The 57,671-nt window shown below is 58.5% G+C and carries 50 protein-coding genes (1 of these 50 running past the window's edge); 10 read left to right on the forward strand and 40 right to left on the reverse strand.

The window, feature by feature from the left end:
• Nucleotides 1–158: 158 nt before the first annotated feature.
• From ACA053_RS28700 to ACA053_RS28715, 4 genes are read right to left on the reverse strand one after another with little or no spacing between them, the layout of a single operon-like run.
• Nucleotides 159–1,529 (reverse strand): SEL1-like repeat protein, encoded by a 1,371-nt coding sequence (locus ACA053_RS28700; protein ID WP_497394204.1) that lies wholly within the window; start codon nt 1,527–1,529, stop codon nt 159–161.
• 24 nt (nt 1,530–1,553) lie between these two features.
• On the reverse strand, nt 1,554–3,989 hold the full coding sequence (locus ACA053_RS28705) for a PEP-utilizing enzyme (RefSeq protein WP_497394206.1): 2,436 nt from the start codon (nt 3,987–3,989) through the stop codon (nt 1,554–1,556).
• 9 nt (nt 3,990–3,998) lie between these two features.
• Entirely contained in the window at nt 3,999–5,441 is a 1,443-nt protein-coding gene (locus tag ACA053_RS28710; RefSeq protein WP_497394207.1) for a TIGR01777 family oxidoreductase, read from the reverse strand.
• A complete protein-coding gene (locus ACA053_RS28715) occupies nt 5,434–5,922 on the reverse strand; it encodes a cell division protein (RefSeq protein ID WP_497394208.1) in 489 nt (162 codons plus the stop codon). Before ACA053_RS28715 ends, ACA053_RS28710 begins: the two co-directional genes overlap by 8 nt.
• 713 nt (nt 5,923–6,635) lie before the next feature.
• On the opposite strand from ACA053_RS28715, the gene ACA053_RS28720 reads away from it, so the two are divergent.
• Nucleotides 6,636–7,022: a DUF6124 family protein gene (locus tag ACA053_RS28720; RefSeq protein WP_497394209.1), complete on the forward strand. Its 387-nt coding sequence runs from the start codon at nt 6,636–6,638 to the stop codon at nt 7,020–7,022.
• Between the two features lie 47 nt (nt 7,023–7,069).
• Here ACA053_RS28720 and ACA053_RS28725 read toward each other — a convergent pair whose 3' ends face one another.
• The 27 genes from ACA053_RS28725 to tssA form a co-directional block, all read right to left on the reverse strand.
• The gene (locus tag ACA053_RS28725; protein ID WP_497394210.1) at nt 7,070–7,285 is read right to left on the reverse strand and encodes a hypothetical protein; all 216 of its coding nucleotides are present in this window, start codon (nt 7,283–7,285) and stop codon (nt 7,070–7,072) included.
• Between the two features lie 118 nt (nt 7,286–7,403).
• Complete coding sequence (locus ACA053_RS28730; protein ID WP_497396258.1) at nt 7,404–8,270, reverse strand: tetratricopeptide repeat protein; 867 nt, start codon at nt 8,268–8,270, stop codon at nt 7,404–7,406.
• Nucleotides 8,257–9,123 carry a tetratricopeptide repeat protein gene (locus ACA053_RS28735; protein WP_497394211.1) on the reverse strand — a complete coding sequence of 289 codons (867 nt, stop codon included), beginning with the start codon at nt 9,121–9,123 and terminating at the stop codon, nt 8,257–8,259. The genes ACA053_RS28730 and ACA053_RS28735 overlap by 14 nt, the downstream gene beginning before the upstream one ends.
• Nucleotides 9,110–9,979 carry a tetratricopeptide repeat protein gene (locus ACA053_RS28740; RefSeq protein ID WP_497394212.1) on the reverse strand — a complete coding sequence of 290 codons (870 nt, stop codon included), beginning with the start codon at nt 9,977–9,979 and terminating at the stop codon, nt 9,110–9,112. The genes ACA053_RS28735 and ACA053_RS28740 overlap by 14 nt, the downstream gene beginning before the upstream one ends.
• Nucleotides 9,963–10,835, reverse strand: a complete 873-nt coding sequence (locus ACA053_RS28745) for a tetratricopeptide repeat protein (protein WP_497394214.1) — start codon at nt 10,833–10,835, stop codon at nt 9,963–9,965. Before ACA053_RS28745 ends, ACA053_RS28740 begins: the two co-directional genes overlap by 17 nt.
• Nucleotides 10,816–13,002, reverse strand: a complete 2,187-nt coding sequence (locus tag ACA053_RS28750) for a phospholipase D-like domain-containing protein (protein ID WP_497394215.1) — start codon at nt 13,000–13,002, stop codon at nt 10,816–10,818. The genes ACA053_RS28745 and ACA053_RS28750 overlap by 20 nt, the downstream gene beginning before the upstream one ends.
• 14 nt (nt 13,003–13,016) lie before the next feature.
• A complete protein-coding gene (locus ACA053_RS28755) occupies nt 13,017–15,377 on the reverse strand; it encodes a type VI secretion system Vgr family protein (protein WP_497394216.1) in 2,361 nt (786 codons plus the stop codon).
• A gap of 28 nt (nt 15,378–15,405) precedes the next feature.
• Nucleotides 15,406–16,407, reverse strand: a complete 1,002-nt coding sequence (locus ACA053_RS28760) for a serine/threonine-protein kinase (RefSeq protein ID WP_497394217.1) — start codon at nt 16,405–16,407, stop codon at nt 15,406–15,408.
• Nucleotides 16,404–17,132 carry a PP2C family protein-serine/threonine phosphatase gene (locus tag ACA053_RS28765; protein WP_497314532.1) on the reverse strand — a complete coding sequence of 243 codons (729 nt, stop codon included), beginning with the start codon at nt 17,130–17,132 and terminating at the stop codon, nt 16,404–16,406. Before ACA053_RS28765 ends, ACA053_RS28760 begins: the two co-directional genes overlap by 4 nt.
• The gene (tssM, locus tag ACA053_RS28770) at nt 17,132–20,671 is read right to left on the reverse strand and encodes a type VI secretion system membrane subunit TssM (RefSeq protein ID WP_497394218.1); all 3,540 of its coding nucleotides are present in this window, start codon (nt 20,669–20,671) and stop codon (nt 17,132–17,134) included. The genes ACA053_RS28765 and tssM overlap by 1 nt, the downstream gene beginning before the upstream one ends.
• Before the next feature lie 13 nt (nt 20,672–20,684).
• Nucleotides 20,685–21,560 carry a type IVB secretion system protein IcmH/DotU gene (gene icmH / locus ACA053_RS28775; RefSeq protein ID WP_010465262.1) on the reverse strand — a complete coding sequence of 292 codons (876 nt, stop codon included), beginning with the start codon at nt 21,558–21,560 and terminating at the stop codon, nt 20,685–20,687.
• A 5-nt stretch (nt 21,561–21,565) separates the two neighbouring features.
• The gene (gene tssK / locus ACA053_RS28780; RefSeq protein ID WP_462029267.1) at nt 21,566–22,897 is read right to left on the reverse strand and encodes a type VI secretion system baseplate subunit TssK; all 1,332 of its coding nucleotides are present in this window, start codon (nt 22,895–22,897) and stop codon (nt 21,566–21,568) included.
• A 2-nt stretch (nt 22,898–22,899) separates the two neighbouring features.
• A complete protein-coding gene (gene tssJ, locus ACA053_RS28785) occupies nt 22,900–23,400 on the reverse strand; it encodes a type VI secretion system lipoprotein TssJ (protein ID WP_094469961.1) in 501 nt (166 codons plus the stop codon).
• A gap of 5 nt (nt 23,401–23,405) precedes the next feature.
• Entirely contained in the window at nt 23,406–24,602 is a 1,197-nt protein-coding gene (gene tagH / locus ACA053_RS28790; protein WP_109626765.1) for a type VI secretion system-associated FHA domain protein TagH, read from the reverse strand.
• A 17-nt stretch (nt 24,603–24,619) separates the two neighbouring features.
• A complete protein-coding gene (locus tag ACA053_RS28795; RefSeq protein ID WP_497394220.1) occupies nt 24,620–24,760 on the reverse strand; it encodes a type VI secretion protein in 141 nt (46 codons plus the stop codon).
• Between the two features lie 324 nt (nt 24,761–25,084).
• On the reverse strand, nt 25,085–26,602 hold the full coding sequence (locus ACA053_RS28800; protein WP_109626768.1) for a sigma-54 interaction domain-containing protein: 1,518 nt from the start codon (nt 26,600–26,602) through the stop codon (nt 25,085–25,087).
• Between the two features lie 10 nt (nt 26,603–26,612).
• A complete protein-coding gene (gene tssH / locus ACA053_RS28805; protein WP_497314538.1) occupies nt 26,613–29,261 on the reverse strand; it encodes a type VI secretion system ATPase TssH in 2,649 nt (882 codons plus the stop codon).
• Nucleotides 29,262–29,274: 13 nt separating this feature from the next.
• Nucleotides 29,275–30,282, reverse strand: coding sequence for a type VI secretion system baseplate subunit TssG (tssG, locus tag ACA053_RS28810; RefSeq protein ID WP_222589047.1), 1,008 nt, complete (start codon nt 30,280–30,282; stop codon nt 29,275–29,277).
• The gene (gene tssF, locus ACA053_RS28815) at nt 30,246–32,033 is read right to left on the reverse strand and encodes a type VI secretion system baseplate subunit TssF (protein ID WP_497314541.1); all 1,788 of its coding nucleotides are present in this window, start codon (nt 32,031–32,033) and stop codon (nt 30,246–30,248) included. Before tssF ends, tssG begins: the two co-directional genes overlap by 37 nt.
• A 24-nt stretch (nt 32,034–32,057) precedes the next feature.
• Nucleotides 32,058–32,525 carry a hypothetical protein gene (locus ACA053_RS28820; protein WP_497394221.1) on the reverse strand — a complete coding sequence of 156 codons (468 nt, stop codon included), beginning with the start codon at nt 32,523–32,525 and terminating at the stop codon, nt 32,058–32,060.
• The gene (locus ACA053_RS28825) at nt 32,512–32,805 is read right to left on the reverse strand and encodes a hypothetical protein (protein WP_109626776.1); all 294 of its coding nucleotides are present in this window, start codon (nt 32,803–32,805) and stop codon (nt 32,512–32,514) included. The genes ACA053_RS28820 and ACA053_RS28825 overlap by 14 nt, the downstream gene beginning before the upstream one ends.
• A complete protein-coding gene (locus ACA053_RS28830) occupies nt 32,806–33,711 on the reverse strand; it encodes a hypothetical protein (protein WP_109626778.1) in 906 nt (301 codons plus the stop codon).
• A 3-nt stretch (nt 33,712–33,714) separates the two neighbouring features.
• Nucleotides 33,715–34,221 carry a PAAR domain-containing protein gene (locus tag ACA053_RS28835; RefSeq protein ID WP_497394222.1) on the reverse strand — a complete coding sequence of 169 codons (507 nt, stop codon included), beginning with the start codon at nt 34,219–34,221 and terminating at the stop codon, nt 33,715–33,717.
• Nucleotides 34,222–34,231: 10 nt separating this feature from the next.
• Nucleotides 34,232–34,639: a type VI secretion system baseplate subunit TssE gene (gene tssE, locus ACA053_RS28840; RefSeq protein WP_008150080.1), complete on the reverse strand. Its 408-nt coding sequence runs from the start codon at nt 34,637–34,639 to the stop codon at nt 34,232–34,234.
• 14 nt (nt 34,640–34,653) lie between these two features.
• Entirely contained in the window at nt 34,654–36,129 is a 1,476-nt protein-coding gene (tssC, locus tag ACA053_RS28845) for a type VI secretion system contractile sheath large subunit (RefSeq protein WP_077748558.1), read from the reverse strand.
• Between the two features lie 28 nt (nt 36,130–36,157).
• Nucleotides 36,158–36,661 carry a type VI secretion system contractile sheath small subunit gene (gene tssB / locus ACA053_RS28850; RefSeq protein ID WP_010465292.1) on the reverse strand — a complete coding sequence of 168 codons (504 nt, stop codon included), beginning with the start codon at nt 36,659–36,661 and terminating at the stop codon, nt 36,158–36,160.
• 32 nt (nt 36,662–36,693) lie between these two features.
• Nucleotides 36,694–38,250: a type VI secretion system protein TssA gene (gene tssA / locus ACA053_RS28855; protein ID WP_497394223.1), complete on the reverse strand. Its 1,557-nt coding sequence runs from the start codon at nt 38,248–38,250 to the stop codon at nt 36,694–36,696.
• Between the two features lie 698 nt (nt 38,251–38,948).
• Here tssA and tssI point away from each other — a divergent pair.
• The 4 genes from tssI to ACA053_RS28875 all read left to right on the forward strand — a co-directional run bounded on the left by tssI (nt 38,949) and on the right by ACA053_RS28875 (nt 44,987).
• Nucleotides 38,949–42,374, forward strand: coding sequence for a type VI secretion system tip protein TssI/VgrG (gene tssI / locus ACA053_RS28860; protein ID WP_497394224.1), 3,426 nt, complete (start codon nt 38,949–38,951; stop codon nt 42,372–42,374).
• Nucleotides 42,367–43,053 carry a DUF2931 family protein gene (locus ACA053_RS28865; protein WP_497394225.1) on the forward strand — a complete coding sequence of 229 codons (687 nt, stop codon included), beginning with the start codon at nt 42,367–42,369 and terminating at the stop codon, nt 43,051–43,053. Before tssI ends, ACA053_RS28865 begins: the two co-directional genes overlap by 8 nt.
• Nucleotides 43,054–43,067: 14 nt before the next feature.
• Nucleotides 43,068–44,174, forward strand: coding sequence for a hypothetical protein (locus ACA053_RS28870; RefSeq protein ID WP_497394226.1), 1,107 nt, complete (start codon nt 43,068–43,070; stop codon nt 44,172–44,174).
• Between the two features lie 417 nt (nt 44,175–44,591).
• Nucleotides 44,592–44,987: a DUF6124 family protein gene (locus tag ACA053_RS28875; RefSeq protein WP_497394227.1), complete on the forward strand. Its 396-nt coding sequence runs from the start codon at nt 44,592–44,594 to the stop codon at nt 44,985–44,987.
• A gap of 90 nt (nt 44,988–45,077) precedes the next feature.
• On the opposite strand, the gene ACA053_RS28880 is transcribed toward ACA053_RS28875, so the two are convergent.
• The 3 genes from ACA053_RS28880 to ACA053_RS28890 form a co-directional block, all read right to left on the reverse strand.
• The gene (locus ACA053_RS28880; RefSeq protein ID WP_003213368.1) at nt 45,078–45,353 is read right to left on the reverse strand and encodes an HU family DNA-binding protein; all 276 of its coding nucleotides are present in this window, start codon (nt 45,351–45,353) and stop codon (nt 45,078–45,080) included.
• Between the two features lie 194 nt (nt 45,354–45,547).
• Nucleotides 45,548–46,696, reverse strand: coding sequence for an NAD(P)/FAD-dependent oxidoreductase (locus tag ACA053_RS28885; RefSeq protein WP_497394228.1), 1,149 nt, complete (start codon nt 46,694–46,696; stop codon nt 45,548–45,550).
• Nucleotides 46,697–46,716: 20 nt separating this feature from the next.
• Complete coding sequence (locus ACA053_RS28890; protein ID WP_007954349.1) at nt 46,717–46,884, reverse strand: rubredoxin; 168 nt, start codon at nt 46,882–46,884, stop codon at nt 46,717–46,719.
• Between the two features lie 202 nt (nt 46,885–47,086).
• On the opposite strand from ACA053_RS28890, the gene ACA053_RS28895 reads away from it, so the two are divergent.
• Together ACA053_RS28895 and ubiA are read left to right on the forward strand one after the other, a co-directional pair.
• On the forward strand, nt 47,087–47,650 hold the full coding sequence (locus ACA053_RS28895) for a chorismate--pyruvate lyase family protein (RefSeq protein WP_497394229.1): 564 nt from the start codon (nt 47,087–47,089) through the stop codon (nt 47,648–47,650).
• On the forward strand, nt 47,650–48,540 hold the full coding sequence (gene ubiA, locus ACA053_RS28900) for a 4-hydroxybenzoate octaprenyltransferase (protein WP_497394230.1): 891 nt from the start codon (nt 47,650–47,652) through the stop codon (nt 48,538–48,540). The genes ACA053_RS28895 and ubiA overlap by 1 nt, the downstream gene beginning before the upstream one ends.
• Nucleotides 48,541–48,606: 66 nt before the next feature.
• Here the strand turns inward: ubiA and ACA053_RS28905 are convergent, their stop codons facing one another.
• Nucleotides 48,607–48,993 (reverse strand): COG4315 family predicted lipoprotein, encoded by a 387-nt coding sequence (locus ACA053_RS28905; RefSeq protein WP_497394231.1) that lies wholly within the window; start codon nt 48,991–48,993, stop codon nt 48,607–48,609.
• Between the two features lie 152 nt (nt 48,994–49,145).
• Between ACA053_RS28905 and phoB the strand changes: the two genes are divergently transcribed.
• The 3 genes from phoB to ACA053_RS28920 all read left to right on the forward strand — a co-directional run bounded on the left by phoB (nt 49,146) and on the right by ACA053_RS28920 (nt 52,667).
• A complete protein-coding gene (gene phoB, locus ACA053_RS28910; RefSeq protein WP_007896474.1) occupies nt 49,146–49,835 on the forward strand; it encodes a phosphate regulon transcriptional regulator PhoB in 690 nt (229 codons plus the stop codon).
• 81 nt (nt 49,836–49,916) lie between these two features.
• Nucleotides 49,917–51,203, forward strand: coding sequence for a phosphate regulon sensor histidine kinase PhoR (gene phoR, locus ACA053_RS28915; RefSeq protein WP_256597535.1), 1,287 nt, complete (start codon nt 49,917–49,919; stop codon nt 51,201–51,203).
• Between the two features lie 123 nt (nt 51,204–51,326).
• Entirely contained in the window at nt 51,327–52,667 is a 1,341-nt protein-coding gene (locus ACA053_RS28920; RefSeq protein ID WP_109626795.1) for a hemolysin family protein, read from the forward strand.
• Nucleotides 52,668–52,772: 105 nt separating this feature from the next.
• Here the strand turns inward: ACA053_RS28920 and ACA053_RS28925 are convergent, their stop codons facing one another.
• From ACA053_RS28925 to pstA, 5 genes are all read right to left on the reverse strand, one after another.
• Complete coding sequence (locus tag ACA053_RS28925; protein ID WP_109626799.1) at nt 52,773–53,669, reverse strand: peptidoglycan DD-metalloendopeptidase family protein; 897 nt, start codon at nt 53,667–53,669, stop codon at nt 52,773–52,775.
• Between the two features lie 207 nt (nt 53,670–53,876).
• Nucleotides 53,877–54,782 carry a response regulator gene (locus ACA053_RS28930; protein ID WP_109626801.1) on the reverse strand — a complete coding sequence of 302 codons (906 nt, stop codon included), beginning with the start codon at nt 54,780–54,782 and terminating at the stop codon, nt 53,877–53,879.
• A gap of 167 nt (nt 54,783–54,949) precedes the next feature.
• The gene (gene phoU, locus ACA053_RS28935; protein ID WP_008150055.1) at nt 54,950–55,711 is read right to left on the reverse strand and encodes a phosphate signaling complex protein PhoU; all 762 of its coding nucleotides are present in this window, start codon (nt 55,709–55,711) and stop codon (nt 54,950–54,952) included.
• Between the two features lie 71 nt (nt 55,712–55,782).
• A complete protein-coding gene (gene pstB / locus ACA053_RS28940) occupies nt 55,783–56,616 on the reverse strand; it encodes a phosphate ABC transporter ATP-binding protein PstB (protein WP_010465315.1) in 834 nt (277 codons plus the stop codon).
• Nucleotides 56,617–56,746: 130 nt separating this feature from the next.
• Nucleotides 56,747–57,671 carry the 3' portion of a phosphate ABC transporter permease PstA gene (pstA, locus tag ACA053_RS28945; protein ID WP_109626802.1) on the reverse strand. It continues 746 nt past the right edge of the window, so only the last 925 of its 1,671 coding nucleotides appear in the window; its start codon lies beyond the right edge, outside the window — the gene reads right to left on this strand; its stop codon occupies nt 56,747–56,749.

Here is a 57,671-nt window from a genome sequence, read left to right on the forward strand (position 1 = left end):
TCGTAGTAGGTTCGAAGCTCGAATTTCACCGGGCTCCCGTCACCCATTTCAAAACACAGATTCTCCGACACAACCTCGCAGTTTGCCGTCAACGGCAGCACGCCAATCACCAACAGCAGCAATCTTTTCACTTCAAATCCCTTGAAATAACCCGCCATTCAAATCGAGAAATCCTGCACTTCATCCAGTCCCCAACACCCATCAAAACTGAACCGGTACAGGACTTGATAACCCGTATCCGGCTTTTGCAGTTTCACCGTCGCCGATGTGCCGCTCTTGTCCGTGATCTGTAGCGTCAGCCCTTGCGTCTCGCGCGTCTTCGCCTCGGGGATCAGCGGGAATACCAGTTCACTGCGATCCAGCAACGTGCTGACCTGCTTTGGTTCAGGCTCGGCATCCACCATAATCAGCTTTTTCATCGGGACACGGGTGAATGCCTGTTGAATGGCCAGGCTTTCCCGGTAGTCGGCGAAAAACGCTTCGAAATCCTTCGAGGGGCAGGCCAACGCCTGGGCGTGCTCGGCAGGTTCCGGCATCAGGCATGGCTTGGCCGGGTCAACCTGTATGCCTTGAGCGCTCAATTGCTCTGCGGTGGCGCGCGAATCTTCCAGCCCCATGTTGGCCGCCGCCAGGTAACAGGCCAGTGCTCGTTGCGAATCCTGAATGCCCAGCGTGCCACGTTGAAAGGCACTGCCAAGGTTGCTGAGCGCATAGGGCGCACCTTGCGCGGCAGACCTTTTCAGCGCTGCCAGGGATTTTGCAGGGTCGCCGCAAGGGCGAGGGTCGCCATACTCGCCTTCGTCGCAATAAAACCCGGCAAGCGCATGACTGGCCTGCGCGAGCGTTCGGGAACCCTGGCTCAAAAGCTCGAGGATTTTGCTGTTGTCCAGGCGCGGCGCCTGTCCCGAGAGGCTGACTGACGCGGCAGCATAGGCAGCCTGGTCGTTACCCTGGGCGGCACCGTCCAGGTAACTGTCCAGGGACGAAACATACAATTGCACATCGGCCGGATAACCCGACTCGTTCGTCAGCGCGTCATACAGTGCGCCTCTCTTAAGGGCGCGAGCACCCGGCGCAGCGCGCAGCTCCCCTTGTTGCGCGGACAGCACCTTTTCCAGTGACCAGTCTTCGACCCGCACCAGTTTCCAGCAGTCGCCGAACTTGAACGTGAAGACCTTCAGCACTTCACCTTTGCGGTCGCGGACGAATACATAGTTGGGCAACTGAACCTCCAGGCTCAGCCCGGATTTGGCGATGTAGTCCGCAGACAGTTCGGCCAATGATCGCGGCGCCAGTGTCGGCACCTGCCATTGCACTACCCGGGGTTTCGACCCGGTGGAGACAACCGACAACTCCATCACCGGCGAAGCGACAAAGGCTGGCTGAGTGTCCGCATTCGTCGTGAACGCGGTGATGAACTCCGCAAACTGGGTGCTTGGACACTGCGCAGCCCCCGGCTCTACCGCGAACGCAGCCGACGACATCACTAGCGCCAACAACGCCAGACACCCAAACTTCAAACCCGCCACACAAGAATTCCTTTTCATCAAAAACTACTTCACCAACGTCAGTTCACCATCCCGATACAACACCTCACACCCCACCCATGCCACATCCACCTGAGGCAGCACCGCCGAAGGTTTGCGCAGTTCACGCAACAAGGTTGAACCATGGGACAAGCGCCCGCCCATGCGCGCAATCACCGCCCGCGCGGCCTGGTAGTGCGCGTGGCGACCGGGGTCCAGGGTGTCTTCGAGCAAAATGTCGTCGCCCAGAATGCCTTGCACCTGCCCCGGATAAATCATGAAACCCGTCGCTTGCTCAGTGCCTTCGCGGCCGTCCTGCCAAAAGCTGCCGTCGCGATTGCGGATGTCTGGATGCGGTGTAAACCAACGCGCTCGGTCGGCCATCGGCATGGCGTGGTGCAGGCGAAAGAAAATTCGCATCAGGTTGTCGCGATACCACTCGCGCACTTGCAGGTAGTAACCGCGCAGGCCCGGCAGGCCGGTCGAATGGGCCACACGGATGAACCCGGACCATTGCGCAAAGGCTTGCAACGGCAGGTCGGTCGGTGCCGGGCGTGGCGTGGCCGGATCGGTTTCCCAGGGCAGACGATGCGGGCTGTGTTCAAGATCGTCATAGACGGTCGGAGGCCGGCCCAGCTGGTCGCCGCCGCTGCTGGCCAGTGAGGTAGCGATACACAAGTTGCCTTGCACCACGAACACATAAAACCGGGTGAACCAGTCGGCCAGTTGTTGGCCGTCGGCACCTTGGGCGATCAGCTCGGACAGTTCTTCGTCGAAGCGGCGCAAACGCTTTTCCAACGTCAGCAAATGACCGCGCGCGATGCGTTGCATGCGCAGGAACAGTGCCAGCGAACGGATTAGACGCAGCGGTCGCCAAGGCAGATGCGGGGTCGCGCCGCCGACTTCACCGGCGTAGCTGTTGGCAGAGATTCCCCAGTCGGCCAGTCGGGCGAGAAACAGATCATTGTTGATGTAAGAAGCGCCGCCAAACACAGCGGTGAACGGCTCGTTGTCCTGCAGCACCCGTGAATCCCAACGCGCCATGATCGCCGGAATACTCGCCGCCGCACGTCGTTGCGCGTACTCCACGAAAACGCTTGGTTGTGGCGGCAGGATTTCGGCGATGTTGGCGGCCGTCAGGTGACGACGCCAGCCGTAGTCGCTGATCGGCCGGTATTGCAACAGCCACAGTTGCGTACCGTCCCAGGCCCATTCGACGTCGCCGGGCACGTAATGAAAAACCCGCAGAACGTTTTGTAGAAAGCGCCATAGCTGGTCAGCGGTCAAACCGTGTGAAGGCTCGAACTTGTCGCTGCTCCAGGAGGCGCCGAGGCGGGAAATGATCGCGCGCCCGGGGCTCACCTGACCATCGGCCAACGACTCCAGATGACCTTCGACCCATTCAAGTTCCACCGACAGATGTCGCACAAAAGCGATCCCGGACAACTGCGGTGTGATGAAGCGCTGCACCACCACTTCTTCCACACCCGCCGCGCTCAGCTCGGCAATGCGCGCGGGCACGTTGGGTGTCGGTTCCCGCAGAAATGTGGTGCTCAGCCCGGCGTTCGCCGCATCGGCTTGATCCTCGCCATAACTGGAGGAACGCACCGCCCACGTGGCGTCCGGTTGGCTGGCGAGAAACGCCGGCAGACGTTCATCGTGACAATCATTGAGTGACAGCGCCGGCGGCACCGCTTGCCCGGCCAACTCGGCCAGACGCAAACGGCCGCCCTTGGTGTGCGCGACGAATCCGTGCTCGCCCGACTCCAGCCACGCAGCGAATTCGGCCGGCGAGTCGATCCACGGGTAATGACCCCAACCGGTTTTCAGGCTGATAGTCAGATCAGCGCGAGCCAGAATCGCCGACCATGCGGCAGCCTGTGCGATACCCAGCACGTTGTCATGATCGCCCCAGACCAGCTCGACCGGATCGGTGATCCACTCCAGCAGCGGCAACGCGGTGTCGGCCCGCACCAAGTCCCAATGGGGCACAAAAGCGCGGCATCGCGCATACCCCGCGCCCATGCGCTGGTACTGCGCGGGCGTCCAGGTCTGGTTGGAAAACTTGTGTTTGAACAGCGCTGGCTTGTTCGCCAGCAACCAGTGAATGGTCTTGCGAATCGGCAGCGGCGACATCAGCGCCGGCAGCCGTCGTTGCCACAAAAATGCCCCGACCGGCGCCAGCAACACGCTACGGCAAAAGTGCCCTGGCTGACGTTGCAGCGCATGCAACACCAGCAGCGCATTGACCCCGACCGCCATGATCGTGCGGCCTTTCACCGTCATCGCGAGCAACGCTTGAGCGTACGCCGCGAGGTCTTCGCAGGGTGCCTGTGGATTGTTGCCAAAGCCCGGCAATTCCAGCGGCACCACCTGATAACGCTGAAAGTGCGGCAGCGCGTCATCCCACCAATCGGCGGCGCTACCATTGCCGGCCAGCAAGTACATCACAGGCTTGCTCATGGACACTCCTCAGGCCAGATCGCGCAGGGCAACGTCGAGGGTCGGGTAACGGAACGTGTAGCCCGCCTCGGTCAGGCGGCTCGGCACCACTCGTTGGCCATCGAAAAACAACTGCGCCATCTCGCCGGCCAACGCACGCACCGGCGCCGCCGGAATGTGGAACCACACCGGGCGCTTCAGGGCTTTACCGACGCTCTCGGCGAACACCGCCTGACTCACCGCATCCGGCGCCACCAGGTTGTAAGTACCGCTCAAACTGCTGTCATCGAAGGCACGGGCGATCACCTGAATCACATCGTCGCGGTGTACCCAACTCATGATCTGCTGACCATCGCCCATGCGCCCGCCGAACCCCAGACGAAACGGAATCAGCAACGGCAACAACGCGCCGCCCGGGCCAAACACCACGCCCAAACGCAGCACCACCTGACGCACGCCCAACTCGGTGGCCGGTTGCGCGGCGGCTTCCCATTTGGCGCACAACTCTGCCATGAAGCCGTCGCCCTTGGAGGCGCCTTCATCGAGGCTTTCGCTGGCATCGCGCACCCCGTAAAAACCGATGGCCGAGGCCTGAATCCACAAGGCTGGTTTATGCCGGGCGTTCTTCAACCAGGTCATCAGCGCCTCGGTGGTATTGACCCGACTGGCGATCAGTTGCGCCTGGCGACTGGCACTCCAGCGCGGCCCGGCCACTGGCGCGCCTGCGAGGTTGATCACCACGTCGAAAGTTTCGTTGTAGCCGAGCTTGCCCAGCGAACGCAGGCAGCGAGCGCGACCATCAAACAGGTAGGCGGCCTTCAGCGGATCACGAGCCAACACGCAGACCGTGTGGCCGGCGTCGAGCAGTTGATTAACCAGCACTTCGCCGATAAACCCAGTGCCACCGGTCACCAGCACACGCTTATAGGCGCCACCCGCAAACGGGTTCGACGGTTTGCCTTCTCGTTGCATGCGCAGCGCTGCCAACCCATCACGAATACCCGAGGCAGTAACTCCGATGGCGAACAGCGTCAGCAACCAACCGCGCCAGCCGAAATCAATCGCTGTCAGGCCGGTAGGCAAACTCGCCCACTGCGCCAGTTGCACGCCGTACAACGCAAAAAAAGCCCCGCCGTTGACCGCCAGAACGGTGTGCATGATGCGTTCGATGGCCGGCAGCTTGCGGCTCCGATCCTCGACCACAAAGTCCCACAGCGTCAGGCAAATCTCCAGGGCAAACAGTAGCGCAATGACAATCGCCCACGCGCCCTGAAACGCAAAATGCGCCATGCCCAGAAACAGAATCCCATAGAAACACGAACGTAACGCGTGGATCGACAACTCCAGCCGCGCACTGTGACGATAAGGCAGTGCGACGGTTAGTTCGTGGTGATACAGGGTGTCGAGTGCACCCAGACATGCCTGGGCGATCAGCAGAGCAATTGCCCAATCCAGAAGGGAAAAATCAAGCATGGTCAGCGTCACTCAGTGTGTGTGTTGAGGTGGAAGTGCGGCGGTCGTGGCGATAGAGCCAGAACAGCGGCGGCAGCAGAGTGAACAGCGCGAAGCTGTCGAACCACAGGTGCGACCAGACCTGCGCCTGGAGGGAAATCAACATGTCTTGCGGCGCCCAGAGCACGATGCCGGCGATCAACCAGCCCCAAGCCATTGAGGTTTTGAGTCGATGGCCGAGGTGCACGAGGGCGAGCATGTAGAGGGAATAGCTTTGCAGCGTGGCGCCGAACAAGGCTAACCACCAAACTTGTTGGGCGCGGGCGGCGGTGGGTACAGCTTCGGTGGCCCAGAAGGCTTGTTCGATGGTTTGCAGGTAGCCGTCGAGCAAGCCGGAATGGCCGGCCCAGGTCAGTGTGACGCTGACGAGCAAATGCACCAGGGCGGCGGCGTATAGCCAAACAACCAGGGCTTTGCGAAGGATAAAAAGGGGGACTGGCATTCCGTGTCCTGAGGTCTTCCTTGAGGGGCGCAAGTCTAAAGGAAAACGGGGAATTTAGTGATTAATCACGGTGCCCGTTTCACCTCTGAAATTTCGAATGGAAAATCAACTAACGACCATCGGCATCGTTGCATTGAACCCAGTCCCGAATCTCCTTTCCTTTGGGGGTTTTAAACATGATTTGCAGCCGCACAGCCTGAAGCCGTTCCTGCAACACCGAGTCGCCAATAATCAAATACATTTTCGTCATGTCCGACAAAACGGGACGAACTGAACTGTTGCGCAGCGGTAGAAGAAGATGCCGGAGCTTTTGACGCTGATGACTACCAAGTCATTGACGAAACGAGGGTGTTTAAAAGCGTGGAAATTTTGAGCTTTCTACGCTCGACTCCATCGGATATTTCCTTCAACACGTGGTGCTGTTCGTGAACTAGGCAGCATTTGGCTTCATCGATAGTCTTTGTTCGTTACCGCAAAATCGGTGACACGGACGTGCAAGTCCGGTACATATCGCCGCACGGTCGCCAAACCGAACATCAAGCGTCTTTCTGCTCGATGTAAATGCTTCATGGCGGCTGTGCGTGGGAGGTCCCTTTGGGGTCTGCCGGGGTCCGATATGCCCGGTCTTGCACACCTGCGCACGGCTGCCACCCTTATTCGAATGCAAGCGAAGAGGAGACAGCTACATCTAAAACACATATCGGAAATTACTAATGATCAAGCCAATACCGAATCCACCAGCAAACGAAGCCACCTCCCCCTACGAATCCCTCGATTCGAAGAAACTCCACGAAGCCGCCGAACGCGCCCTCGACCACCATTTCGCCCCACCACCCGCTGATAAACCCAAACCTCGCAAAGGCAACCTCTTCGCCGTCTCCCCCGACATCGACACCGAAGCCCTCCTGGCCAACGCCTCGGAAGACCTGCTATCCATCAGCGCCATCGCCGCCAACCTGGCCGACGACGTGGACGGTGCACGACGCTCCTTAGCCTTGGCGCTAAGCAGATTGGCGGATGGGGTTCGGTTGTTGGTGGAGCGAGCGCTGGATCATATTGATTCGCCGAATCCGGCGGAGCATCGGACCAACGCGAAGTAGCAAACAGGGGGAAGGGTTCAGCCTAAAAAACCCATCCCTTCCCCGCTCTACGGACGACTGTCTTTCGGGCAGAAAACAGCGACTACTCCGCTTAACAGACTCAAGACAAACAACACGCACGCCACGGTGAAGGCAACATCAAGGCCACTAGATACGCTTCCGCTGCCGGTCGCTCCGGCAGCGATCCCCCCGAGCCCCAGCACTGCACTGAATATCGAAAGGGCTAACAACACAGCCGCCAAAATCCCCAAGGTTTTACGCATTACAGTGCTCCTTCATTCGTCGAGTCCTTCATGGACATGCTTGAGTCGAAAACCTGTGCACCGCGAGTTTGAGCGGGATGCTTTTCTCTGACGCAGAGTCTCTCATTTCGTCGCAGGATTAGTAGTCGTCATCACGTCCCGTGGGTTTCCAGTTGATGTCTTTATCGCCATGGTAGCCCTGAACAGGGTGTGGCGGCAGCGGATAATCTTTCGCTAAATCAGGAAACCGCAGATCTGGGTTTTTGAATAGATGACTAGAAATATTGCTATAAGCTTTCGCCAATTTCTCATTTTTTGCGTAGCCGAAATTGCCTTCCTCAAAAGTACTATCAATAACTAACGCAGCTTTACGCACGCCTAACGCTACCGCACGCTGATAATAGTGCATGGCAACAGGGTAATTAGCATCAATATTGCTATTATATGAAGCTATCTTGTAAGTCGCATCTGAATAATCTTGTTCATCTGCGCACTTAAGGTACCTAAGCCCCAAAGCGTCTTTGTTTTTATCGTATATATAGATATACCCAATCCGTGTTTGCGCATGCGGGCTTCCAAGATCTGCTGCTTTTATCAAAAAAAGCATAGCGTCTTTATCAGACTGCACCACTCCGACACCACGCCGAGTCATCACACTCATATCGTAATAACCCAATGGCACCTGTAATTTCACCATCTCCATATATAGGTCGATAGCTTTATTTGTATCCTTGGCAACCCCGTCGCCAAGCAAATAAAGCTCGGCAAGATTGTGCATAGCCTTCCAGTGATTTTTTTCTGCCGCTTGCTGATAAAGCCGTGCGACTTCCGCCCAGTTTGCGGGGCGCTCTTTACTCATAGAGCGTCCCTGTTGAAACCATTGTTCCGCCTGTTGATTCAAAGGGGGAGCAGTATTCTGTTCATGGACACACTTGAATTCGTCAGCCTCAACAAGCCCACTGGTACTTAATAAACCCGCGATCAGCAACGCATTAATAATCGTCATCACGCCCCGTAGGTTTCCAGTTGATATCTTTGTCGCCGTGATAACCCTGAACCAAATTTGGTGGAAGAGGAATATCTTTGGCTAGATTGGGAAGACGAAGTTCTGGGTTATTTGATAATTGGCTCGACACTTCGTAGTACGCCTTAGCTAGCCTCTCATCCTTTCCATAAGAAAACTTGCCTTCCCGTAAGATACTTACGATTTCCATAGCACCTTTACGTTCCCCCAAGGAAGCAGCGCGTTGATAGTAATGCATTGCCACGGGGTAATTCCTATCCAACAACTCATAGTAGTTACCCAATTCATAATTTGCCTCTGCGTTGTTCTGAAGCGCTGCGCAGCGCAAATAAGACACTCCCAGCTGATATCTTTTCAGGTTGTAAATGTATTTATTTCCAAGCCTAATCTGCGCTATTGGGCTCCCCATGTCTCCGGCCTTAAGCAAAAAAAGTATGGCGTCTTTTTCGGACTGCACTACTCCAACACCACGTTGGGTCATCACACTCATATCGTAATAGCCCAAGGGCACTTGTAACTTCACCATCTCCATATATAGGTCGATAGCCTTATTTGTATCCTTGTCAACCCCATCGCCGCGCAGATAGAGCTCGGCAAGATTGTGCATGGCCTTCCAATGGTTTTTCTCTGCCGCTTGTTGATAGAGCCTAGCGACTTCCGTCCATTTCGGTAGGCGCTCTTTACTGATAGACCGCCCCTGTTGAAACCATAGCTCCGCCTGTTGATTCAAGGGCGGTGCAACGTCTTGCTCATGAAGACACCTGAATTCGCCTGCCACAACAAATCCACTGACACTTAATAGGCCCGCAGCCAGCAACGCTTTAATAATCGTCATTACGCCCAATAGGTTTCCAGTTGATATTTTTATCACCGTGATAGCCCTGAATAGGATGCGGTGGGAGTGGGTAGTCTTTTGCCAAATTAGGTAAACGCAGGTAAGAATCACGATAGAATCTACTCGATATATCATCATAGACTTTCGCTAATTTGGCATTCTTCGGATAACCGTTCAGCCCTTGTTCAAAAACATTTCTGATTTCCGTTACCCCTTTTGGCTCTCCTAGAGCAGCAGCACGCTGGTAGTAGTGCATAGAAACAGGATAATTTTCATCCACAACTTCATAATACGACCCCAGCTTGTAAGCTGCATCCGCATAGCCTTGCTTTTCGGCACACTTTAAATACCCAAGTCCTATAGCATCTTTTCTCTTGTCATAGATATATATATAGCCAATCCTGGTTTGAGCCTGTGGACTACCCAAGCCGGCAGCCTTAACAAGAAACAACATAGCATCTTTAGCGGATTGAACAACGCCAACCCCACTCTGCGTCATTACGCTCATATCGTAATAGCCAAGAGGCACTTTCAAATTAACCATCCGCATGTAAAGATCGATAGCCTTATTGGTATCTTTCAGTACCCCATCACCGCGTAAATATAGCTCGGCGAGATTGTGCATGGCCTTCCAATGATTTTTTGCTACCGCTTGCTGATAGAGCTTGGCGACTTCCGCCCAGTTTGCAGGGCGCTCTTTACCGATAGAGCGTCCCTGTTGAAACCACTGCTCCGCCTGAGGATTCAAAGACGGAGCAGTATCTTGTTCATGGACACACTTAAATTCGTCAGCCACAACAGGTCCACTGGCACTTAATAAGCCTGCAGCCAGCAATGCTTTAATAATCGTCTTCACGCCCAGTTGGTTTCCAGTTGATATCTTTGTCGCCGTGATAGCCCTGAATAGGATGCGGAGGGAGTGGATAGTCTTTCGCCAAGTTAGGCAAACGCAGATCAGGATCACGGTAGAAGCGACTAGATACATCGTCATATACTTTCGCTAATTTGGCATTCTTCGGATAGCCGTTCAGCCCTTCTTGAAAAACGTCCTTAATTTCCATAGCTCCCTTATCCTCCCCGAGGGCAGCCGCTTGCTGATAATAATGCATGGCAACCGGATAGTTTTTATCTATCCCTTGATAGTATGTCCCCAGCTTGTAATTAGCATCTGCATACCCTTGTTTAGCGGCGCACTTTATATAGCCTAGGCCGATAGCATCTTTGTTTTTATCATATATATATATGTAACCGATTCTTGTTTGTGCTTCAGGACTCCCTAGATCAGCCGCTTTGATTAGGAAGAGCATGGCATCCTTGTCCGACTGCACCACACCAACTCCACGTTGACTCACCACACTCATATCATAATAACCAAGTGGAACCTGCAACTTGACCATACGCATATAAAGGTCGATAGCCTTGTTGGTATCTTTCGCTACGCCATCACCACGCAAGTACAGCTCAGCAAGATTATGCATAGCTTTCCAGTGATCCTTCTCAACAGCCTGCTGGTAAAGATCGGCTACTTTTGTCCAATCAGGCTGTCGCTCCTTACTAATAACACGAGCCTGCTTAAACAAACTATCAGCTTGTTGATTTAGAGGTGGAGCAGTGTCCTGCTCGTGAACACATTTAAACTCGCCCGCCATAACTGTTACTCCAAAAAAACATAAAAACAGAGGAAGCAATAAATTAATCAACTGCTTTTGCATAAGGTGTCACCACATCCCAAAATCTAACTAAATTCCCAATCAGGGGCATTTTTTTCTTTTGAAATTCCCAATTTTTATTTATAACCCGTTCCCATATTTTGTAATCTGCACTTATGTTCTCTACGACTGTCGCTTTCTCTGTGCTTATCCCCGTCCCCGAATGCATCGCCCACAACCGCTCCCGCCACGTCCGCGTCGTTTTCGGACTAGGCATGGCAATGTTCAATTCAGAGTCAGTCTGCAAGCTGCGTAAGTTGATATTCGCCGAACCCAAGGTGAAAAACAGATCATCAACCAGCAGCAATTTGCTGTGCACATAAATCGACTTGTACTGCGCCGTGCCTTGTTCAGGGCCTAGGTGCTCTTCGATGGCCTTATCCGTTTGCCGCTCTGCACTGGTTTTCGCGGCCACCGGAGCGCCACTGTCCTTGCAGCTGACCAAGGTGGCGACGATGATTTTGAGCCCCTTCGGTGGGATCAGTTCAGGTTCCAGTTCTCTCGCCGCAGCCTGGTTGTAGTGTTTGTTGGGGTCCGTTTCGATCAGGTCGTCGGCGCGGCTGGAGTCGATGTTCTCCTTGGCCATTTGCGCTTTCACGGCGGCCAGTTGCTGATCGCGCTGAGGCGAGCTGGGTTGGGCCGTCAATTCACGTTCACGGAGGGCGAGTTGGCGCTGGTCGTATTTGAGATCGCGGTGAGCCAAGGGCATCAGCTCTCCCTGCCCGAGGGTATCCAGCGTCTCGTGAGTGGTGCTTGAGAAGTGACCGCTTTCCGGGTTGTTGGTCACCACAAACAGGTACAGGTCTTGAAGCTTGCCCGCGGCGGTGTAGTCGGCCGCGGTTTTTTTCAGGCGTTCGGCCAAGGGTTTGTAGCGGAAATACTGGTTCTCTATGTAGGCGTACTGGTGCACGTTGCCCAGTGCCTTTTCATACACTTCGAGAATGGTGGTTTCCGGCCCTTCTTCTGGCTGGGTTCGGCAGATTTGCGCAGGCTCGCCACCATTGCAGATGAGGCTCAATGGCTTGACCACTTTTCGCTGGTCGATCAAGGAACCGCTGAAGGCACGTTTTATCCAGTTGGTGCCCTTGTCCCAGGCATTGCAAAAGTTGTGGTTGAGGTCGAACAGCACCGGGCCACGCACATGCAGGGAGAGGTCCTGCCAGGGGCCGAAGCCTTGGTCGCGCTTACCGTTCTGGTCGTCGAAGGCATGCTCGGTGGTGTCCCAGTAGTTGCGTTGAAGGTTGTGCCCCATGACGAAGCCTTCGGCCGTTTGCGGGTCCATGTAGTCGATCACCAGGGTTTTCTGGTGATGGCTGGGAAACAGACCGAGTGCGAGCATCTGGATAAAAGGCACATCCGGGGACTCGTTTTTCATCAACCGCCACAGAATGGCAAGACGCCCGTAATGGACCCGCAAGCCGTTTTCGTCGTCGTAGGTCAGTTCGCCCGCCCAGTTGAAATCCCGCGTGCGAAATTCGATATTGCGTGCCTCACTGCTGTGCACCCAGCGGTGCCAGTCACGCGTTTTGATCTGCTCATTCGGGTCCTGCACTGTTCCGCCCGAATCGCTGCCCTTGGAGTAGCCACTGTCCAGCGCGTCCAGGTCAATCTGGATCTTGATCAACCTGTCACGCGAAGCGCGTCTGCCACTTTCGTCGTTGGGTGAAAGCTTGGCCAGCTTTGCCTGCTCTTCCTGCTGCTTTTGCAGGAGCTTCTGGCGTTTGGCGTCTCGCCCGCTGGTGTCCGCAGGTTGGCTCTGGGTCATGCCCGAGCCCATCGAGGCTCCGCCAGAACCGTTCCAGCCTTCACCGATGACCGAGTTTTCCCCGAGCTGAGCCAGTCGGTTGTTCCAGATCAGCACGCGCACTTCCACGCCCTGATCAGCCTTTTTCTTGAGCAATTCGCCCAAGCTGAGGCTGTCGGCCGAGCCACGGTTGAGGCGCAGGCCGGGGTCAAACCCCCAGCTGATGAGATCGATGCTGCGCTTGGCCTTCTGTATGCACTCATACACTTTGCCGAACGCTTCTTCGCCACACACCAGCGGGGTGACGATATTGCCCGCCGGGCGTGGCGGGCTCAGCGGATTGTTTTTGTGCGCGAACCAGTCGGCACTCAGGGTCGCGCTGCTTTCTGCAACCGAAAGCGATAATTTTTGATCGAGGTAGGTCATTCAAGTAACTCCTTTTACGCCTTCGGCTCGCTTTGATCTGCCCACAGTTGGCGGAATACGTCGCTGATGTTCGCAGCTTCAAGCGACGCAGCTCCCTCAGGAAAATCACGATAGCCTTCGCGCCCCATCTGTTCAGTACGGTGGCGCGTCTGGTCGGTAGATTCTTCACTCATGTCCATGCTGAAACGATGGCCGTTGACGGTTTCCACGACATAGTTGCGGGTACCGGGAATATGCTGGAACACCACGTTGCCCTGCTCATCACTGAAGCCTTTGCTGATCGGCGCGCCATCCGCGTAGAGCTGATAGGGCTCGTCGGCATAACCCGGCATGTTCGGCAAAGGCGCAATGCGCAGGCGTAGCTGTCCGGGAGGCGTTTCCGTCAATGGATTGGCCAACGCCTGATCCATCAAACTCCCCGCCTTGTCTTTATCCGCTGCTCCCGGCAGCACCGGTGGCTTGATGCCAATCCCCGTGCCGTTGCCCGCGGAACCGCCGGCATTGATCTTCACCACCGGCCCAACAACCGTCACACCACCTGCATCCAGCTTGATAAAGCTCCCTCCCCCCAAAATGGTGAGTTCGCTGCCAGCTTCAATAACAATCTTCGCCCCAGCCTTCAGATGAATCTCTTTCCCGACACTCGTCAGCTGCGCAGTCCCGAGCTTCACATGCTGGTTCTGCCCAATCGTCAGGTGATCATCCATCCGCGCTTCGGTCTTGCGATCAGCAATCGTGGTGCGATGCTCTTCGGCCTTGAGTTCGGTGTAGGTGTTCTTGACCACCGTGTCATGCCGCTCATTGCCCACACGAATCTTCTGATCATGCTCGATGTTTTCATCCCAATCCCGCTGGGCATGAATAAAGATCTGCTCCGCCCCTTTCTTGTCTTCAATGCGCAGTTCATTGAACCCACCGCCCCCCGGGGAGCTGAGGGTTTTGAACACGGTGCGAGTCTTGTTCGCCGGCAGTTCGTAGGGAACCTGGTTTTCCTTGTGATACAGGCACCCAGTCACCAACGGCTGATCGGGATCACCCTCAAGGAACGTAACGAGCACTTCCATGCCGATACGCGGAATGACGATGGCGCCATACCGATCCCCGGCCCAACTCGAAGACACGCGCATCCAGCAGCTGGTTTTGTCGTCGGCCTGTCCTTCGCGGTCCCAGTGGAATTGCACTTTGATGCGGCCGTACTGATCGCAGTGAATTTCTTCGCCTTTGGGCCCGGTGACCATGGCGGTCTGGCTGCCGAGGACGCGCGGCTTCGGATGTTCCAGCGCGGGGCGGTAGAACACGTCCCACGGGGTGGCGAGGAAGCGGTTGCGGTAGCCCTGGTGGAAGTCGTCTTTGTTGTCGGTGGTGTCGCTGGTCACGGACTCTTCGAGGACTTGCGGTTGTTTGCCTTCGTGGACGATTTCGGTGAGCAGCCAGAGGTCGTTCCACTCGGTGCGTGGGTGGTCGGACATTTCCAGGAAGTGGCCGCTGACCAGGGTGGTCTGATCGCTTTTGCCTTCGGCTTGCTGGTAGTCGGCGCGGTGGCGTTCGAGGGCGCGTTGGCTGAGGAATTTGCCGCGCGCGCGGTCGAGGAAGCGGCCGGGGTAGTCGTAGTCTTCCAGATCCGGTTCGGTGCTTTCGCCGTCGGGTTTGTACGCGGCTTCAAGTTGCAGGCGCGGCTTTTCGAAATCGTAGTCGCGGCGGGTGACGCGGCCGGTGCGGGTTTCGAGGCGCAGTTTGAAGCCTTTGATCACCGGTTCGTCGGCGACCATGCCGCTGCCTTGCACGTAGGCCGTTGGCTGGCCGAGTTTGGGGAACACGGTCTGGTCGTCGCCGAACACCAGCAGATGACCTTTCTCGCTGTGCTGGAAGTGGTAGTGAATCCCTTCCTCTTCGCACAGGCGCTGGACGAAGTGCAGGTCGGTTTCGTCGTACTGCACGCAGTAGTCGCGGTCCGGGCAGGGCTGGCTGAGCTGGAAGCGGTAGGCGTTGCCCTTGATGCCGTGCTCGTCGAGGATCAGCGCGATGATTTTCGGCGCGGACATCTGCTGGTAGATGCGCTGGTTGGTGCGGTGATGCAGGTATTGCAGTTGTGGCACCAGGGAGACTTTGTAGCGGGTCAGGCGCTTGCCGGCATCGCCTTGGGCGACGCGGTAGATCTGGCCATGGATGCCGGAGCCCTGCGGATCGAACGCCAGGAACGCCTGTTTGTGCAGGAGTTTTTCCAGGTCCAGATCGGGGTTTTCGCTGACCAGTTCGAGGTCGAAGCGATACGGCTGGCTGATGCCTTCGGTGCCGGTGAACGACAGCACTTGCAGGTCGCCGACGTAGTCTTCGACGGTCAGGCTGAAGTGGGTTTCGTTAGCGGAGTTGAACATTGCTTGCTCCCTGTTCGGTAGTCATCCGTTACGCCCGCAGTCGCAGGCGTTGCAGCAAAGACGAAGTGGCGCCCAGGGCGTCACGCAATTGGGCGGCGGTGATGGTGCGCTTGGCCGCATCGAAAGCCAGCGCCGTTCGCAGGGCTGGCCAGCAGTGTTTCGGTAGATTCCGTGGAGCGTGCAGCTCGCGTTCGAGGTGGCCGTCGCGGGCTTCGGTCGAGGGCAAGCGGCGGAACGGGTGTTTGCCGCCCGCCAATTCGTAGAGCACGCAGGCCACGCCGTAGACATCTGCACTGGCCGACAGCGGTTGGCCTTCAAGCAGTTCGGGGGCGGCGTAGCCGGGGGTCCAGGCGTTGAAGCGATCGCGGCTCAGGTGTGGCAAGCCGGGCAGGATGCCTTCTTCGGCCTGGCCGAGGCCGAAGTCGAACAGGCGCACGCCTTCTTCGCTGAGCATCACGTTGCTCGGCTTCATGTCACCGTGCAGCACGCCGCGAGCGTGGGCATAGGCCAGCGCGTCGAGCAGCGGCAGCGCGATGTCGCGCAGTTCTTTCCACGGCAGGCCCAAGGGGCGCTCGCAGAGTAATTTATCCAGGGTCAGCCCACGCATGAGCTCCATGGTGATGAAGGCGCGCTGGCAGTCGGTGTCGACTTCAAAGGTGTGGAAGCGCAGCACGTTGTCGTGGCGCAATCGTCGGGTCAGGGCGAACTCGCTGTAGAGCAAGGCACTGGCGTCCGGCGATTCGGCAAATTCTTCGCTGAGGATTTTCAGCGCGATGTAAGGGTCGGGATCGCCGAACTGTTCGCTCAGCAAGTCCCGTGCGCGGTAAACCGCACCCATGCCGCCAGCACCGAGCAGACGCTCGATGCGGTAACGGCCTGCGAGCACGTCGGGCATTTCGCCGACGCTGGCCTTGGTTGGCGCCAGCGCGGGCTCAGCCTTATGCGACTTGGCAAACGCAAAGTAAGTCAGGTTATTGGCTTCCTCGTCGGTCACCAGCAGGTCGTCGAGCGGCGGCATGAGTTGGGTCATTGTCGGATCACCACGGCAGTCAGGTTGTCCCGGGCCGAGCCACGCAGGGCGCCATCGAACAGACGCTCCAGCGCAACGTGCGGCGCGGTCAGGCTCAGGGCATTGCCCAAGGCATCGCTGCTGAGCCCTTGGTACAAACCGTCGCTGCACAACAGAAACGTATCGCCGGGGTAAACCTCGAGTTCGAGCACGTCCAGCGTCAACACATCAGCCGCACCGACCGCACGGGTCAGGGCATGGGCCGATGGATGCGCACGGGCGTCTTCGACGCTCATGTTTTGCTCGTCGATCAGTTGCTGTTGCAGCGAATGGTCCTTGGACAGCTGATACAAACGCTGGCCACGCCACATATAGCAACGGCTGTCGCCGGCCCAAATGCAGGCCGCGCGATTGCCTTCCACCAGCAGCGCCACCACGGTGCTGCCCATGATGCTGTCGTGGCGCCCGGCGGTGACGGTCAACTCCTGACCCAGGCGGCGATTCAACCAGTGCAGGCACTGGCGAATGCCTTTGAGTCGTTCGTCGAAGTCATCCTGCACCGGCAATTCCGCCAGGCTGGCGACGATCAACTGGCTGGCGATGTCGCCCCCCTGATGACCGCCCATGCCGTCCGCGACCACCCACAGCCCCTGCTGTGGACAGTCGAGAAAAGCATCTTCGTTACGCGCCCGAACCTTGCCGGCGTCGGTACGCGCAGCGCTGCGCCAGGGACTGGCAACCAGCATCAGAGCTGCACCGGCATACGGAAGGTGCGCAGCACGCCCATGTCGAACGGATTCGGCGTGCGCTGGCTGCTGAGCAGGTAATTGGCGCGCAGGCCGCCCACGTCAGCCTTGAGCACCATCACGTCGCGACCGTTCAGGTACTCGGTCTGCATCAGGTCGAACAGACGGAACAGCGACCATGGGCCGGTGTTCTTTTCGATACCGATCGGGCGGCCGGCCATTTTGTCGAGGACCAGGCTGGTGCGACCGTCTTCAGCGTCGGTCGGCCATTTGAACGACACCGGCACGATCGGGCCGTGACGGTATTCGATGGTCTTGTCGCCAAACTTGAACTCGGAACGGCTGACGGCCGGGTCGAGGGTGTACGGCTCCAGTTTGAACTGCACTTGCGGCTCGGCCGGGTTGACCGAGAAGAAGCTCTGGCGGATCACTTGGGCCGCGGCCATCTGGTCGAGGTAGACCTTGGAGATCGGCATGCTGTGACCGTCGATGGTGCGCAGGCGGTAGTTGCCTGGGTCGCCACTGACGAACGGACGCATGTAGGTCTCGAAGAAGCGATCGTTGATGCCCTGCGCCTTGAAGAACTCGCGGAAATCGCTGATCGCGACGTCGCTGGTGCTGTGGGCGCTGAACGGATAACGCTTGTTGATCGCCTTGCCGTAGAAGCTGTACAGCTCGCTCTGATAACGCTGGTTCAGGTACTGGTAGGAATCGTTCAGCACCAGACGCCAGGTGTCTTCGGCCAGCACGTTGAACCACACGCTGACCGGACGCGGCAGACGGTTGGAGGCATTGCGCAGGGCGCTCAGCGCATCACGCTGGCCGCTCATGCGGGTCTTGGCCATTTCGAACGCGGCCTGATCCGGGGAACTGGCACGCGCCAGGCTCGCCAGTTGCAGTTGCAGGTCGTTGAGCGCCGCGAGTGCCGGGGTCAGATCAGCGGCCGGGCCGTTGTTGTCATCCAGCAAACGGTGCAGCGGTTCGAAGCGACGTTGCAGTGATTTCTTCGCGGTGTCCGGCAGGTTTTTCATCGCCGCCATTTCCGCAGCCTGATCCGCTGCGGCAGACGCCAGTTTGCCGATTTTGCCCAACTTGCCTTTCTGATCGGCCAGTGCGCCAGCGGCATCAGCCGCTTGATCAACCGGTTCGGCGTCTGCCGGGAAACGGGTGTTCTCGCGCACTTCCACCAGCAGTTGCAGTACCGGGGAGTTAGCAGAAGTCAAGCCCGCCAGTTGCTCGGCGCCCTCGCCCGCATCGTTGATCGGTGGCAGGGCAACCTGGCCGACCGCCTCACTCCAGAAGTTGGCGTAGTCGCGGAAGTACAGTTGCTCCAATTCGACCATCAGACGACGCAAGTCCATGCCGCTGATGCCCGTGCCTTCGCCCAGCACCCAGTTGTCACGCAGGATGTCGGTGACCAGCGCACTGCCCTGGACCGAGAAATACTGCTGATAACCCTGTTGGGTGTAGAAGCCCGGGATCACGTAATCGGTGCCGACAAACAGTGAAGCCTGCGGCCCCATGTGTTGGCTCAAACGGTATTCCGGCAGGTTGCGGGCCTGCTCGCGCAGCATCCGGTAAACCACGTTGGCCAGCGATTCGCTGCGCAGCACCTGACGCGCTTGCGCCACCAGTTGATCGTTCAGCGGGTAGATAAACGGCTGCTTGAGCAAACGCTCGAAGTGCGTGTTCAAACCGTTCTGCACCGCGGTGTTGCCGGCGTAGCGCTGGGACCACTCGGTGGCGACCCAATCCTTGAGCCACGGCCCGTCGCGACGATCCTTCATGTTCAACATCAGGTACGCGCGCAGGCTGTTGAGCAGGCGCTCGCGGTCCTTCATGTTGGCGCGGATCTGCCCTTCCAGCAGGGTCGCGACCTTCGGCATCAGTTGCGCTTCAAGCTCACGCTCGTAGGCATCCTTGACCACCGGGTTGACCTCTTCACCTTGGAACAGGCCGCCACGTTCGTGGTACGACACATCACCTTTTTTCGGGAAGACCTGGGTCGCCGCGTAACTGCTATCGAGCGGTTTGAGCACCGCCATGGAATCATCGCGTGCGGTCAGGGCCGAGCGCTCTTGAGTCCAGTTGGTGGCCAGGTTGCGCAGGTTTTCCAGACGCTCGTAGTTGGCGGAGAAACCGCCTGCCCAGAGCATGCCGAACAGCGCCAGTGCCGCCAGTGCGCCCACGTACAGCGCACGTTGGCCCCAATGGATGCGGCTGCGTTCGCGCTTGTCCAGACCGGCAAGATCGGCCTCGGGGAAAATCACCCGACTGAGTAAATGGTGAATGAACCGCGAACGGCCACTGCGCAAGGTCGGCAGCATGCCGGCGCTCATGCCCAGACTGGCGCCGATGCCGGCGGTGGTCTGGTCCATCTCTTGGGTCAGGTGCGGAGCGCTGGTCAGGTAGAAACCGCGCAACTGGCTGACACGCTGGTAGCGGTTGCCGGTGAACGCCATGTCGACGAACAGGCACAGGCGCTCGCCGATCTGCCCCAGTTGATGCGGGAAGTCGAGAATGCGGCCACGGCGCTGGGTGTCGCGCTCCTGGTGCATGCGCATGATCACCTGGCTGTTCAGGCGACGCAGCAGCTCTTCGAACTCGGCGCGCAGGACGGCGACGTCGGTGCCGCTCTGCTCCTTGCGGAAACTGGTGCCGAGCACCTGATCGCTTTCTTCGCGGGTCAGCTGATCGAAGAACTCGTCGAAACCGAGCAGCTTGTCCGCCTTGCTCAGCACCAGATACACCGGCACATCAACGTGCAGTTTCTGATGCACGTCTTGCAGACGCGCACGCACCTGGCGAGCCAGGGTGTCGAGGTCTTGCTCGGTGTTGCCCAGCAGCAGTTCAACCGGGATGGTCACCAGCACGCCGTTCAACGGGCGGTTGCGGCGACGCTTGCGCAGCAGGTCGAGCAAGGTGCTCCAGGCGCTGCCATCGACTTCGGCATCCGGCTGGGTCAGGTAACGCCCGGCGGTGTCGATCAGCACACCGTGGTCGGCGAAATACCAGTCGCAATGACGGGTGCCGAGGGTGTCCCGGGTCAGTTTGCGGTCGATCTTGTTGATCGGAAACTCAAGGCCCGAGAAGTCCAGCAGGCTGGTCTTGCCGCTGCCCTGCGGGCCGATCAGCAAGTACCACGGCAAATCACTGCGCCAGCGTTCGCTGCGACCGCGATACAGGCTCGAGGTCTTCAGGGTTTTCAACGCATCCTTGAAGCGCACACGAAGCTCTTTCTGCTCTTCGTCGATCAGCTCTTCACGGCGAATACGATCCTGGCCGTCTTCCGTGTCTTCAATGGCTTTCTTGCGTACGCCCGCGCGCCAGCTGACGAAGACCATGGTCAGGCCCCAGATCAGGAACAGCACACTGATGGTCAGCAGACGGGAGGTCGAACCTTCCCAGAACTTGTAGTCATCCACCGCCAGCAGCGGCCCGACGAACCACACCAGCAGCGCCAGAAACAGCACCACCAGCAAGGTCCAGACCCAGGTCTTGCGCAAGAATGCGCCGACTTTCTTGAAAAACTTTTTCATCACACGTCCCTGTTTACGGCTGCGACTGCGGCTGGACCGCGGCCGGATCTAGCTGCTGAAAAGGTTGCAGAACGGTTTCGCGTTGCTCGCCCAAGACCCAGGCAAAACCCGAATACATCACCACCAGGCAGACCACGGTGAACAGCACCACCATCCACGCCGGCACGATGCGCACCAGGCTGCGGCGCTGATCGTTCAAGCCTTCCCAGTGCGGCGAAAGCTCACGTGGCACGTCGCCGCGCAACTGACGAATCTGGCGATACAACGCGTCGCGGATGCCTTCGAGTTCGAGCATGCCGCGCGCTTGCACGCGGTACTTGCCTTCGAAACCGAGGGACAGGCACAGGTACATCAGCTCCAGCATCGGCAGGTGCTTGACCGGGTTTTTCGACAAGCGATCCAGCAGCTGGAAGAACTTCTCGCCGCCGAAGGTTTCGTTGTGGAAGCTGCTGAGCAGGCTCATCTGCGACCATTCGCTTTCGTTGCCCCACGGTGTGGTCACAACGGCTTCGTCGACCACGGTGCAGAGCACGTAACGCGCGGCCATCACCTGGCTGCTTTCGGCGCCGTTGTGCAGCGCGCGCACTTCAAACAGTTTCAGCCCGGCGGTCAGTCGCTCGTTGAGCGCGTACATGTCTTCGCGGGTGTCGCTGTGCTTGAGGCGCACCACTTCCGACAACAGATCGGACGCGGCGGCCACCAGCGAATTGAGGCTGATGTTGAAGGATTCCGCCGGGCGCAAACGCGCGGCGTAGATCATCCGTTCTTCGAGCTGTTCGAAACGCGGCGGTGCGGCGAAATCGGTTAGCGGGCTCGAAGCAGGGCCGTGGCCCTGACGGTCGAGCAGGACGGTTTTGTCGTCCTGGTTGTGTTCCATGTCCTTGATCATGTCAGTCAGTTCCTGATGGCCCAGAATTTCAGTTCAAGCTCGGCGAATTCGCCGGACACGTGGAACGCGAAGCCGCCGGAGCGCTCGAGTTGTGCCAGGTCTTCGGAACTGAGTTCGAGAATGAAATAGGTTTTGTTGGAGTGGAACGCGATCTGCCGTGGTGCCACCGGCAACGGTTTGACCTTGATGCCGGGCAGATGCAGGTTGACCAGTTGGCGGATGCGCTCCACCGGGCCGACCTTGAGGTGCGCCGGCAAGCGGTGGCGCAGTTCTTCGGAGTCGCAGTTGGCACTGGCGGCGAGCACGAACGAGGCCGAGCCCAGCAGTTTGTGGTCGTGCAACGGCGAGACGATGATGCCGTACTGACGCGCTTGCAGAACCAGTTCGATGGCGTGCTGTTCGAGCACCATCGACAGCACCTGACGAATCGCTTCCATCAGTTTGCGGAAGCTCGCACCCTGGTCGCTGTGCTGGTAACGGCTGTCCAGGCGCGGGCGTTTGCTGTCGCTTGAAAACGTCGCCAAGTCGCCGAGCATGGTCAGCAGCGTGCGGTACAACTCTTCCGGGTGAACCTGTTCCAGGCCGAGGTAGTGACGCAGCAGCAGTTCGGTGCGGTTGATCAGTTGCAGCATCATGAAGTCGCCGACTTCCGCGCCACCGACCTTGCCGTTGGAACGGATTCGCTCGGCGATGGTGTCGCCACGGTGGCCGAGCATGCTGATGACTTCTTTCAGGCACGACAGCAGGTAGCTGGAGGCATGCGCCTGAATGTAGGTCGGCACGAAATCCGGATCGAGACTGATCACGCCATCGGGCGTGGTGTCCAGCACGTCGCAGATCTTCAGCTTCACGTAAGCCTGGTCGCTCTGCTGCTCGCCGAGCAACAGTTTGAAGTCCGGGCGACCGCAGCTGACCTGGCTGGCGGAATCATCGCCGGCGTTGGAGTCCGCCACTTCCGCTTCATACGCGGTGTAGCGCGCCAGCACGTCGGATTGCTCCGGGCGACGGGCCTCGATGTGGTTGCCGGTGACCAGCGGCAGCGCCAGGTAGATCGGCGTGTTGCCGGTGTTCGGTGGCACGTCCAGCGCCAACGGTTCGGTGTTGCCACCGAGTTCGAACAGGCTGCCATCCGGCAAAATCCCCGAGGCCTGGCTGATCACCAGTTTGCCCATATTGAGGAACTGCAAGTCGATGTCCAGGTTCAGGAAGCCCCAGGTATAGCTGCCCAGCAACTGGGTGCGGGTCTTCATCTGGTGGTCGTAATAACGGTCGTTATGCTGGAAGTGCTGCGGACGCAGCAGCATGCCTTCCTGCCAAATGACTTTATGGGAATTCATGTTCAGTCATCCGCCTTGGCGAGCGTTTCGTTGCTGTTGCGAATACCGGCCTGATCAAGGGTCAAGTCTGCGTCGGTGACTTCCACCGGAGTGACTTGCACCGTGTAGCGCCATTTGGTTTCCGGCAGATCGCGGTAGGCGGCGAGGATGCCGACGTAGCGGCTGCCCTCCTCCACGCTGAGCTTGAGTTCGACGGTTTCACCCGGGCGCAGCTCGAGTTCTTCGCTGGCCACCAGGTCCGGGGCCAGGGATTCCTTGGCGCGCTCGTACAGGCTGAAGAAGTCGGCATTCTCGAAGGTCACCGGGTGCTTGAGCTCGAACAGACGCACGACGATCGGCGACGGACGACCGTTGAGGTCCGGGTTCAACTGATCGCTGGCGGTGAGCTTCAGGTTGAGCTTGGTGACGTGGGAATACGGCGACAGCGACGAGCAGCCGGCCAGCAGCACCAGGGCCGCGAACGCCGTCAGCGTCTTGAAAAAAGCGGTCGAGCAGCGAGACATGCGCATCATCCTTGGTGGTCGGTGTGAAGGGTGGAAATCAGGCGGATCTGTTCTTCGTAAGCCTGGGCAAAGTCGCGGGCCAGCAGGCGTTCGCTCCAGTCATCGTCTTGGCGCAGGGCCTGGTGATAACGGCCGTACGCTCTCCAGCGGCTGCCGGACGTGGCCATGATCGGCTTGTTGTCGCGCTCGAAACGCAGGGTCAATTGCTCAGGCGAGAAGTGTTCCAGCGTGCCGCGAACGGCGGCGCGGCTGGCGGTCAGCAAGGCCACCTGATGCGCCTGCAAATCACGGAACGAACGGGAGATCGCCTGCTCGGCCGGCAACTGGCCCGGCTTGTTCGGCTGCAACAAAATGCCCAGCGCTTCACCGGCATCGACGGCGAATTTCAGCGGGTTTTTATTCGTGCCTTGAACGATGGTCTGGGCCAGGCGCAGTTCGTTTTTCAGCTCACTGCGGGTGCGCAGGCTCTGCTGCAAACCGCCGACGCTCTGCTTGAGCAGGCGTGCGGCGTTCAGCGCCAGGGCTTCGCGGGCGTCGTGGTCGAGGCCTTTGAGGTCCACGCCCAGTGCCGCGCCGAAGTGCTCCCAGAAACCTTCGCTCTGACGCTCGACGGCTTTCGGTGCCGGGGCTGGCTCGGGTTCTGCCGGGGCGTTGATCAGCTCCGGAACCATCAGGCTTTCCATGTCGATGCGGGCGTAGTCGGCGCGCTGACGGGTGTCCTGTGGAGCGTTGTTTGGCGAGATCAGTTCGTCGATTTCCGAGTACACGCGCTCTTGCTGATCGAGGGCGTTCAACGGGTCGAGGTCGAGGAACGCATCGTCCGGGATGATGCTGCCCGCCGCTTGCGGGCGGCCGACTTCCACGTCGAAAGTCGCCGGGTCGCGCACCAGTCGCGCACGAATCTCGAAATCACCCAGCACGTACACGCTGCCGTGCTCGATGCGCATCGCTTCGCCCTTGCGCAGGCGCGCGCCGCTTTCGCTGTCCTGGATACCGTTGCTGCTGGTATCGGTCAGGAAAAACGTGCCTTCGCGGTAGCTGATCACCGCGTGATGGTTGGACAGGTGACGCTTGCGGTCAGGGATGATCCAGTCACAGTCCTCGCCACGCCCGATCACGCCACCGGCCTGCTTGAAGGTCTTCTGGCACAAATCCGTGGGCACGAACTGCTTGGTGTTCAGCATTTCGAAAACCAGTTCCATGGTGATACTCCTTGCGGTCACTTGCCGCGATTGACCGCCTGCGGATCACCCAATGGGCGATAGGTGTTGTCGTTGAATTTGTAATTGCCGTTACAGCCGCCGAGGCCGCATAAAACGACGAGGGTTAGCAGGACGGCTTGCCAGTGACGAACAGGCATCAGAGGGTCTCCATGGGTAGACAAAGCACAAAGCGCCGACCCGGTTGGGCGGCGCTGTTAGAAGCGGATGAGGTAGGTTTCAAGGCTCTAGTCAGGGACTTTGAGCCGAACACCTGTGGTGAGGCTTGCCTTTGTGGCGAGGGGACTTGTCCCCGCTGGGTCGCGAAGCGCCCCCAAAACCGGCTACCCCGTTTATTCAGGCAAACCGAGTTGGCCGGATTGCGACTGCTGCGCAGCCGAACGGGGATAAATCCCCTCGCCACAGGGAATGCGCTGGCCACAGGGGGCATTCCAACCTGAGTGGTCGGGTTGTAGAAATTGAGATCAACCATCGAAATCACCCAGGTTGATATTCAAACGGCCGAGGCGGTACAGAAGCGTGCGGCGTGGCAGGCCGAGTTCGCGGGCGGCGAGGGTCTGGTTACCGTCGTTTTTGCGCAGGCAATCGAGCAGCAGACTGCGCTCGACCTGCTCCAGGCGTTCGCGCAGGTTCAGGCTGTTGTCTTCCGGCATGGCTTCCATGCGCAGGGAGAAGTGCTCGGCCAGCAACTCGCCGCCCTCGCACAGCAGGACTGCGCGCTCGACCAGGCCTTTGAGTTCGCGCACGTTGCCGGGGAAGGCATAACCGGACAGGTGATCCAGCGCTGCATCGGACCAACGCACCGCATCGCGCTGCAAGAACGAGCACGCCTTGTCGGCGAAGTGCCGGGCCAGGTCGAGGATGTCGCCTTCGCGTTGACGCAGGGCTGGCAGCTCGATCGGGAATTGCGCGAGGCGGTAGTACAAGTCCTCGCGGAATTTGCCTTCGCTGACCAGCACCGACAAATCCCGGTGCGTCGCGGCGATGATGCGCACGTCGATCTTATGAGTGTCGTTGGACCCCAGCGGACGGATCTCGCCTTCCTGCAACACGCGCAGCAGCTTGGCTTGCAGGGACAACGGCATGTCGCCAATTTCATCGAGCAGCAAGGTGCCGCCATTGGCCGCATCGAACAGCCCGGCACGGTCGCGATCGGCACCGGTGAACGCGCCTTTGCGGTAGCCGAACAGCTCGCTTTCCAGCAGGTTCTCGGGGAACGCCGCGCAGTTCTGCACGATGAACGCCTGGGAACGGCGCGGGCCACAGTCGTGAATCGCCCGTGCGACCACTTCCTTGCCGGTGCCGGTTTCGCCGCGCAGCAGCACGGTGTACGGGCTGTGCAGGACTTTGCTGATCAGCGAGTAGGTCTGGCGCATGGCCTTGCTCTTGCCGATCAAGCCGTAACCGCTGGCGCTCGGGACACTGACCTTCATCGGTCGTACGTCACCGCTCGGCTGACGCAAACGCTGAAGCAAATGCAGTTGACCCAGCACGAACGAACCCAGTTGCCCGAGGGAATCGGCGAAGCCTTGCAGGTCGATGTGCCGGCGACTGGCGCACAGCAGCAAGCCTTCGACGGCTTTCTGCTGATTGACCAGCGGCACGCACAACAGCGACTGCCAAGGCGTGGCCTGCGGCGGCAGGAAACTGGTTTCGTGCAGGCTGCCGCTCAGTTCGCTGAGGCTCACCACGCGGTTCTGGCACAGGGCGAATTGCAGCAGTTGTTCACCGTTGTAATCCGCCGGCAGGCTCTCCGCTTCACGGGGTTGCAGGATGCCGTTGAGGCACTCGGCGTTCATCCCCAGGCAGGTGTGAGTGGCGTCCAGCAGGTACAACTGAGTCAGCTCGCAACCGCTGAGCTCGGCCAACCCGCGTACGAAGTCACCCAGCAGCGCAGCACCGTCCGCCGCGCGCGACAGGCTGGCGAACTGCGCCAGCAAGGCTTCGGCATAGACCAGCGGTTGCGGCACTTGAGTGAACATCACACCCACCTCAGGCGAACTCGCACGTCACGCTGGCGCCGCCATCGAGCGTCGCGTGGACTCGCTTGAGGCTTTCACCGGTGGCCATCGCGTCGAGCAAGCGGTCGGCCACCAGCGGCAGCACGTGCAGGTCGAGCAAGTGGTCGATCAGGCGCGCGCCGCTGTCGCTTTGGGTGCAGCGTTCGGCCAAGTGATCGACGAGGTCTTGTGAGTAGGTGAAATCCAGCTGACGACGATTCAAGCGTTCGCCCAAGCGACCGAGTTTGATCTCGATCAGCTCGCGCAGCACCGGGCCGCCCACCGGGTAGTAAGGCACCACACGCATCCGCGCCAGCAGCGCTGGTTTGAAGTGCTTGCTGAGCACCGGGCGTATGGTTTCTTCGAGGACTTCGGCCGATGGGCGTGCGCCGTTTTCGCAGAGTTCGCTGATGCGGTCGCTGCCCAGGTTCGAGGTCATCAGGATCAACGTGTTGCGGAAGTCGATCTCGCGTCCTTCGCCATCGTTGGCCACGCCTTTGTCGAAGATTTGATAGAACAGATTGAGGACGTCAGGGTCGGCCTTCTCGACTTCATCGAGCAGCACAACGGAGTACGGCTTTTGACGCACGGCTTCGGTGAGCATGCCGCCTTCGCCATAACCGACGTAACCCGGTGGCGCACCGATCAGGCGCGAGACGGTGTGCTTCTCCTGGAACTCGGACATGTTGATGGTGGTGATGAAACGGTCACCGCCGTACAGCAAATCCGCGAGAGCCAGCGCGGTTTCGGTCTTGCCGACGCCGCTCGGGCCGACCAGCAGGAACACGCCTACCGGCGCGTCAGGTTTGTTCAGGCCGGCAGCGGTGGCGCGCATCGAGCGGTCCAGGGCGTGAACGGCTTGCTCCTGACCACGAATGCGCGTGCGCAGGTCGGTGGCAAAGCTGGCGACCTTGGCATTGTGCTCACGGGCCAGTTGCGCCAATGGCACGCCGGTCCAGGCGCTGATCACTTCGGCGACCAGACGCGGGCACACTTCGAAGCTCACCAGACGCTCTTTGACCTGAAGCTCAGTCAGGGCTTTGTGCGTTTCGTTGAGTGCGGCTTCCAGGGTTTCGACGCTGTGCGCTTCGTCCACCGGCAGCGTTTCGATCACGGTGCCTTCGGCGTCTTCTTCAACCGTGACGATGGGCTCGACGGCAGCGGCTTCGCGCGCCTTGGCCAGTTGCTGACGCAGATCCAGCAGGCGTTCGGCCAGTTCTTTTTGTTCGGTCCACAGGGTTTCCAGCGCGACCATTTCCTCTTCGGCGGTCGCCAGGCGATCTTCCAACGCGTCCAGCGCTTCGTGATCGATCAGCAAGCCTGCTTCAGCATCACGGCGCAGCGCTTGACGCTGACGGCCGCCTTCAGCCAGTTCGCCACGCAGGCGCTCAAGGCTTTCCGGAGCGGCGGCGAGGCTGATGCGAACGCGAGCGCACGCGGTGTCGAGCACGTCGACGGCTTTGTCCGGCAGCTGACGGCCCGCGAGGTAGCGAGCGGACAACTCGGCCGCCGCAACCACCGCGTCATCGCGCAGGTAGATGCCGTGGCTCTTCTCGTAGACCTGAGCCAGGCCACGGAGGATGGTCACCGCTTCGCTGACGGTCGGTTCGTGCAGTTGCACCGGCTGGAAACGACGGGCCAGGGCCGGGTCTTTTTCGAAGTATTTTTTGTACTCCGCCCACGTGGTGGCGGCGATGGTGCGCAATTCACCTCGAGCCAGGGCTGGCTTGAGCAGGTTGGCCGCATCGGAACCGCCGGCATTGCCGCCCGCGCCGATCAGCGTGTGCGCTTCGTCGATGAACAGGATGATCGGTTTCGGCGAGGCTTTGACTTCGTCGATCACGCCTTTGAGGCGACGTTCGAATTCACCTTTGACGCTGGCGCCGGCTTGCAGCAAGCCCATGTCCAGCGACAGCAGCTCCACGCCTTTGAGCACTTGCGGCACTTCACCGGCGGCGATGCGCGAGGCCAGGCCTTCGACGATCGCAGTCTTACCGACGCCGGCTTCACCGACCACGATCGGGTTGTTCTTGCGGCGACGGGCGAGGATGTCGACCATCTGGCGGATCGCGCCATCGCGGCACAGCACCGGGTCGAGTTTGCCGTCGCGGGCTTGTTGAGTGAGGTTATGCGTGAAGCGCTCCAGCAGCGATTCACCCGGTACAGCCGGTTTGCCGGTAGCCGGTTGCTCTTTCTGCGACAGGGCGAATTCTTTCAGGCGCTCGATGTTCAGCTTGGCCAGCAACGACTGGTAGCGACTACCGGCGTAGCGCATCGGGTTGCGCAGCAGCGCGAGGATCAACGCGGCTTGCTCGACCTGACTCTGGCCCAGTTCAAGGTTGGCCACCAGCAACGCATCTTGCAGCCACTGCACCAGTTCCGGGGCGAACACCGGGTTGCGCGAGGCGCTGTGCTCGACCCGCGATTGCAACGCGGCGCTCAGTTCGCCGGCATCCACTTCGGCGTCTTGCAGCGCGCGTGCGAGCAAGCCTTGAGGGCGCTCCAGCAGGCCGAGCAGCAAGTCTTCGACGAGGATTTTGCTGCCGCCACGGGCGACGCAACGCTCGGCAGAACTTTCCAGATCACGACGGGTTTCGGCGTCCAGCGCCTGGATAAGTTGTTGCAGGTCTACGTTGATCATTGGTCATCTGTCCTTAATGAATTTTGCTGCCCAGGGTCACCACGCCGTCCGCTTTTTCGCGGCCCAGCCAACTGGTCCATCCCAGGCGACAGGCGTTTTGCTCACCGATGCGCAGTTCGCGGATTTCTTCCTGGCGCAACACCAGGCGAATGTCGTAATCGAGCGGGTCACGCAGGGTGAACCGCACCAGCGCGCACAGCGGCTGGTAGCCGAAACCGATCGGCAGGAATTCGTGGAAGCGTTGCCAGTCGAGTTCGCGGATGTGAATGCGGAATTTTCCGCTGCGGTCGCGCACGTGTTCGCCCAGCACCAGGTCTTCGCCGAGCAGGCTGTTGGCGCGGCCCAGACGATTGCGTTGCTCGTCGAGAATTTCCACGCGGCGCTCGATGCACTGCTCGATGGTCAGTTCGGCGTGTTTGAAGTAGTACCGCAGCACCGCTTCGATCAACGCGGCCGAGTGCGCCCGCAAGCTGAGCAGACCGAGGTATGGAAGCAGGCGTTTCCAGTTCAGTTCCTGGGCCTTGCGGATCTCTTCGCCGCCGAGGCCAATCAAGGCAAACAGCTGCGCCGAGAACGGGTCGAGGGCGCCGCTCTCGAAACTGGCGCGGTAGCGGTACTTGCGCCAGATCGGCAACATCAACCGTTGCAGGCGATGGTGGAACAGGTCGAGGAAGTTGCGGGTCGGGTTGCCGTCTTCGCTGTCGCCCAGGGCTTGTTCACCGTAGAACGCCGGCAGCGGCGAACCGGAGCCGACCAGGCCGATCAGGTTGAAACGCAGGCGCGCGCGCATCTGCCCGTGCTCGTGGAAAAACTCCACGCGATCGACGTCACTGCCCGGGAAACCCAGGCTCGGGTTGGCCTGGAATTCGAGCTGGTCGTACAGATCGTCCTGGCTCAGGTGCGGGTGGGCCTCGCGCAGCCGGTCAACCACCAGCAGCACGGCCTGAAACAGCGAGTACTCGCGTATTCCTCGGGTCAGTCCGCTTAAAGAAGCGGCTGAAGGCCCATACGTGGTGTCCATTGGTACACCTCTCCCTGTGTGCTTTTTACCCGCAGCTCGTGGTACGAATTGAGACTGGCGTAAAGCGCGAAAAACTCGTTAAGAACCGAGGCGAAAACGAACAGGTCGCCTTCGCCGATATACCCTTCCGGGTCGATGGTCAGCTCGGTGCGCAACCCGCGAACCGGCAACCCTCGGTGCAACCGGTCGACGTGTTGGTGTTTGATCGACTTGAGCCCGCCCAGCAGGCGTTTGCTGACTTTCTCAGCGTGTTGGTCGTAGTAGCGCGGCAGGTCGTAGGTTTCCAGAATCACCTTCAACGCATTGACGTCGGCCAGCGACAGGTAGTTGAGCGACATATTGCTGATCAGCTTCCAGAGGAAGTCGCGGTTCAGCGGCGGCGCATAACTGGGCGTGGCCGGGGTGATGTTGCGGAAACTCAGGAACTCCGGCGTGTCTTCGCAGGCTTGGCTGATGTCGCCGAGCTTGAGCTTTTTGGGCAGGTTCTGGTTGGTGCACATCAGCTCGATCGACAGGGTTTCATGGGCTTCGGTGTGGCGGATGCCGAAGCTCAGGTACGTGTCGAGGCCGTCGTGCAACAGCGACGAACGCTGGCGGATGCTGTAATGCGGACGGCTGTTGGGCACGTCGAAACTCGGGTCGTGCTCGAAGGACTCGAACGGCACGTATTCCTGATAACCGAGGCCGCCGGGCTTCCATCCCGTCACGGTTTCCACCGAAAACACGCCGCAGTTTTGCAGATCGAATTCGGCGGGCAGCAGCAGGTATTCGTCTTGCTTGCCATCTAGGCGGATCGGCAAGGCGTCGTGCTTGAACAGATTCACAATCGGCGTGCAGTAGAGCTTCACATTGTCCAGCGTCGGACGCATGCGCATGATGCCGCTCTTGCGAATGTCGAAGCGCAATTCGAGGCCGCGCATTTGCTTGAGCGTGTCTTCCGGCAATGCCTTGAGCATGTCCAGACCGTTGACGTCGACGAACAGGAACTTGTCCTGGAAGGCGAAATATTCCTGCAAGTAGCGATAGCCACGGAAGGTGTTCAGCGGATAGGGGATCAACGCTTCTTCTTCGGCAAAACCTACCGGTTGCACACGGTCGCCGGGCATCTTGAACGCCATCGGCGTGCCGTTGACGCCGTTGATGGGTTTGCCGGCGCCATCCAGCGGGATCAGTTCGATGCCTTCCAGATTGCGCAACAGGCTCAGGTAGAGCATCTGGCTGATGTAGCGCTCACCGGCGAAGTGCAGACGCAAACGGCTCAGTTCCAGTTCGCCAAGATGACCGTCAGCGCTCATCTCCAGGCGCAGGCTCAACAACGAACCGTCGCCCTTCACCGAGTAATTCAGCGCAGCCAGATCCAGCGGCAAGACTTCGGTCGGGTAGCACGTGCGGAAACGGCAACGCACGTCGTCGATTGGCACACTCTCGACTGGCGTGTCGCGCTCGACCATCAACGCAGGCCCCGAACGCTTCAACGGATCGAACTGCAAAATGCTGAACGCCGGCAGCGGCCGCATGTAGTTGGGCCACAGCAGGTGCATCAGGGAATGGCTGAGCTCGGGCAGTTCGTCATCGAGCTTCTGGCGCAGGCGCCCGGTCAGGAAAGCGAAGCCCTCAAGCAACCGCTCCACGTCTGGATCCCGCCCGGCCTGGCCAAGGAAAGGCGCCAATGCCGGGCTACGCTCGGCGAATCGACGACCTAACTGGCGAAGTGCGGTGAGTTCGCTTTGGTAGTAGTGGTTAAAGGACACGGGGTACCTTCCTGGTGGTGGATCTCATGAAAAAACTGTCCTGTAGAGCGCAACCGTCAGACCGGCAACTACGTAGCCGGCGATGAGCAGGTACGGTAAAAAAGCCAGCCAGCCCAACATCATCGGAAACCCGGAAAAACTCCCCAAAAACACATGGGCCAATCCAAAAATTAACCAAGGGACGGCGTAAAAAGGGATGAACGTCAGCGGTGCGCGCCACACACTTTTCAAAATTTGCTGTTCGGTTTTTCCGTTCATTACTCGCGTTGCCCACAGAGCAAAGGCGATGTAGGCCGGGATTCCGAATGAGAGAACGTAGATCAACAGCATTTGTTGCCAGTCCAGAACCGCCGCGTATTCGTTGCCCTGCTCAACCAGTGTCAAAGTCAACATCACCAAGAGCGGAGACCAGAGTGCTGCCCTGAAAAAATTTTGATGAGGGCAGCCTTCACTTTTCCGAATGCCCTGCGCCGAATCGTTAGTAAATTTCACTGAACACCCAGTGATTAAAACTGTAAAGAGCAACAACACCCACAACAGTGGACGCCAATAACAAAAACCCATCGCGAGAGTTTTTATATTTAAAAAATCTTGTTAACGCTTTTACAAAATAATAAAAAGAGAGCGCCATCATCGGAATATAAAGAGCCATACAAAAAACAAACAAGCTCCCATAAACATCAAATCCGTCTATTGACCATTGGGTTTTCGGGTCAGTGCACGACATCAGCAGCAATACCGCAGCCACAAAAAAATAAAAATAACGAAGCATCTAGCGCAGCCCCTTTGAATAGAGAAGCTTGGCGAGCTCTCGACGCCTTGCTTTTCCTTCTGCACTGTCGCCGGAATAGTAAAAGTGCCCTTCCGCCGTTGGCATCTGCCTACCAAGTTCAAGAGCCGAGTCGACAAGTTCCTTATCAGTCATGCCCGCATAGATAGGGTCGCCCTTATCCTTCAAGTCGATAATTATTGCGCTACCGATGTTTGGATGATTACTAACAGCTTCTTTCAAACTTTTATTGATCGGAGCACCAATGAGGACAAGGTGGTCTATTTTGGTGCCCGAACGAGCATAGTGCATAGCAGTACGGGCCGCGACTACGCTGCCCCAAGAGTAACCCACTATATTGAATTGCCCGATCTTTGGAATTGGCTTGGTGATTTCCAATGCGCTCAACGGAAACTCCGTTGTTTTGATTTTTGAAATATCCCGCCCTATCTTGATCGCCAACATATCGCTTGTCGGGGTACATTCCACTACGCTATTGCTTTTGATAGTGATCAAACCATAGATATACTTTTTCTCTATGTATTCGCCGCCATATTTGCACTTCTGAATTTCGCCATACTCAAATACGACTGGATCACTTTCGTCTTGGTTGTAGAGCACCACAGACGCAGCATCACTAAGCATGTCGACCAGATCGGGCACATGCTTATCCCATCCAGTTATTAGAGATGAGTAGTTCCCATAAACGGCATTTAAAATTCCAGCCTCTTTGAACGCAGCCACCATATCTGCGTTATAAGCACCAATCATCCCGGCGCCGCCCAAAAATACTGTCAGCCCTTGTTCAACAACAATCGGTTTAGGCGTCAGATCCTTAGTCGGTGTACTTTGCATCGCAGCGACTTTTGTAAAAGCACCACTTGAAGTATTGATGACATCGGCGCCCATCTATCAATCTCCTTTTGCAACATAGATTTCAACTTGCTCTGCACTTTCGTGACGAGCTAGTCGGTGAGTGAAACCTTTTTCATTAGTAACACCCTCTTCCTGCGTACCGTCTTGGCGAACGAGCAGATATCTACGATTGGCAATGGGCATACCAGCTTCATCTGTCAAAGCAAACTGCTCATCAAATCCAGGAAAAATCAAAGGCAACGGCGCCACAAACGGCACCGGCGAATGCGAATTCCCGATAATCACCGTCCCGGAACCCGCCGTAACCTTGTTGCCATGAGTCCCGACGGAATCCACCGTCGCTGCCGGTTTGCCATTAATCAAAACCGTCGTCGCCAACCCGCCCGACATCGCACCACCACACGCCGAGGCATCGCCTTGGCGGGCGGCCGCGAGGCCGTCGAAGAAGACGTCGCCGGAACCGGCGGCGATCGGGTTGGTGCCGTGGCCGGGGAGCGGGCAAGCGGTGGGGTCGGATACGCGGGCTGCGGGTTTGCCGGACATACGAATCTCCTTAGTTGACCTTGACTTGACCGCTGCCATCCAGGCGCGCGGCGAAACTGACCTGGCGCTTGAAACCATCAACTTCCAGCAGGCCTTCGATGCTGAAGGACAGGCGAAGCTGATCGTGATCACGCGGCAGGGAGATGACACGCACATTGCTCAGGCGTGGCTCGTAGGCTTCGATGAAATTTTCGATGGCCAGACGGGCCTGACTCAGGGAGTCGTGCAGGCTCAGACGCATGTCATTGAGATCGGGTAGCCCGTAATCGGACAGCGTTTGCACGCTGCCCGCACGGGTGCTGAGCATCTTGGCCAGATGGGCAGCCACGGACGCCATGGCGGAGACCTCGCGGCTCCAGCCGACGCGTTTGTCCGCGTCGCCACCCAGGCGTTCGAAAAGGCTGCCGTATCCAGTCATGACTCAGGCTCCTCTTACTCTTTGTCCAGCTTGCCAACCAGCGACAGGGTGAAATCGGCACCCATGTACTTGAAGTGCGGACGCACGTTCAGGCTGACGCGGTACCAGCCAGGCTCGCCTTCGACATCGCTGACGATGATCTGGGCTGCACGCAGTGGACGACGGCCACGCACTTCGGCGCTCGGGTTTTCCTGGTCGGCCACGTACTGGCGGATCCACTTGTTGAGTTCCAGCTCGAGGTCGGTACGTTCTTTCCACGAACCGAGTTGCTCGCGCTGCAGCACTTTCAAGTAGTGAGCCAGGCGGTTGACGATCATCATGTACGGCAGTTGAGTGCCGAGCTTGTAGTTCAGCTCTGCGGCCTTGCCTTCTGCGCTGATGCCGAAGAACTTCGGCTTCTGCACCGAGCTCGCGGAGAAGAACGCCGCGTTGTCGGAGCCTTTGCGCATGGTCAGGGAGATGAAACCTTCTTCGGCCAGTTCGTATTCACGACGGTCGCTAACCAGAACTTCCGTAGGAATCTTGGTTTCGATTTCGCCCATGCTTTCGAAGTGGTGCAACGGCAGGTCTTCAACCGCGCCACCGCTCTGCGGGCCGATGATGTTCGGGCACCAGCGGAACTTGGCGAAGCTGTCGGTCAGCTTGGTGCCGAACGCGTAGGCGGTGTTGCCCCACAGGTAGTGCTCGTGGCTGTTGGCGACGGTTTCTTTGTACACGAACGATTTGACCGGGTTTTCTTCCGGGTCGTACGGGTTACGCAGCAGGAAACGCGGCACGGTCAGGCCAACGTAACGGGAGTCTTCCGACTGGCGGAAGCTCTGCCATTTGGCGAATTGCGGGCCTTCGAAGTGATCTTTCAAATCCTTCAGGTCCGGCAGACCGGTGAAGCTTTCCAGACCGAAGAATTTCGGGCCGGCGGCAGCAATGAACGGTGCGTGCGACATGCAGGCAACGCTGGACACGTACTGCATCAGTTTCACGTCCGGCGAGCTTGGGGACATGAAGTAGTTGGCGATGATCGCGCCCACAGGCTGACCACCGAACTGACCGTATTCAGCGGTGTAGATGTGCTTGTACAGACCCGATTGCATCACTTCCGGCGAATCGTCGAAATCGTCCAGCAGGTCTTCTTTGGAGACGTTGAGGATTTCAATCTTGATGTTTTCGCGGAAGTTGGTGCGATCGACCAGCAACTGCAGGCCACGCCACGACGATTCCAGGGACTGGAAGTCAGGGTGGTGCAGGATTTCGTCCATCTGGCGGCTGAGCTTGGCATCGATCTCGGCGATCATGCGGTCAACCATGGCTTTCTTGACCGGCTCACCGTTGTTCTGCGGCTTGAGCAGCTCTTCGATGAAAGCCGACACACCGCGCTTGGCGATGTCGTAGGCTTCGTCGTCCGGCGTCAGGCGGGTTTCGGCGATGATGCTGTCGAGAATGCTGTATTCGCCGCTCTCTTTGCTCTTTTGCTGTGCTGCGCTAGTGCTCATTGTGTTGGCTTCCTTGGCTGATAGAGACTCAGGCGTCCTGGGCGGCGGCGTTCAAGCCCAGCTCACCCAGTACGCGACCGCGGGATTCGTCGTCGGCGAGAACGCCTTCGATGGCTTTGCGGAACGCAGGCGCGTTACCCAGCGGGCCTTTGAGGGCCACCAGCGCGTCGCGCAGTTCCATCAGTTTTTTCAGCTCAGGCACTTGCTCGACCAGCGAGGCCGGGTTGAAGTCCTTCATCGAGTTGACGCGCAGTTTCACGGCCAGTTCTTCAGTGTCACCTTCTTCCTGAAGACGGTTCGGCACGCTCAGTGTCAGGCTCAGCTCTTGCTTGGCCAGCACTTCGTCAAACGTCATCTTGTCGATGCTGATCGGCTTGCGATCTTCGACTTTGCGTTCGTCCTTGCGGTGGGTGTAGTCACCGATTGCCAGTAGTTTCAACGGCAGTTCGATCTCTTCCTGTGCACCACCGGTGGCAGGTTTGAAGGTGACGTTGATGCGTTCCTTGGGGGCTACCGAGCCTTCTTTGGCCATGGCTTTTCTCCTTGCGGTTGTGGCCCTGGGGCCTATTCGAGTACCACTTCGAGATCGAGGTGGCACAGCCTGCGATAAATCTCTTCCTTGCGTTCACGTACGGCATGGTTCTGCGGCAACAACTCGCAGCAGCTATGCAGTAAATGCAGCACTTCCAGCGCAAGATCGGGCTCCCAGGCGTTCAGGCCTGAGTCCTGTAATGTTTGGTCGAGTGTTTCGAGTTGCGTCTTGGCCAATTCGTATTTCTTGGCCATGAAGCACAGCCGCGCGAGGGCGAACTGCCAGAAGAACCGGACGCGTCCGCCGTGGGCGCTTTGCAGGCCCTGCTTGAGGATCTGCACGGCGGCCTTGAGGCCGTCCTTGCGCAGGATCGGCAGGACTTCTTCGAGGGCCACTTCCCAGGCCGGCTGGGTGTCGGCGACTTCGACCTTGCGCGGCGCACTGGCGCTTTGCAGGTGCGGCATGACGTTGGCGCTGATCCAGGCGCGGGTGGCCGGATCGGCGAACGGCGCGCCGTCGTGGAAACGCAATTCGACGATGCCGGGCAGGCGCTGAATCAAAAGCGCGAAGTGGATTTCCACTTCGCGCATTGCCATCTCGGCGTTCAGGCCCTGGAGGCATTCCCAGACCATTCGCTGGCCATCGAACCAGAACGGCGCCTTCGCCAGGCTCGCCTCCAGTTCCACCAGCAGGTCGGCGTATTTGGCTTGATCGTAGCGGTCCTGATAAGCCTTGAGCTTATCGGCGGGCAAGCCGCGCAGCACGGTGATTTGCTCGGCGTTGCGCTCAGGCACCGCGTCGATGGGCAGCCACAGCAGCGTGCGATTGAGGCGCAGGGCGCGCAGGTCGGTGGCTTTCTGCTTGAGCCACCAGGCACACAACGGACGAGCACTTTCCTGCTGGGCGCGCAGAGCCTTGTGAGCTTCTTTCTCGTTGTCGATCGGCGCGCCGGGGGTGAACAGCTGCGTGGCGGCCTGTTTGACCTGCGCCACCGCGGCGCCCACCACGCCGGGTTCCGGCTGGTTGTCGGCGGCGCGTTGCACCATGTTTTTCAGGCGGCGGGAGATCGGCAGCAGCAGCGGCGCATCGTCGCCCAAGTGCTCGGTGCAAGCGGCGTCGAGGCCTTCAAGGTGTTCGACCAGCCGCCGGAACATCGGCAACTGCTCTTTTATCGCGACGTTTTCGGTCAGCACCTGCTCGAGACGCGGCACCAGCCAACTGATCGCAGCGGAGCGGGTGCGGGCCTTGCTCGGGTGAACGTCGGCCCAGTGGTTTTCGCACAAGTGGTGCAGCAATCCGAGGCCGGCCAGCAGGCCCTGGAACGACTCGCGCTGGTACAAGGCCCACGTCAGCCAGGCGCCGACCCGCAAATCCTTGGACTGGGTACGCAGCAGGTTTTCGCTGTTTTCACGGATTTTCAGCCAGTCGATCTGACCGCTTTCGTGCATGGACGAGGCTTTCGCCAGCTCGCTTTCCAGTGCCTCATATTCGCTTGAGAAGCGAACGTCCTCGCCCGCGAAATTCTCTTTGGAAACAGAGGCTTTTGCGAGTTCGAGGTAATGAGCGGAAAGTTTGCTTGAGTAGGACATCCATGGCCTTTAATTAGGATTACGGTCGAACGCCAATTGCAGTTGCAGCGACGCGGGACAGTATCAAAGAGCTGCGATGAGTCTCATCCAATTGAGTTCGTGCTCTTTCAAGTGGGCGCATCGTAATCACAATGATGGCCACTAGCAAGCATCTGATTAAACAACAAGACGAAGTGTTGTTTATTACGTGTAGGAGATATCCCTATATGTGTAAGGGGATTCCCTGATGTCGCATTAATAATCACCTCTTCACCTGATCACCCTGAAACCATCGACCTAGAGCCCCCCGTAAAATTCGACAGGGATAATGAGCCTCACCCCCAGCGACAGGTGCGCAGCATGCCAATAATTTTCAAGCATTAATGTAGGAAACCTCCGAAATGTTTCCGAAATTTTAAAAACAGATTCCGACAATTGAGATGTAAAAAAGTGCCATCAATCTGATGGCACTTTTATTTTGAATAAATGCTCAACTTCGGCAATACGCCTTGTGGTTGCATGACCTTCGCTGACACTGACGCAACATTCTGACATCCAGAAATATCTCACCGAGTTTCAAGCCCGATCTTACATACAGCTTTGCCTTGCCTTGTTAGCGTGCAGAACATCATCGCGCGCTCAGGCCAAGTCACGGCTGCACGCCGCGATCACTTCTCTGCGCTCAAGGACGAGCGACTACGAAGCAAAAGGATAAGCGCATGTTCGCACCGGCTAATGCCGCTCACTTCACCCTTGTGATCCCGACGGTTCACAACGACTTCAAAGTACTGGCCTTCGAAGGCACTGAAACCATCAGCGCCTTGTACTCGATTCACGTCGATCTGGTCAGCGAATACCCCAACTTCGATCTGGAGAGTCTGCTCAACCAACCTGCATTTCTCCAATTCGGCCTCAAAGGCGAAGGCATTCATGGCCATATCGCGGCGGTGTCCACAGGCGATGTCGGTAAGCGCCTGACCCGCTATCGCATAAACCTGGTACCGGCCCTGCACTTCTTGCAGTTCAGCCATGATCAACGGATTTTCCAGCGCCAGACAGCGCCGCAAATCATCGAAAGGGTACTCAAGGGACATGGCATCCAGGCCGATGCGTTTACCTTCCACGTCAAAACGAGTCCCGAGCGCGAATACTGCACGCAATACCGCGAAAATGATTTTGAATTCGTCCAGAGGTTGTGCGCAGAGGACGGCATTTCCTGGCATCACCAGCATTATCGGGAAGGCCATGTGCTGGTGTTCACTGACGACCAGACTTTCTTCCCCACACTGGGCGAAACTTCCTATCAGCAAGACTCCGGAATGGTGGCGGAGCATCCCGTCGTCAGCCAGTTATCCATGGGTTTCAGCACCCGCCCCAGCAGGGTTACCCGGCGACACTACGACCTGGAGCGCCCGAGCCTTTTACTGGAAAGTCGCTTCACTGCTGAGTTCAGCCCGGAGCTTGAAGACTATCGTTACCCACTATTCTTCGAGAGTGAAAAACTCGGCCAGCAACTCGCCCGGCAGGCGCTTGAACGACACCGTGCCGATTACCAATTGGCCGAGGGCGAAAGCGATCAGCCCAGTCTGCGCTGCGGGCACTTTTTCAGTCTGACGGATCACCCACGCGATACGTACAACGATCTATGGCTGCTGCTCAGTGTCACCCACTCTGGAAAGCAGCCTCAGGTGCTCGAAGAGTCAGTCACCACTACCGAATCCAAGGACGGATTTACCCAGGGCTACCGCAACAGTTTCAGTGCGATTCCATGGGATGTGTTTTTTCGACCACCGATGCCGGCACAACGAACCCCGCTCGTCTGCCAGACCGCCCGCGTCACCGGGCCTGCCGGCGAAGAGATCTACTGCGATGAATATGGCCGCGTCAAAGTCGAATTTCATTGGGACCGCGCTGAGCGCAACAGTGAAAACAGCAGTTGCTGGCTGCGGGTAGCCTCAAGCTGGACCGGGGACAACTTTGGTGCGGTGATCATTCCGCGTATCGGCATGGAAGTCCTCGTCACCTACCTCGAAGGCAATCCCGATAATCCATTGATAACCGGTTGCCTCATCAACAAGGTCACGCCGCCGCCCTACCCCTTGCCCGAGAACAAAACCAGAACCGTACTGCGCAGCCACAGTTCCCCCAGCACAGGCGGTTACAACGAACTGTCGATTGAGGACCGCGCCGGGCAGGAGTTGATCTACCTGCGCGCACAAAGAGATATGGCGCAGAAGGTCGAGAACGACAGCCATCTGGACGTGGGCAATGAACGCCGTGAAACCATCAAGGGCAATAGCATCGCGGTGCTCGGGGCTGAAGAACATCGCACGGTTACGGCGGATCGAAAGGTTCAGCTCAAAGCCAATGACTATTTGCAGATTGCAGGGAGCAGCCACACCCGTGTTGGTGACGCAATCGTGGTTGAGGCAGGTGAGCACGTTCATATCAAGGCCGGGGCCAGTTTGGTGCTGGACGGGGGCGCCAGCATTACCTTGAAGGCAGGCGGTCACCATATCGTGATTGATGCTGACGGGGTTTTCAGCAGTAGCGCGATTGAGGTGGGTGGTTCACCGGTGGCAGGGATGGCAGCGCATGCGTTGTTGCCGGGGACAGTGGCGGGGTTGTTGGCGCCTGTTGTGCCTGAGCCACCTCCGTTGGAAGAGAACGAATCGGATGAGCTGGAAGAAGAAGAGGAGGAAGTCGAAGAGGAAGGGATTACTTTGCGGATCGGGGTGTTCTTCGATGGGACCGGGAATAACCGGTCCAACAGTGAGATGGCGGCTGAATGTTATGCGCGGGATGTAAATCTGCTGGAGGAGGCAGAGGATATTCAGCGGTTTTGTAAGGCCTATGGGTATGACGGTTTGGGGAACACGCCGGATGATAGCTATGGGAATGACACGAGTAATGTGGCGAAGCTGTATGAGCTGTACATCAATGACAGTGACCGGTTGTTGGCTGATGACGAAACCATAGGGTACATCCCGGTTTATCTGGATGGCATCGGTACTAGCAGCGGTAAAGGGGATTCACCTTTTTCACTAGCAACCGGCGTCGGTGCGCACGGTGTATCAGCACGAGTTGCTCAGAGTCCAGCGAGTATTCTCGAAAGGGTTGAGCGGTTCGAGCAATCTAATCCTGATCGAAAGGTTGAACGTGTCGAGTTCGATATCTTCGGTTTCAGTCGCGGTGCCGCAGCTGCACGTCATTTTGCCAATGAAGTACAGAAAGGAGAGAAGAGTCCATTGGCAGCGCTATTACCCGCCAATGCGACGTTGTTTACCGAGGACTTTTCCTGGTGCACCAACACCGATGTCTCCATCAACTTTATCGGCATCTTCGACACCGCTGCCGCAGTAGCCAGCGTGGCCGACGGTGACTTTAGCGTCCACGATGCCAACAACCCCGGCGTCAATTTGTACCTTGCGCCAGATATCGCAAAAAAAGTTGTGCATCTGGTGGCGCGGGACGAGCGACGCCATAACTTCTCACTCAACAGTGCTGGAGCTGCGGATATCGAGCTGCCCGGCGTCCACTCCGACTTGGGTGGGGGGTATGTACCCAACTTCATTGAACGAGTTCTGCTTAGCAAGCCGCGCTGCAGCCGCGACATGGAACTTTACGTGCCTTCCACAGCGTCACCCGCCTATCGTTGGGCTGAGCAAGAGCTAGGTCGCCTTCAGGATCAACTTAACCTGTATGGGCTTGCACTGGAGGTGCAGACCTGGGACGTGGAGGTAATCAACAACGCAAAAGGCGACAGATCCAAGTCGAAAAATGTGTATGCAGCAGTGCGCAGCCAGCGAACTGTACGCAACGATCTGGCGTTGGTTTACCTTCGAATCATGCGCGAGTTGGGGGCCAGGCACGACGTCCCGTTCAAGGTTATTGACGAAGAGGATCAAACGTACGCATTACCGACAGAGCTGAAATCGATTGCCGAAAAACTGATGGCTTACGCGTTAGGCGCCACTCGCCGCACGAGCCTGAGCCTCGACGAAGAGGAGTTGCTCTGCCGCCGTTACATCCATCTGTCTGCCAACTGGAATGCTGCCAAAGGCTGGAACAACAGCGATCTGAACATCGTGTTTATTAATCGGCCTGCCGAAAACCATAAGCGCGTGGTGCATCCCGATGCATAGGTGCTCACCCTTGCTTAAATCCGGCTTTACGCTGCTGTTTGTGTTGTTGGGAGGATGTGCATCTGTCGTGAGCAGATCACTACCTTATGACGCGTGGAGCCTTGATTTTTTTTCGCCGGACTATATGGAAGTCTGGATCGAAACGGCCCACGTCGTTGATGTCAATGAGCGCGTATTCCTTCACGCGGGCAGCGGTATCCCGGCTATGGGATATCCACGCGCCATGAGTAAAGGGGTACCATCCGAGTTCAGAGGCAAACCAGCGGGATGGCGAGAAAATCCTGGAGGAAAAGGTCGGAATGTCACCGGGGCTAACCTGCCTCGTTTGGTCTATGTGCGTTGGCAGTCCATGGCAGAACCGCAGACCTACAGGGCCTACATCGAGATCCCCGAATCTGCGCGGGACACGATGCTCAAGGGTGAAAAAGCTTATTGCGGTGCGGTAGGCAAATGGAAAACCGATTACCGAAAGTTTTTGACTATTGGCCTGGCGCCCGGAGGAATTGCCAAGGTGTGGTTGGGTGGTCCTTGTCTTAAATCGACCGAAGTCACCCGAGTCCAAGGAACGATCAGTCCCAAAGGCCCCTATAGGGGCACATCCAACGGGAAACACCGCCCGCTTTCAGAAGAGTCAAAAGCCTACATCGACAAATTCGGCATTCCATTCGGAAGCTGGTAAGGAGAGGAAATCAAATGGATTTAAGAACATCATTTTTCGTAGCGCTTTTGTGGCTGCCTGTTGCTAACGCCGCAGAGCCCCGCCCACTAGAGGGGGATTATTACTTGTACGGCGCCATGGAAATGGCCGCCAGGCTGGTTCTTAAAAAGGACGGATCTTTTGCAGCAGCCGCTGCGTACGGGAGTGCCAACGGTGCTGCGAAGGGAACGTGGAGTATCGAGAGCAATAAGCTGAAGCTCACAAGTGAAGCCGACCCTCACGTAGCTAAAAAGCTAGTTTTCGAAATGCCCAGAACAAGAAACCTGGCTGAATTGGAGGAGAGTTATCGAATCCAGCACGGCAATTACGACGAGATCGATAACGACACGGCTAACTACGCCCAGACTCACTACATTTTGCAGATGCAGTACGACCGGCACCCAAAACCCCCAGCCATCGACCCCGTGTACCTTTATTTCGAGTTTTCCGAAGGCGCCGGGAGCCAGCAGTTATTGGAGTCAAATGAAACAACAGACCTTTGGCTGCCTTACGACCCACAAAGAACACTAACAAGAATAGGCTTCGGGACATCCCGCAATTCCGGCCCAATTCAATGGTTCGACGTTTCGCCGGATAGCCGCTGGTTTGGTATCGGCTGGAAAAAAGAGAAGAGCCAGCCAATCGCGTTCAGCCCGCGTAAAGAAAAGGTGCTGGCCGAAATTCAACGTGATCTGAACGATGACGAACAAGGTCGTATTCTGAAGAATTACCTCATCACGGTTTATCACTTCGATCCAATCAGCACGCCAGCCATATCGCCTGTCGATGTGTACTGGAGGTTTGACGATGGTTCTACCGAGCAACAGGTGTGGGCGGATTCGAAGCAAGAGAGATTATCCCTGCCCTACTCCCCCACGAGAACCTTGGAGAAGATCGGCTTGCACACTCAAGGCTCAAAGGATGAAATCGAGTGGCTTGATACGCTGCCTGATATGAGATGGATGCGTGTGGATTGGAAGGATTACGCCGTGCCCGCCAATGGTGAGTTGTCCCTTCTGTTTAAGGACCTGCGTCTCTCCATCGAGCCTGATTGCCTCGCGGTAGATTTTGGCAACGGCAAAGAGTGCTTTCGCCGTCGTTAACATTCTCGGTCTGGTGAAGATTTTCAGGATGTTCAGGTGTTGCTTCTCTGCGACTTAAACACCGATCGACACCGCCTGTTTAAAACGCCTCAAGGTTACGTCCTGCAAGCTACAACACCTTGCGCCGTTGCCTACGGCTACGCCAGAATCCGCCGGCTTGTGCGCCTTTTGGCCGGCCGGTAACTTGATTCCTGTCACTGATCGTCAGTGGACGGGTTTAGTCGCCCGCTGGTAATTGAAATTGCACAAGCTTCCGTCAGACAGGTATCTCCTTCCTGTATTTGATGGTGGCTGTGCGCAGGGCACCTTCGGGTGCGCCGGCTTCTTCAATTCCCCGGTCCGACTAACCTGCGTACAGCCGCCACCCCTTTGTTTAGTCGGCGAAGTGGTGTCAGCATCACTTATGGAATTGAGATCATGTTCAAGGTAACTCCAAATCCGCCGGACACCGATCCGGTATCTCCTTACGAAAGCCCTGATTCAAAAAAACTCAACGACGCCGCCGAGCGCGCCCTCGACCATCACTTCCCGCCAGCCGAACAGAAACCACCGAAACGCAACGGCCAACTCTTCAGCGTCTGCCCGGACATCAATACTGATGCGCTGCTTGCCAACGCTTCGGAAGACTCACGGTCCATCAGCGCCATCGCCGCCGAACTCGCCGACGATGTGAACGGCCCACAACGCTCCATAGCCTTGGCGCTCAGCCGCATGGCCGATGGCGTGCATTTGTTGGTAGAACGGGCGCTGGATGACCTCGATGAGCCGGAAATGGCGGCGATTCTCGCCAGAAAACACCCCCGAGCCAGTTGATCCGCAATCCATAAAAAATGGGCACCCGATTCAATCGGTGTGCCCATTTTTCAATACGGTTCTCTCCGTATTTCAGGGAGTTCGCCGCAATTATGGATTAACGCTGTCTTTCAACGATTTGCCCGGCTTGAACGCAACGGTGTTGCTGGCCTTGATTTTGACGGGCTCACCGGTTTGCGGGTTTTTGCCGGTGCGGGCACCGCGGTGGCGTTGCAGGAAGGTACCGAAGCCCACCAGCGTGACGCTGTCTTTGCGGTGCAGAGCGCCGGTGATTTCTTCGAGAACGGCGTTGAGAACGCGGTTGGCCTGCTCTTTGGTGAGGTCTGCTTTTTCAGCAATTGCAGCGGCGAGTTCTGGTTTACGCATATTAGTGAAGCCCCTTTGACGGTTTTTTGTTGTTATGTCCGTGCTGCTCTCTGTGGAGCAGCGCCCAAAGCGCCGCAGGTGCTCTACTCTGCGGCAGACGGGAGTGAGAATGGCACGCACAGAAGAGCCGCGCCAGTCTCGGCGCGACCTTTGTAGGGGCAAAAGCGGGGTGATTCCGACAGAACGACCGGTATTTACGCCAGCAGCGCCGGAAGCTCTTTGTTGAGGGCCAGTTTTTCCATCACCGCCGCGCCTGTCAGGGCATAACCGAGCAGTTTTCCGCTGGCATCGCGACACAATGCTTTGATGTCCGCGCCCTGCCCTTCGACGGTCCAGACACCCTCGGCGCCGCGGGGTGGCGGCGAAACCACCAACGGGCAGACCGGGGTTTTCACGGTAATCGGCATTGGGCCGTAACTCACGGCAGTGGGGTTGCCGGCGAGGGTTTGCGCCAGCGCTCTCGCACAGCTCATGAGGGGCATGACGTACAACAGATTCAGCCCATCGACCTCGGCGCAGTCGCCCAGCGCGTAGATATTGGCGTGAGAGGTTTTCAGGTGACGGTCGACCACCACGCCGCGATTGACCTGCACTCCGGCGGCAGCCGCCAGATCGATACGAGGGCGCAGGCCAATGGCCGAGACCACCACGTCACAAGGAATCACCTGACCATCGGACAGATGCGCTTCCAGACCGTCCGCAACGCGCTGCAAGCGGTTGAGCACCGGCCCAAGGTGGAAACGCGCGCCCAGGCTTTCCAGCCCGGCCTGAACCGCAGCGGCTGCCGCCGGGTGCAGCAGGGTCGGCATGACTTGCTCGCACGGTGCAACCAGTTGCACCTCGTAGCCGCCGAGGATCAAGTCGTTGGCGAATTCACAGCCGATCAGGCCGGCACCGAGCAACAACACCCGGCGTTTGCCCGCCGCGGCGGCACGAAAGCGTGCGTAATCTTCCAGGTCGTTAATCGGGAAAACCGCATCCGCCCCGTCGCCTTCGATCGGCACCCGCACGGTTTCCGCGCCCCAGGCCAGGATCAGGTCGCGATAGATCACCGATTCCTCGCCGATCCACAGGCGTTTGTGGCCCGGATCGATGCCGCTGATGCGCGTGTGGGTACGCACTTCGGCCTTCAATTGCTCGGCCATGGCACCCGGCTCGGCCATGCTCAGGCCGTCGGCGTCTTTGTTCTTGCCGAAACCGGTGGAGAGCATCGGCTTGGAGTAGGAGCGTCCATCATCGGCAGTAATCAACAGCAGCGGGGTTTCGCCATCGAGCTTGCGAAACTCCCGGGCCAGGTTGTAGCCAGCCAGGCCGGTGCCGACGATCACGACAGGTGCGTTCATTCCTTACTCCTCTAAAAGTCTTAGTTGATTTCGATCATTTCGAAATCCATCTTGCCGACGCCGCAGTCCGGGCACAGCCAGTCTTCCGGTACGTCTTGCCACAGCGTGCCCGGCGCAATGCCGTCGTCCGGCCAGCCGTCGGCTTCGTTATAGATCAGGCCGCAGACCACACATTGCCACTTTTTCATTCAGGTATTTCCTCAGGATTCAGGCTTGTTGCCGGCACGAACGGTCGCCAGGTTGAGCGATGCCGTCCGGCTCAGGGGCGTTTTGTACTGATCGGGCCCGGTAGATGCAAGCGTGTTCGGCGTAACGGCGGCCCGGATCAATCAAAATCACTGGCTGACATGGTAAGCTCGCCGCCTCATTTGCTGCCAATAATGACTCACTGTGCCGCACTCAAAATCCTCCTCCGCAACCCCGCTGTGGCTCCCTCAAAGCCAACTGACGCCCCTCCCCGACACGTCTACCCTCGAATGGCTGTTCGACGAAGGCTCCCTGACCCGACGCCTGATCCGCTTGTCGAATGACGGCTTCAGCGTCGCGCCGCTGTTTGAAGGCTGGCAACCGCTGCGCGCCGACGAATGTGCCGCGCTGGAGCTGGAAGAAGGCAGTGAAGGCTGGGTGCGCGAGGTGTATCTGCGCGGTCACGGTGAAGCCTGGGTGTTTGCCCGCAGCGTGGCGGCGCGTAGTGCGTTGCAGGGCGATGGATTGCATATGGACGAACTGGGCAGCCGATCGCTGGGCGAACTGCTGTTTTGCGATCACGCGTTCCAGCGTCGCGCCATCGAGGTTTGTCACTATCCTCAGGAATGGCTGCCGCTGGAGTCCCGGGCCCCTGAACTGTGGGGCCGGCGCTCGCGGTTCGACCGTGGCACCTTGAGCGTGCTGGTGGCCGAGATCTTCTTGCCGACCTTGTGGCTCGCCACCCGCGCCCACCCGGAGAACTGCTGATGTACCAGAGCCTGCTCAAGTCCCTGAACCGCGTGAACCCTCGGGCCTGGGATTTCATTCAACTGACCCGCATGGACAAGCCGATCGGCATTTATTTGCTGCTGTGGCCAACGTTGTGGGCACTCTGGATTGCCGGTGAAGGTTCGCCTTCGTTGGCCAATATCGTGATTTTCGTGCTCGGCGTGGTACTGACCCGCGCCGGTGGTTGTGTGATCAACGATTGGGCCGATCGCAAGGTCGATGGCCACGTGAAACGCACCGAGCAGCGGCCGCTGGTGAGCGGCAAGATCAGCTCGAAAGAAGCCCTGGTGTTCTTCGCGGTGCTGATGGGCGTGAGCTTTTTGCTGGTGCTATGCACCAATGCGAAGACGGTCTGGTTATCGCTGGGTGGTTTGGCGCTGGCCTTCAGCTACCCGTTCATGAAGCGCTACACCTATTACCCGCAAGTAGTGCTGGGCGCAGCGTTCTCCTGGGGCATGCCGATGGCGTTCACCGCCGAAACCGGTGAACTGCCGGCCGCCGCGTGGCTGCTGTGGATTGCCAACCTGCTGTGGACCGTGGGCTACGACACTTATTACGCGATGACCGACCGCGACGACGACTTGAAGATCGGGGTGAAATCTACAGCGATTCTGTTTGGGGATGCGGACCGGGCGATCATCCTGACCTTGCAGGGTTTGGCGCTGGGCTGCCTGTTGCTGGCCGGGTCGAAATTCGAGCTCGGTGGCTGGTTTCACCTCGGGCTACTGGCGGCGGCGGGCTGTTTTGCGTGGGAGTTCTGGTACACCCGCGGCAAGGACCGGATGCGCTGCTTCAAGGCGTTTTTGCACAACCACTGGGCCGGGTTGGCGATTTTTGTGGGGATTGTGCTGGATTACGGATTGCGCTGAGGCGGATGACGCCTTCGCGGGCAAGCCTCGCTCCTACAGGGAGCGAGGCTGCGGACACTGAGTTCGTTACATCTTCGGCCCCTGGAGGATGTGCCACTTGTCCATCTTCTTGTCGCCCGTCATGTCTCCTGGCTTCTTGTCTTGAACGAAGTAGTACAGCGGCTTGCCGTCGAAGGCCCACTGCATCGTGCCGTCGTCACGCTTGATGATGGTCCACTTGCCTTCATCCTTGTCAGTCGCCTTGGCCATCAATGGCGGCCAGTTCTCTGCGCACTTGCCGGTGCACGCCGACTTGCCGCCCGTGTCGTTGTCGAAGGTGTACAACGTCATGCCTTTGTGGTCGACCAACATGCCGTCTTTAACCATGCCAGGGTCTTCAGCGAAGGCCATTGTCGGCAGCGTCAGCGCAACGGTAACCAGCAGAGCCTTCCAGGATTGAGCAATGTGATTCATGGAAACCTTCCTTTTGTGGTTGTCAGGATTCGGACTTAGAGCTTAGTTCAGGATCACGACAATCGCAGGGCGGCTAAAATACTGTCACACGACTGCAATAATTCCGTTATCTAATGCGGCGCAAGACAGTTAAATGACAAGAGGATTAACGCATGGTTGGCAGGAGCATTCTGATCGTCGACGACGAAGCGCCCATTCGCGAAATGATCGCCGTTGCGTTGGAAATGGCCGGCTATGACTGCCTGGAGGCGGAAAACTCCCAGCAGGCCCATGCCATCATCGTCGACCGCAAGCCGGACCTGATCCTGCTCGACTGGATGCTGCCCGGCACATCCGGCATCGAGCTGGCCCGTCGCCTCAAGCGCGATGAGCTGACCGGGGACATCCCGATCATCATGCTCACCGCCAAGGGCGAAGAGGACAACAAGATCCAGGGCCTGGAAGTCGGCGCTGACGATTACATCACCAAGCCGTTTTCCCCCCGTGAGCTGGTGGCGCGCCTCAAAGCCGTACTGCGCCGTGCCGGCCCTACCGATGGCGAGGCGCCGATCGAAGTCGGCGGCCTGCTGCTCGACCCGATCAGCCACCGCGTGACCATCGACGGCAAACCCGCCGAAATGGGCCCGACCGAATACCGTCTGCTGCAGTTTTTCATGACTCACCAGGAACGCGCCTACACCCGTGGCCAGTTGCTGGATCAGGTCTGGGGCGGCAATGTGTATGTCGAAGAACGTACCGTCGACGTGCACATCCGTCGTCTGCGCAAAGCCCTCGGTGATGCCTACGAGAATCTGGTACAAACCGTGCGCGGCACCGGTTACCGCTTTTCGACCAAAGCCTGACCAAGACCTTTCCCGCCCGACAAGCTGACAAGGACGCGTGTTCAATTGAACCAAAACTGGCATGGCACCCTGATTCGCCACATGTTGTTGCTGGTGACCGGCTGTTTGGTGATCGGCCTGATTACCGGCTACTACGGCTGGAGCCTCGCCGCGGGCCTGGGCCTTTACCTGGCCTGGACCCTCAAGCAACTGCTGCGTCTGCACGAATGGCTGCGGCTGCACAAACCCGATGAAGCACCGCCCGACGGCTATGGTTTGTGGGGCGAAGTGTTCGACAGCATCTACCACCTGCAACGTCGTGACCAACGCGTACGCGGACGCCTGCAAGCGGTTATCGATCGAGTCCAGGAATCCACCGCCGCGCTGAAAGACGCCGTCATCATGCTCGACAGCGAGGGCAACCTGGAATGGTGGAACCGCGCCGCCGAAACCCTGCTCGGCCTCAAGACGCCGCAAGACAGCGGTCAGCCGGTCACCAACCTGGTACGCCATCCGCGCTTCAAGGAATATTTCGAGCAGGACAGCTACGCCGAACCGCTGGAAATCCCGTCACCGATCAACGATCGCCTGCGCATTCAGCTGTACATCACTCGCTACGGCAATAACGAACACCTGATGCTGGTGCGCGACGTGACGCGCATCCATCAGTTGGAACAGATGCGCAAAGACTTCATTGCCAACGTGTCCCACGAATTGCGCACACCGCTGACGGTGATCTGCGGCTACCTGGAAACCCTGCTCGACAATGTCGAGGAAGTGAACCCGCGTTGGACCCGTGCCCTGCAGCAAATGCAGCAGCAAGGCGGGCGCATGCAGACCTTGCTCAATGACTTGCTGTTGCTGGCCAAACTGGAAGCCACCGATTACCCGTCGGACAACCAGCCCGTGGCCATCGACGGCCTGCTGCAATCGATCACCAGCGATGCCCAGCAGCTGTCCGGCCAGAAAAACCAGCGCATTACCCTGGAAGCCGACCCGACGATTCTGCTCAAGGGCAGCGAAGCCGAGTTGCGCAGCGCGTTTTCCAATCTGGTGTTCAACGCGGTGAAATACACCCCGGCCGAAGGCAATATCCGCATTCGCTGGTGGGGTGATGAGCAAGGTGCACACCTGAGCGTGCAAGACTCCGGAATCGGCATCGACAGCAAACACCTGCCGCGCCTGACCGAACGTTTCTACCGCGTCGACTCCAGCCGCAACTCCAACACCGGCGGCACCGGGCTGGGCTTGGCGATCGTCAAACACGTACTGTTACGCCATCGTGCACGGATGGAAATCAGCAGTGTGCCGGGGCATGGCAGCACGTTTACCTGCCATTTCGCGCCTGCCCAAGTCACCAAATCGCGGGTCATCAGCACCGCCGACTGATACCGGCCAGCACTCGCCACTAGGCAATCGCCCGGTCAGCCGCTACATTGGCTGACTTGTGCCTGCCCTTCAGGCACCGCATTTCCCCCTTTTTTGAATACACGGAACCCGCAAAACTCCATCATGGACCCATCCCCTGGCTTGACCCTCGCGACACTCTTCGCCGATTTCGGCATGATTCTTTTTGCTCTGATCCTGGTTTTGCTCAACGGCTTTTTCGTTGCGGCGGAATTCGCCATGGTCAAATTGCGCTCGACCCGGGTCGAGGCCATCGCTGAAAAAAACGGCTGGCGCGGACACATCCTGCGCACCGTTCACAGTCAGCTCGATGCGTACCTCTCGGCGTGCCAATTGGGTATCACCCTTGCCTCCCTGGGCCTTGGCTGGGTCGGTGAACCGGCGTTCGCGCACATCCTCGAACCGGTGCTGAGCGCCGTTGGCGTCGAGTCCGCCGAAGTGGTCAAAGGCGTGTCGTTCTTCACCGCGTTCTTTATCATTTCGTACCTGCACATCGTCGTCGGTGAGCTGGCCCCGAAATCCTGGGCCATTCGCAAACCCGAGTTGCTGTCGCTGTGGACCGCGGTGCCGCTGTACCTGTTCTACTGGGCCATGTACCCGGCGATCTACCTGCTCAACGCCAGCGCCAACACGATCCTGCGGATCGCCGGCCAGGGTGAACCCGGCCCCCATCACGAGCACCATTACAGCCGTGAAGAACTTAAACTGATCCTGCACTCCAGCCGTGGCCAGGACCCGAGCGACCAAGGCATGCGTGTGTTGGCTTCCGCCGTGGAAATGGGCGAGCTGGAAGTGGTCGACTGGGCCAACTCCCGGGAAGACTTGGTGACGCTGGAGTTCAACGCGCCGCTCAAGGAAATCCTGGCGATGTTCCGTCGCCACAAATTCAGCCGTTATCCGGTGTACGACAGCGATACTCAGGAATTCGTCGGCCTGCTGCACATCAAGGACCTGCTGCTCGAACTGGCGGCCCTGGACCACATTCCCGAGTCGTTCAACCTCGCCGAACTGACCCGGCCGCTGGAGCGCGTGTCGCGGCACATGCCGTTGTCGCAGCTGCTGGAGCAGTTCCGCAAGGGTGGTTCGCACTTCGCCCTGGTGGAAGAAGCCGATGGCAACATCATCGGCTACCTGACCATGGAAGACGTGCTTGAGGTGCTGGTCGGCGACATTCAGGACGAACACCGCAAGGCCGAGCGCGGCATCCTCGCCTACCAGCCGGGCAAGCTGCTGGTACGGGGCGATACACCGCTGTTCAAGGTCGAACGCCTGCTGGGCATCGACCTGGACCACATCGAAGCCGAAACCCTCGCCGGGCTGATCTACGAAACCCTGAAACGGGTGCCGGAAGAGGAAGAAGTGCTGGAAGTCGAAGGCTTGCGGATCATCATCAAGAAGATGAAAGGGCCGAAGATTATTTTGGCCAAGGTGTTGATGCTGGATTGATTCAGGCCGGTGTCGCCCCTTTCGCGGGCAAGCCTCGCTCCTACAGGAATGACTCATCCCGTAGGAGCGAGGCTTGCCCGCGAAGGCGTCAGACCAGACAACACATCACTGCTTGCCGAGCGCAAAGTTCGGCAGGCTGCCGACCGGTTGATTGAACTGGTACGGAATCGACACCAGCCCCAACCCCGTATTGCGCTGCACCACGAAGTGCAAATGCGGCCCGCTGCTGTTGCCGGTATTGCCCGACAGTGCCAGCGCACTCCCCACCGCGACCCGTTGCCCTTCGCGAACGCCCACCGAACCTTGCTTGAGGTGAAGGTACACGCCCATGGTGCCGTCATCGTGCAGCACCCGCACGAAATTGCCCGACGGATCAGTGCCGCGCCCGGTCTGGGCATTCTCGGTTTTCACCACCACCCCGCCACGCGCGGCAATGATCGGCGTGCCTTCGGGCATGGCGATGTCCATGGCGTAGCGGTTCTTCGCGCCGAAATGGCTGTACTGGCCGTTGTTGCCCTGACTCAAGCGAAACGGCCCACCACGCCAGGGCAACGGATACCGATAGGCCATGGCGGCCCCTGAAGGGTCGCCCAGGGAATATTCGAACCTTGGGGTATACGCCAGCGGCCTTCCGGCCTTCGTCGCCGTGAGCAGCGCCAGACGGATGTTGCTGCGCGCCGGCATCACCCGGCGGATCGGCCGGCTCGGCGCGCCGCTGACATTCTGCAGCCCGGTAAAACTCAGCTCGATCTCGACCGGTGCGTACAGGTCGTTGCGCACGAACACCCTGTCCACGCCCTTCTGCTTTTTGATATCGAGGTACACCTGGCGCTCAAGGTGCTCGACCATGCGATCTCGAAAAACGAACACCTGGGAGCCTTTGCTGGGGCGGTCGCTGTAGGAGACCACGCCATTAGCGTCTTTGGACTTGTAGATCGTCATGGCCACCGCCGAGGTGGCGGCCATGAAGAGACCACAGAAAAACAGCAAGCGCGCGAGCATGGGCAAGAGTCTGTCGAGTAAGGCCTGGGGAGGAGCCTAGCAGCTGCAATGGACCCGGGTAGTCGGCAGATGTTTCAAAATGGGCAGCGAAGGGGATGTGCGGTGAATTTGAGGGCCCCATCGCTAGCAGGGCTAGCTCCCACAGGGGAACGCATTCCAATGTGGGAGCTAGCCTGCTAGCGATGACGGACTGTCAGGCGACGAAGATTACGCGCCTGGAACGAAGTGCTTCTGCGCCGTACCACGAGCAATCAGGCGGGAGATGTAGTCGAGCTTCTGCGCATCCTGATCCACAAAGCGGAAGGTCAGTTGCAGCCAGTCGCTGTCGGGTTTCGGTTCAAACGCGACGATGGCGTGCAAGTAGCCATTGAGGCGGGCGACTTCAGCGTTCTCACCCTGCTCCAGGTCAAGCACCGCGCTGTCGAGGACTTGCGGCAGTGTGTCGGTGCGCTTCACCACCAGCAGCGCTTCCTTGATGCTCAAGGCTTTGATCACGCATTGCTGAATGCCGCTAGGCAAACGCAGCTGGCCTTGACCCCGACCGCTGGACGGTGCGGAAGCAGGGACCGGCGCCTTGACCGGCGGGCTGTTGAGCAAACCGCGCGACGGTGCCGCCGCCGGTGTCGGAGCCGCTACCACGGCAGCCTTGCCACCGGTCAATGCGCTCAGGGAGTCGTTGCCGAAAGCCGAGTTCATTTTGGTCGGCGCACCGCTCATCAAGGCGTCGAGCTTGCCGACCTTGTTCAGCGCCTGCTTGACCTTGGTCAGCAGTTGTTCGTTGGTGAAGGGCTTGCTGACGTAGCCGGAAACGCCGGCCTGAATCGCCTGGACCACGTTCTCCTTGTCGCCACGGCTGGTCACCATCACGAAAGGCATAGTCTTGAGGTTGTCCTGCTCGCGGCACCAGGTCAGCAGTTCCAGGCCGGACATTTCCGGCATCTCCCAGTCGCATAGCACCAGGTCGAACGCTTCCTTGGCCAGCATGGCCTGGGCCTTTTTGCCGTTAATGGCATCTTCGGTCCGGATACCCGGGAAGTAGTTACGCAGGCACTTCTTTACCAGGTCACGAATGAACGCCGCATCGTCCACCACCAACACACTGATCTTGCTCATCCACCACCCCTCGAAAAAATCCCGGCAAGCATACCGTTTTGCTGATGGCACATTGCCAAAAACCTTCAGTCACGCCGGGACTTTTCGTTCGCGGGTGCTGCTGTTGAAGTCGAAAACCACACAAAAAAACGCCCGGCCAAAGGACCGGGCGTTTTTCTTGGGCAGTCTTACTTATCGTCAGCTTTGCCCGGAACATTAGCGGTTTCGCCACTTGTGCCTTCAACTTCTTCTTTCATGCGCTTGAGGCCCAGGTGACGCACGTCCGTGCCGCGCACCAGGTAAATCACCAGTTCCGAGATATTGCGCGCGTGGTCGCCGATCCGCTCAAGCGAACGCAGCACCCAGATAATGCTCAAGACCCGCGAGATAGAGCGCGGGTCTTCCATCATGTAGGTCGCCAGCTCACGCAGCGCGGTCTTGTATTCGCGGTCGATGATCTTGTCGTACTGAGCCACCGACAACGCCAGGTCGGCGTCGAAACGGGCAAAGGCGTCCAGCGCATCGCGGACCATGTTGCGCACCTGGTCACCGATGTGGCGAACCTCGACGTAACCGCGCGGCGCCTCGCCTTCTTCGCACAGCTGAATGGCGCGGCGGGCGATCTTGGTTGCTTCGTCTCCGATGCGCTCCAGGTCGATCACCGACTTGGAAATGCTGATGATCAGACGCAAGTCGGATGCGGCCGGCTGACGGCGGGCCAGAATGCGCAGGCATTCTTCGTCGATGTTGCGTTCCATCTGGTTGATCTGGTCGTCGATCTCGCGAACCTGCTGGGCCAGGCCGGAGTCGGCCTCGATCAGCGCGGTCACCGCGTCATTGACCTGCTTTTCCACCAGACCGCCCATGGCCAGGAGGTGGCTGCGAACTTCCTCCAGCTCAGCGTTGAACTGCGCGGAGATGTGATGGGTAAGGCCTTCTTTACTAATCATGTTGGCGTCCTTGGAGCGTCCGGTAAGGTGCGGTGGACCGCAGCGTCAGTTCAGTGAGCAACTACAGCGTCCTAGCCGTATCGACCGGTGATGTAGTCCTCGGTCTGCTTCTTGGCCGGATTGGTGAACAGGGTATCGGTGTCACCGAATTCCACCAGTTTGCCCATGTACATGAACGCCGTGTAATCGGAAACCCGCGCGGCCTGTTGCATGTTGTGGGTCACGATGACGATGGTGAATTTCGATTTCAATTCGTAGATCAGTTCTTCTACTTTCAACGTCGAGATCGGGTCGAGTGCCGAGCACGGTTCGTCGAGCAGCAGCACTTCCGGCTCTACGGCGATGGTGCGGGCGATCACCAGACGTTGCTGCTGACCACCGGACAGGCCGAGTGCCGACTCGTGCAGACGGTCTTTGACTTCGTCCCACAGCGCCGCGCCTTTCAACGCCCACTCGACCGCTTCGTCGAGGACGCGCTTCTTGTTGATGCCCTGGATGCGCAGGCCGTAAACCACGTTCTCGTAAATGGTTTTCGGGAACGGGTTCGGCTTCTGGAACACCATGCCGACGCGACGACGCAGCTCGGCCACGTCTTCGCCCTTGCGGTAGATGTTGTGGCCGTACAGGTTGATTTCACCTTCTACGCGGCAGCCGTCGACCAGGTCGTTCATGCGGTTGAAGGTACGCAGTAGCGTGGACTTGCCGCAGCCGGACGGACCGATGAAGGCGGTCACGCGCTGTTTCGGGATGTTCAGGCTGACGTCGTACAGCGCTTGTTTGTCGCCGTAGAACAGGTTCAGGCCCGGCACTTCGATGGCCACGGTTTCCTGTTCAAGGCTCAGGCTCTGTTTGTCGCGGCCCAGGGCAGACATGTTGATGCCGTGGGTATGTGCTTCGTGCTGCATGGGAGGCTCCCTGTGCTAACAAATTCGGTTCGGTTTTTGTGGGAGCCAGCCTGCTGGCGATTCAGGCAACGCGGTCAGTCTGTAAACCGCGGTGATGCCATCGCCAGCAGGCTGGCTCCCACATAAGAAATCAGCTATCCAGCGCTTTGTATTTCTCGCGCAGGTGGTTCCGGATGTAGACCGCCGACAAGTTCAACGTGGCGATCACCAGCACCAGCAGCAGCGCCGTGGCGTACACCAGCGGTCGTGCGGCTTCGACGTTCGGGCTCTGGAAGCCGACGTCATAGATGTGGAAACCCAAGTGCATGATCTTCTGGTCCAGGTGAAGGTACGGGTAGTTGCCATCCAGTGGCAGCGACGGCGCCAGTTTCACCACACCCACCAGCATCAGCGGCGCCACTTCACCGGCGGCGCGCGCCACGGCGAGGATCATCCCGGTCATCATCGCCGGGCTGGCCATCGGCAGCACGATCTTCCACAAGGTTTCAGCCTTGGTCGCGCCGAGGGCCAACGAGCCTTCACGCACGGTGCGAGGAATCCGCGCCAGGCCTTCTTCGGTGGCCACGATCACCACCGGCACTGCCAGCAGCGCCAGGGTCAGGGACGCCCAGAGCAGGCCCGGCGTACCGAAGGTCGGTGCCGGCAATGCTTCAGGGAAGAACAAGCGGTCAACCGAGCCACCGAGTACATAAACGAAGAAGCCCAGACCGAACACGCCGTAAACGATGGCCGGAACGCCCGCCAGGTTGTTCACCGCGATACGGATAATCCGGGTCAGTGCGTTCTGCTTGGCGTATTCACGCAGGTAAACTGCCGCCAGTACGCCGAATGGCGTCACGATCATCGCCATGATCAGGGTCATCATCACGGTGCCGAAAATCGCCGGGAAGATCCCGCCTTCGGTGTTCGCCTCACGCGGATCATCGCTGAGGAATTCCCAGACCTTGCTGAAGTAGAAGCCGATCTTGGTAAAGGTGCCCATGGCGTTCGGCTGATAGGCGCGAACCACTTTGCCGATGTCGATCACGATCTCTTTGCCGTTCGCATCGCGGGCC

It is taken from the genome of Pseudomonas sp. LBUM1672 (assembly GCF_059695655.1).

What these genes read in the sequence shown, in the direction of transcription:
- ACA053_RS28920 (WP_109626795.1), top strand. Translation starts at nt 51,327, where the DNA reads ATGGACCCATCCCCTGGCTTGACCCTCGCGACACTCTTCGCCGATTTC.
- ACA053_RS28890 (WP_007954349.1), bottom strand. Translation starts at nt 46,884, where the DNA reads ATGAAAAAGTGGCAATGTGTGGTCTGCGGCCTGATCTATAACGAAGCC.
- ACA053_RS28720 (WP_497394209.1), top strand. Translation starts at nt 6,636, where the DNA reads ATGATCAAGCCAATACCGAATCCACCAGCAAACGAAGCCACCTCCCCC.
- phoB (WP_007896474.1), top strand. Translation starts at nt 49,146, where the DNA reads ATGGTTGGCAGGAGCATTCTGATCGTCGACGACGAAGCGCCCATTCGC.
- ACA053_RS28905 (WP_497394231.1), bottom strand. Translation starts at nt 48,993, where the DNA reads ATGAATCACATTGCTCAATCCTGGAAGGCTCTGCTGGTTACCGTTGCG.
- ACA053_RS28750 (WP_497394215.1), bottom strand. Translation starts at nt 13,002, where the DNA reads ATGACCTACCTCGATCAAAAATTATCGCTTTCGGTTGCAGAAAGCAGC.
- ACA053_RS28925 (WP_109626799.1), bottom strand. Translation starts at nt 53,669, where the DNA reads ATGCTCGCGCGCTTGCTGTTTTTCTGTGGTCTCTTCATGGCCGCCACC.
- ACA053_RS28760 (WP_497394217.1), bottom strand. Translation starts at nt 16,407, where the DNA reads ATGACCCAACTCATGCCGCCGCTCGACGACCTGCTGGTGACCGACGAG.
- ACA053_RS28865 (WP_497394225.1), top strand. Translation starts at nt 42,367, where the DNA reads ATGCATAGGTGCTCACCCTTGCTTAAATCCGGCTTTACGCTGCTGTTT.
- tssI (WP_497394224.1), top strand. Translation starts at nt 38,949, where the DNA reads ATGTTCGCACCGGCTAATGCCGCTCACTTCACCCTTGTGATCCCGACG.
- tssC (WP_077748558.1), bottom strand. Translation starts at nt 36,129, where the DNA reads ATGAGCACTAGCGCAGCACAGCAAAAGAGCAAAGAGAGCGGCGAATAC.
- ACA053_RS28870 (WP_497394226.1), top strand. Translation starts at nt 43,068, where the DNA reads ATGGATTTAAGAACATCATTTTTCGTAGCGCTTTTGTGGCTGCCTGTT.
- phoU (WP_008150055.1), bottom strand. Translation starts at nt 55,711, where the DNA reads ATGATTAGTAAAGAAGGCCTTACCCATCACATCTCCGCGCAGTTCAAC.
- ACA053_RS28830 (WP_109626778.1), bottom strand. Translation starts at nt 33,711, where the DNA reads ATGGGCGCCGATGTCATCAATACTTCAAGTGGTGCTTTTACAAAAGTC.
- tssG (WP_222589047.1), bottom strand. Translation starts at nt 30,282, where the DNA reads ATGGACACCACGTATGGGCCTTCAGCCGCTTCTTTAAGCGGACTGACC.
- ACA053_RS28710 (WP_497394207.1), bottom strand. Translation starts at nt 5,441, where the DNA reads ATGCTTGATTTTTCCCTTCTGGATTGGGCAATTGCTCTGCTGATCGCC.
- ACA053_RS28880 (WP_003213368.1), bottom strand. Translation starts at nt 45,353, where the DNA reads ATGCGTAAACCAGAACTCGCCGCTGCAATTGCTGAAAAAGCAGACCTC.
- tssH (WP_497314538.1), bottom strand. Translation starts at nt 29,261, where the DNA reads ATGATCAACGTAGACCTGCAACAACTTATCCAGGCGCTGGACGCCGAA.
- tssK (WP_462029267.1), bottom strand. Translation starts at nt 22,897, where the DNA reads ATGAATTCCCATAAAGTCATTTGGCAGGAAGGCATGCTGCTGCGTCCG.
- tssJ (WP_094469961.1), bottom strand. Translation starts at nt 23,400, where the DNA reads ATGTCTCGCTGCTCGACCGCTTTTTTCAAGACGCTGACGGCGTTCGCG.
- ACA053_RS28930 (WP_109626801.1), bottom strand. Translation starts at nt 54,782, where the DNA reads ATGAGCAAGATCAGTGTGTTGGTGGTGGACGATGCGGCGTTCATTCGT.
- ubiA (WP_497394230.1), top strand. Translation starts at nt 47,650, where the DNA reads ATGTACCAGAGCCTGCTCAAGTCCCTGAACCGCGTGAACCCTCGGGCC.
- ACA053_RS28885 (WP_497394228.1), bottom strand. Translation starts at nt 46,696, where the DNA reads ATGAACGCACCTGTCGTGATCGTCGGCACCGGCCTGGCTGGCTACAAC.
- ACA053_RS28795 (WP_497394220.1), bottom strand. Translation starts at nt 24,760, where the DNA reads ATGCCTGTTCGTCACTGGCAAGCCGTCCTGCTAACCCTCGTCGTTTTA.
- ACA053_RS28875 (WP_497394227.1), top strand. Translation starts at nt 44,592, where the DNA reads ATGTTCAAGGTAACTCCAAATCCGCCGGACACCGATCCGGTATCTCCT.
- phoR (WP_256597535.1), top strand. Translation starts at nt 49,917, where the DNA reads ATGTTGTTGCTGGTGACCGGCTGTTTGGTGATCGGCCTGATTACCGGC.
- ACA053_RS28715 (WP_497394208.1), bottom strand. Translation starts at nt 5,922, where the DNA reads ATGCCAGTCCCCCTTTTTATCCTTCGCAAAGCCCTGGTTGTTTGGCTA.
- icmH (WP_010465262.1), bottom strand. Translation starts at nt 21,560, where the DNA reads ATGATCAAGGACATGGAACACAACCAGGACGACAAAACCGTCCTGCTC.
- ACA053_RS28825 (WP_109626776.1), bottom strand. Translation starts at nt 32,805, where the DNA reads ATGCTTCGTTATTTTTATTTTTTTGTGGCTGCGGTATTGCTGCTGATG.
- ACA053_RS28745 (WP_497394214.1), bottom strand. Translation starts at nt 10,835, where the DNA reads ATGCAAAAGCAGTTGATTAATTTATTGCTTCCTCTGTTTTTATGTTTT.
- tssA (WP_497394223.1), bottom strand. Translation starts at nt 38,250, where the DNA reads ATGTCCTACTCAAGCAAACTTTCCGCTCATTACCTCGAACTCGCAAAA.
- ACA053_RS28765 (WP_497314532.1), bottom strand. Translation starts at nt 17,132, where the DNA reads ATGCTGGTTGCCAGTCCCTGGCGCAGCGCTGCGCGTACCGACGCCGGC.
- ACA053_RS28705 (WP_497394206.1), bottom strand. Translation starts at nt 3,989, where the DNA reads ATGAGCAAGCCTGTGATGTACTTGCTGGCCGGCAATGGTAGCGCCGCC.
- tssM (WP_497394218.1), bottom strand. Translation starts at nt 20,671, where the DNA reads ATGAAAAAGTTTTTCAAGAAAGTCGGCGCATTCTTGCGCAAGACCTGG.
- ACA053_RS28730 (WP_497396258.1), bottom strand. Translation starts at nt 8,270, where the DNA reads ATGACGATTATTAATGCGTTGCTGATCGCGGGTTTATTAAGTACCAGT.
- tssB (WP_010465292.1), bottom strand. Translation starts at nt 36,661, where the DNA reads ATGGCCAAAGAAGGCTCGGTAGCCCCCAAGGAACGCATCAACGTCACC.
- ACA053_RS28800 (WP_109626768.1), bottom strand. Translation starts at nt 26,602, where the DNA reads ATGTTCACTCAAGTGCCGCAACCGCTGGTCTATGCCGAAGCCTTGCTG.
- ACA053_RS28735 (WP_497394211.1), bottom strand. Translation starts at nt 9,123, where the DNA reads ATGACGATTATTAAAGCGTTGCTGGCTGCGGGCCTATTAAGTGTCAGT.
- ACA053_RS28835 (WP_497394222.1), bottom strand. Translation starts at nt 34,221, where the DNA reads ATGTCCGGCAAACCCGCAGCCCGCGTATCCGACCCCACCGCTTGCCCG.
- ACA053_RS28755 (WP_497394216.1), bottom strand. Translation starts at nt 15,377, where the DNA reads ATGTTCAACTCCGCTAACGAAACCCACTTCAGCCTGACCGTCGAAGAC.
- tagH (WP_109626765.1), bottom strand. Translation starts at nt 24,602, where the DNA reads ATGGAACTGGTTTTCGAAATGCTGAACACCAAGCAGTTCGTGCCCACG.
- pstB (WP_010465315.1), bottom strand. Translation starts at nt 56,616, where the DNA reads ATGCAGCACGAAGCACATACCCACGGCATCAACATGTCTGCCCTGGGC.
- tssE (WP_008150080.1), bottom strand. Translation starts at nt 34,639, where the DNA reads ATGACTGGATACGGCAGCCTTTTCGAACGCCTGGGTGGCGACGCGGAC.
- ACA053_RS28725 (WP_497394210.1), bottom strand. Translation starts at nt 7,285, where the DNA reads ATGCGTAAAACCTTGGGGATTTTGGCGGCTGTGTTGTTAGCCCTTTCG.